Origin of the sequence: Nostoc sp., from assembly GCF_036917575.1 — a bacterium.
Taxonomy (GTDB): Bacteria; Cyanobacteriota; Cyanobacteriia; order Cyanobacteriales; family Nostocaceae; genus Nostoc.
Genome location: NZ_JBALDC010000074.1, coordinates 57,672 through 115,342, shown reverse-complemented (window position 1 = coordinate 115,342; position 57,671 = coordinate 57,672). Strand labels below are relative to the sequence as shown.

Sequence of the window (57,671 nt, the reverse complement as noted above, 5' to 3'; positions counted from 1 at the left end):
GCAAATGGAGAATTTACTGGTCTCATACCAGGTAGGCTTTTCTTTGGGCCATCCGGTGTGACATTTGACAAAACTGGCAACGTGTACATTGGTGATTTCAACGGCGAAAGAATCCTTAAATTCACACCTGACGGAAAGCAAATTGGTGTGATTGGTGGCACTGTGGGCACTGGACTTGGAGAAACTCAAGGTGTAGCAGGTATAAGAATTTCCCCAGTCAGTGGAAATATCTTTTTAGCTGACCAGTACAACAACCGCGTTAAAGTACTCGATCCAAATGGTAAACCTCTGTACACATTTGGTTCAGCAGGTAGCGGACCCGGACAGCTTCTTCAGCCAATTGGCATCGAAGTGGACGACCAAGAAAATGTTTATGTAGCTGATTCTATCAACAGCCGCGTTCAGGTATTTGATAAAAACGGTAAGTTCCTCACATCGTATGGCTCACCAGCCCTAGATGCATCAGGTAACCCAGTCCCACCTCCAGCATTAACTGGCCCTCCTTTTGGCAATCCTCTCGACCTCACACCAGGCAGATTTAACTGGACGGGTGGGACAACCCTTAAAGGTGACAAGCTTTATGTGGGCGATTTCTTCCAAGGTCGCGTCCAAGTGTTAAACGTAGAAGGCAGAAGGAAAGTACCGGAACCTAGTTCAGCATTGGGTTTAGCATTACTTGGATTTGGGGCTGCTACCGTCACATTGCGCAAACGCGGACAACAAAAGCCTGTCTTCAGTTTGGAGAAGGAATTACAAAAACAGTGCTAAGTTCTGATGCTTAAGTAACAGTTTGGTAAGTGCGTTAGCCAAGGGCATAATGCACCATCTCAAAAATTTTGGTGCGTTATGCTTCGCGGTAACACAACGCCAGTTGCTACAACGGATAGCACAGTGTAAAGCCTTCTCTTCTCCCAAGGGGAGACGCTACGCGAACGAGAGGCCCTGACAAAGACGCTTCGCGAACACCAACGGCATGGCAACTCTTGGAGACGCTACGCGAACGCTTAAAGCGAGTACTCGAGCGTCGGAAACCTCCCGAAGTTTTGATCAAAGGAAACCTCCGCTCAGACTTATCTTGGCAACGCACTAGTAGTTCGCTTTCGTGACGAAAGCTCTTTATTGGGTAAGGGGGAAGGTGGGGTCCCCTCTGGGGATAAGGGGCAGGGGGAAAGGTTTTAAATCCCTTACCCTTTTCCCTTTCCCCTTTCCCCAGCCCGAAAAAGCGCATCTTTGGGTTGGCAGACTACTAGCTCCCCTACGAAAATTTCAGGTTATTAAATCCAAAACAAGGGAGATAAAAACTGGATAACACAATAAAGCCAACATTATCAAGGTGCTTCCAGGACATTAACAGCTCATGCACATTCTGATTTATTCATATAATTATCATCCAGAGCCAATTGGTATTGCACCTTTGATGACTGAACTAGCAGAAGGGCTGGTAAAGCGAGGGCATCAAGTGCGGGTAATCACAGGTATGCCAAACTATCCTCAGCGTGAGATTTACGATGAGTATCGAGGGAAGTTATACGTTACTGAACAGAAAAATGGTGTCACCATTAGGCGTAGTTACCTGCGGATTAAGTCCAAACCTAACCTTGTAGACAGGCTACTGCTAGAATTGAGCTTTGTCTTTACAAGTTTGCCACAAGCTATTAGAGGTGGGCGACCTGATGTAATTCTCTTAACAGTGCCGCCGCTACTAGTTTGCTTACCTGCAACCTTAATAGCTTGGCTATACAATTGCCCAATAGTGCTGAATGTGCAAGATATTCTCCCGGAAGCTGCCGTGCGTGTTGGGCTAATTAAAAATAAGTTGATGATTCAAGCTCTGGAGGCTTTAGAGAAATTTGCCTACCGAACTGCACATACAATTAGCGTGATTGCCGATGGCTTTGTAGATAATTTAATAAATAAAGATGTATCGGCTAATAAAATTGCCTGCATTCCAAATTGGGTAAATCTAAATTTTATCCGCCCTTTACCGAAGAAGAATAACTCGTGGAGAGCTAGCCATCAACTTGATGATAAATTTGTAGTGTTATATTCAGGTAATATTGCTCTGACGCAAGGTTTGGAGACAGTAATAGAAGCAGCAGCTCGGTTGCGTCATCTAAAAGAAATTGTTTTTGTCATAGCAGGTGAATCTCAAGCTCTAGAAAGGTTACAAAAACATTGTCTTACTTGTGGTGCAGATAACGTTTTGCTTTTACCATTGCAACCGCGAGAAAAACTACCGCAAATGTTGGCAGGCGCAGATGTGGGGTTGATTGTGCAAAAGAGCAATGTGATTTCTTTCAATATGCCTTCTAAAATACCACTGCTGTTAGCTAGTGGTCGCCCAATTGTTGGTTCAGTTCCCGCCGCTGGTACTGCTGCCAAAGCTATCAAAGAAAGCGGTGGCGGCATTATCGTTGAGCCAGAGTCAGCAGATGCTTTGGCTGTTGCGGTATTACATCTATATAATCAGCCAGAATTAGCAGCGCAATTAGGCAGAAAAGGAAGAAAGTTTGCGGTAGAAAACTATTCCTTTGAGCAAGCGCTAAATCGGTATGAAGAGTTATTTTTTGATGTGATTGCAAAAGAAGCAACAACTTTGGATATCTTGCCCGAAATGAGTTCTAAAGAATCACTTGTTGATATTTGAAAATTGGGGACAAGAAAAATGTCTTTGAAATCCTCTTATTCAGATCGACTTAAAAAAACTGACCAAAGTTTGATCGCTTTATTGAGCGATCGCATATCATTATTAGCAGCATTAGAACAACCTTCTTTAGATGAACAATTGGCTGATGTCGCTCCCCTACTCGCCCAAGCTGGTATTCCTGAGTCTGTTTGGGCTGGTGTAGTAAATAGTTGTCATACTACTCTAATTCCTAAATCTGCAACAAATCATGTTAGTCACCGACAAATTACGATCATCGGTGGGTGCGGCAGGATGGGAAAATTATTTAAAGAGCAACTTTCGCTAGTAGGTAATAATGTTAGCGTTCTGGAACATGATGATTGGGAATATGCCGATCAACTGTTAAGTCAAGCAGAATTAGTATTAGTAAGCGTTCCGATTGAACATACAGTTGATGTTATCAAGCGTGCAGCTAAATACCTTGCCCCAAATACCGCTTTGTGTGACATCACAAGTATTAAAGTACAGCCAACTCAGGCGATGCTCGAACATCATTCCGGACCAGTCATAGGTTTACATCCAATGTTTGGGCCAAATATCAAATCGTTTTTTGGACAAAAAGTAGTAGTGTGTCCAGGTCGAAACGATGATTCATTTCAATGGTTTTTAGACTTTTTTAAAAGTCAAGGAGCCGAGTTAGTTGCTTGCACCCCTGAAGAACACGATCGGATGATGGTGATTATTCAAGCAACCCAACATTTCTGTAGATTTAGTCTTGGTGTTTTTTTAGCAGAAGCAAAAATTGATATAGAGCAGACTTTAACAATGTCAACTCCTAACTATCGTCAAGAAATTGATATTGTTAAACGTTTGTTTTACCAAAATCCTCACTTATGTGTAGATATTATGCTAGCTACAGAAGAACGGTGTGATGCAATTAGATTTTTAGCTGATACTTACAGCAGTTTGGCAAGACTGGTAACGATGAAAGATAGAGACGCATTAATTCAAGAGTTTGAAAAGGTTAAAAGCTTTTTTTAAGATAAAACTAACACTTTTTTACAGCCTTTAAACACAACTGTTAAAGCGGCTATCTAACGAGATTTCCAACCAAAGATGCAGATAAATAAAAAACATGATAGTTAACAGCAAGCAAAATAGTAGATTAATTAATCAACGTGTTTCGGTTACTTTTAACTACGAGGTTCACTTCACCCAAAATTTATTTGATTTGAAAAATCCCACACTAGCGCAAGTGATTGCAGCAGATGGGGAGACTAAGCCGAAGAGAGTAGTTGCAGTGGTAGATGCCGGGATATTAAAGTATCAACCGGAATTGGTGAAACAATTAGTCGCGTATACCAAGTTTTATGGAGAGGTACTAGCGATCGCATCTGAACCGATGATAATTTCGGGAGGAGAAGCTGCCAAAAACGATCCCACTCTAGTAGAGCAAATCCAGCAACTAATTGAAGCCGCCGGATTATGTCGCCACTCTTACATATTAGCGATCGGCGGCGGGGCGATGTTGGATTTGGTAGGATATGCAGCCGCAACTGCTCACCGGGGAATTCGCCTAATTCGGGTTCCAACAACGGTGTTGGCGCAAAATGATTCTGGGGTTGGCGTAAAAAACGGCATCAACGCCTTTGGTAAAAAGAACTTTCTCGGCACATTTGCGCCACCTTATGCAGTTATAAATGACTCTACGTTCTTGACAACTCTAGACGATCGCGATTGGCGTTCTGGAATTGCAGAAGCAGTCAAAGTGGCGCTGATTAAGGATGCTAGCTTTTTTGATTTTATCCACTCTCACACCGCAGCCCTGAAGCGGCGAGATATGGACACTATGCAACAGGTTATCTATCGTTGCGCCCAGCTGCATTTAGAACATATTGCCAATGGCGGCGATCCTTTTGAAATGGGTTCGTCTCGTCCCCTGGATTTTGGACATTGGGCGGCTCATAAACTGGAGCATTTGACAAATTATCGCTTGCGTCATGGTGAAGCAGTTGCGATCGGTATTGCTTTGGATAGCACCTATTCTTATTTGGTAGGGCTGCTAGATTCTTCACAGTGGGAACGGATATTAAATACTTTATCGGCGTTGGGTTTCACGTTGTATGTACCAGAACTGGCTAAGAATTTATCACAATTGGAAGATCCTCACTGTTTGTTTTGGGGTTTGACTGAATTTCGCGAACATTTGGGGGGAGAGTTGACTTTGACACTGTTACAAAGGATTGGAAAAAGTATTGAGGTTCATGAGGTGAATTTGGCTTTGTATAAGGAAGCAATTTCGCTGTTGCAGGAAGTGAAGGGGAATTTTTAAACGCATAAGGCGCTTCTCTACGAGACGCTACGCGAACGTCTTTTCGTAGGGTTGGTACGTTAAGGGAAGCGCAGAAAAATACAGAGGTTTTATCAGATTATTTACTACTTTTGGGGGAGGTAGAGGTTTTTAAATCGGCTTGTTGATAAATGTACTAGAAAAGCAGTATAAAAAGCGAAGAAATTGACACCTAATCGAAAAATTATTCAATATATTATCTGCTTGATATCTAGTATTCTTAAATAAGAAGCAAAAAAAGTTTTATGACATTTTCAAGAAAGAATATAGGAATTAAAATAAGTTGATTTAGATTTACAGCACATTATCTAAGTTTGCTATTGCTTTAAAAACAACTACTAATAATCAATAGTTACTTATTGATAATTGACTAATAACTATTTCAGAGAAATTAATCATGATTTTTGATTCCCATTCTTACAAAACCATTGGCGGTGTAAGTATTTATCGCTCCATCACTGAAGTTAAGATGGACACTGCCCTCGAAGATATTCTGTTCCATTTAAATTCTCAGCGTGGAGGTCTGCTAAGGAGTAGCTACGAATATCCAGGCAGATACAAAAGATGGGCAATCGGATTTGTCAATCCACCGTTAGAATTGACTACACAGGAAAACGCTTTTACTTTGATAGCGTTGAATGAACGCGGTCAAGTACTTTTACCATTTTTGTTAGAGCGGCTATCCCAGTCAGAGCAACTTGAGAAAGTCACCCAAGATAATAACAATATTGTCGGCTTTATTAAACCTTCAAAAGAACTATTTACTGAGGAAGAACGCAGTAAACAGCCTTCATCATTTACAGTTGTCCGCGAAATTCTATATACTTTTTCCAGTCAAGAAGATGAGCATTTAGGCTTGTATGGTGCTTTTGGTTATGACTTAGTTTTTCAGTTTGAACCAATTAACCAACGTCTGGAACGTCCTACAGATCAACGCGATTTAGTACTTTATCTGCCTGATGAATTGATTGTTGTTGACTATTATCAACAATGTGCATTTCGTCTAGAATATGATTTTGAGACAGCGTATGGCAGCACGAAAAATCTTGCTAGAACTGGTGAGTCTGTAGATTATCGCGGCAAACATCTTCTACCGGATCAAACTGCTGACCATAAAATAGGCGAATATGGGAAAAAAGTTGAGGTTGCGCTCGATTATTTCCGCCGAGGCGATTTATTTGAAGTTGTTCCTAGTCAAAACTTTTTTGAAGGCTATGAAGACCAACCCAGCAAACTATTTAACACCTTAAAAGAAATAAATCCTAGTCCTTATGGATTTATTTTTAATTTAGGTGGCGAATATATAATTGGTGCATCTCCAGAAATGTTTGTGCGGGTTGAAGGTAAACGGGTAGAAACTTGTCCAATTAGTGGCACTATTAGCCGGGGACAAGATGCTCTTGATGATGCGGTGCAAATTCGTCAGTTACTCAACTCTCACAAAGATGAAGCTGAGTTAACCATGTGTACTGATGTCGATCGCAATGACAAATCCCGAATCTGCGAACCTGGTTCAGTACAAGTGATTGGTCGTCGCCAAATTGAATTATACAGCCACCTAATACATACAGTAGATCATGTTGAGGGTACTCTGCGATCGCAATTTGATGCTTTAGATGCTTTTCTTTCGCATACATGGGCAGTTACAGTCACCGGCGCACCCAAAAGGGCAGCAATAGATTTTATTGAACAGCACGAAAAGAGCGCCCGACGTTGGTATGGTGGAGCAGTTGGCTACTTAAATTTCAATGGGAATTTAAACACTGGCTTAATTCTGCGGACAATTCGATTAAAAGATTGCATCGCCGAAGTACGAGTTGGCGCTACAGTGCTTTATGACTCTATACCCTCAGCAGAAGAACAAGAAACAATTACTAAAGCTGCTGCTTTATTTGAAACGATTCGGCGTGTAAAGCAAACGAGTCAGAAAGTTGATGAATCTAGTTCTCTAAAATTAAGTAATCAAATTCCAGGTGTAAAAGCTGGCAAACGCATCTTATTAATAGACTACGAAGACTCCTTTGTTCATACCCTAGCTAATTACATTCGCCAAACTGGTGCAAGTGTCACTACACTCCGTCATGGTTTTTCAGAATCGCTATTCGATACAGAACGCCCTGACTTAGTTGTTTTATCTCCTGGGCCTGGTAGACCAAGTGATTTTGGAGTTCCCCAGACTGTTGGCGCCCTTTTGCATCGTAAAATTCCTATTTTCGGAGTTTGTTTAGGATTGCAAGGTATTGTTGAAGCTTTTGATGGCGAGTTGGGAGTTCTCAACTATCCTCAACATGGTAAATCTTCACGGATTTTTGTCACCGATTCTAATTCTGTCACCTTCAAAAACTTACCCGAATCCTTTACAGTGGGTAGATATCACTCATTGTTTGCCCTACCGCAACGTTTGCCAAAAGAACTGAAAGTAACAGCGATTTCTGATGACGACGTAATTATGGGCATTGAACACCAGACACTTCCCATCGCCGCCGTTCAATTTCATCCAGAATCAATCATGACTTTAGCCGGAGAAGTCGGTTTGGAAATCATTAAAAATGTTGTGCGTACATATACGCAGGTTGAATCATTGGTCATTGGTCATTAGTCATTGGTCATTGGTATTTGCCTCGTTTCCAGATTCCAGGGAACGAGAAACGAGAAACGAGAATAACAAGAATGCAAGAATAATTAGTTATTTCCCCTTTTCCACTACCATTAGCAGTTTATGACTAAGCAAGTTGCCCCTTCCCGCCATATTCTCGAAGATATTGTGTTGTACAAAAGGCAAGAAGTTGCAAAAATGCAGCAAGAACTGCCCTTAGCCTCCTTGCGACAACAATTAAATGCAGCCCCGACTGTGCGAAATTTCTTGACTGCTTTGCAGTCAAATTCCAACCAACCGAGCTTAATTGCTGAGGTAAAAAAAGCATCACCTAGCCGAGGGATTATCCGCGCAGATTTTGATCCAATAGCTGTTGCTCAAGCTTATGAACGAGGCGGTGCAGCTTGTTTATCAGTCCTGACTGACCAAAAGTTCTTTCAAGGCAGTTTTGATAATCTGCGGAGCGTGCGATTACAAGTAGCATTACCGTTACTGTGCAAAGAGTTTATCATCGATCGCTATCAAATTTATTTAGCACGGACAGCAGGCGCAGATGCGGTATTGTTGATTGCCGCCATTTTATCAGATCGAGAACTCCAAGATTTTTTGCAAATAATTCATGATTTGGGCATGACTGCATTAGTAGAAGTCCATACCTTGGCTGAACTGGATCGAGTGCTAAAGCTTGACAACTTACATTTAGTAGGAATCAACAATCGCAATTTAGAAGATTTTACTCTTGATTTAGGAACAACCCAGCAACTTTTAGCAGAGCGTCAACAACAATTACAAAGCTTAGATATCACCGTCGTTAGCGAATCTGGACTGTATACACCTGCTGATTTATCTCTTGTCGCTGAGGCTGGGGCGCGCGCGGTTTTGATTGGAGAGTCTTTAGTCAAACAAAGCAATGTAGAACAAGCTGTGCGTGAGATTTTGAAACTTTCTTAAATCTGTTACCTAATTACTAAAATCTGTAATTTACAAAAATGGAGTTAAAAGACTCATTAATGGAGTTCAAAGACTCATTAATGAGTATCAAAGACTCATTAATGGAGTTCAAAGGCTCATTAATGAAGCTAAAAAACTCTTTAATGGAGTTCAAAGACTCATTCACGAGTATCAAAGACTCGTTTACAAAACAATTTAGCATGGGCATCGCTAATTGCTAAGTGTTAATATTCCAAAACTATTAACCAATCATTAACTACTTTTCAGCATGACCTCTATCTCTGATTCCTTTCAAATTTTACGCGATCGCCAACAGTGTGCTTTAATTCCCTTTATCACAGCAGGCGATCCTGACTTAGAAACCACCGCCGAAGCCTTACGCATTTTAGATCGTAACGGTGCTGACTTTATCGAGTTGGGCGTTCCCTACTCCGATCCTCTCGCAGATGGGCCTGTGATTCAAGCAGCAGCAACCCGCGCTTTGCAAAAAGGTACAAAACTAGAGCAAGTGCTAGAGATGTTGCATATAGTGGTTCCTAGTTTGAAAGCGCCGATAATTCTATTTACTTACTACAATCCCATTTTGTACCGGGGTATTAAGTCGTTTTTGGCGCAAATTGCCACTGCTGGGGTGCAAGGGTTGGTAGTACCAGACTTACCCTTAGAAGAAGCAGGAGAATTAATCAAAATTGCTGCATCTTTCGGAATTGAGGTAATTTTACTCGTAGCTCCTACCAGTTCTCAAGATAGAATTGAAGCGATCGCGCGTCAATCTCAAGGTTTTATCTACCTAGTTAGCGTTACAGGAGTTACAGGTATCCGTACTCAACTCCAAGACCGCGTAGAGCATTTAATTACCGAGTTGCGAAGCGTCACCAAAAAACCCATTGGCGTTGGTTTTGGCATCTCAGCACCAGAACAAGCACATCAAGTAAGGGAATGGGGAGCAGATGCAGTAATTGTTGGTAGCGCCTTTGTGAAACGTTTAGCCGAAGGTAGCCCAACTGAAGGATTGCAAGCCGTAGAAGAATTTTGTCAAGAACTTAAAACAGCCATTACAGAAAATCGCCGCGAAAGTCCATCTCTTCAAAAGGTGGGATAAATTCACCCGCAGATTTAGGGAGTGGGCAATTATAGGGGTTTGCAGTTGAGTTCAATACAGACCTACCCCCCTTAATCCCCCCTTAGAAAGGGGGGAAAAAGAAATCTAGTTCCCTCCCCTTTACAAGGGGAGGGTTAGGGTGGGGTAAAAGGTTAATCGCTATTTCAGACTTGTATGTAACTGTAGCCTCTTAAAAGAGAGATTTAGAGATAGGTCAAAACTGTACTGCACTCAAACGAGAACCGCCATATTATCAATTATTTCTCTTTCTGCCCCTCTGCTCCCCTGCCCCCTGCCTCCTGCTTCCTGCCTCCTGCCTCCTGCCTCCTGCCTTGATTAAGACAATGAAACTACTGCTGAAATCCTTCAAAATATTAATCTATAGCGTACTTCTAGTTAGTGCCTGTGCGCTTACAGTCTTTGCCCACGATCGCGTTGATCGCGGACAATACAAATACCATTGGGATTATAATTTTCCAGGACAATACGCTCACCTAGCTGTAAGAAAAAACATAACTGAGCTAACACCAGCAGAGAAAACAGGTTTTGTCAAGGCTATCAAAACCTTAAAAACTATCATTCCCGCAGGTAGCAAGCTCAGTATTTACGACCAATTCGTTGCCATACATCTAGGGGCAACACGCTTGATTCATAATCATAAAGGACATTCCGATGGTTCCGTCCAAGAACTTGCTCATGAAAATGCCGCATTTTTCCCTTGGCATCGCGAATATATCCGCAGATTTGAACAAGCTTTGCAAGCAGTAGACCCAACTGTTGCTCTCCCATACTGGGATTGGACAGACCCCAAAGCACTTGATGTAATTTTTAATGATGACTTTCTTGGTTCCAACGGTCAAGGAGTAACCATCAAAATTCCAAATCAGGGAAACTTTACAGGCGGCGCTGTGCCTGGGGCTTTTTCGGCTGCAAATGGCTGGGTGATGAATCCAGCATTAAATATTGACCCAGATACCGGAACATCTTTAGGTACATCACTTGTCCGCTTTCTAAGACTGCCTCCTGCCAGTGATTATCCTGTGCCCAAAAAAGATGTTGAGCGTGCCCTGAGTCTTAATAACTATTCTCTATTTCGCCCTGCTTTGGAAGGATTTATCTCTATAGATGAGCAGGGTAAAGTCACCCCCGGCGGATTCATTCACAATTACATTCATGGCTTAGTCGGTGGGGTACAAATAGACGCAAGCACGACACCCATAAAGTTTAAGGGTTTGGGGACTATGGGCAATATACCAAGTTCGCCTTATGACCCAGTGTTTTGGTTGCATCATGCCAACGTAGACCGCCTCTGGGCTGAATGGCAAGACAACGGTCATCAAGGTAGCGATTTTTATCCTGCTGATGGTCAGCCTTACGGTCACAATCTTAAAGACCTAATGTGGCCTTGGGACGGCGGTATGTCTAACCCGAAAGCTACGGCGTTAGGAAATTTACTATCCCTATTACCAACTTTTAACTCTGACGATTTGGTGCGCCCTATAGACGTTTTAAATCACCGGAAACTGGGCTATACCTACGAAACCTGGGAATGGAAAACGCAAAAATGATTCAAAGTTAGAACAAGAGTAAAAAATACTTGAACATAAAAGGATTTTAACCAGTGGTAAACATACTAAACATCAATACTGCAACTGCACAACCAGATTCTTTGGGCAGGTTTGGAAAATTCGGCGGTAAATATGTCCCGGAAACCTTAATGCCTGCATTAAGTGAATTGGAAGCGGCGTATCACCAATATTGCAATGAGCCGAATTTTCAAGCAGAACTGCAAAACTTAATGCGTGATTATGTCGGACGACCCAGCCCATTATATTTTGCTGAACGCCTGACAGCACATTACGCTAGACCAGATGGTACGGGAGCGCAAATTTATTTAAAGCGCGAAGATTTAAATCATACAGGCGCTCACAAAATTAATAATGCTTTGGCTCAGGTTTTGCTAGCCAAGCGCATGGGTAAGCAACGGGTTATTGCCGAGACAGGTGCAGGTCAACATGGTGTAGCAACTGCAACTGTGTGTGCGCGATTTGGTTTTAAATGTGTGATTTACATGGGCGTTCAGGATATGGAACGTCAAGCCCTGAATGTGTTTCGCATGAAATTATTAGGTGCAGAAGTTCGACCAGTGGAAGCAGGTACAGGAACTCTCAAGGATGCGACTTCTGAAGCCATTCGGGATTGGGTGACGAATGTAGAAACAACTCATTACATCCTGGGTTCGGTTGCTGGGCCTCATCCCTACCCGATGATTGTGCGTGACTTCCACGCGGTAATTGGTGTAGAAACTCGCGCTCAATGCCAAGAAAAATGGGGAGGACTACCAGATATTTTACTGGCTTGCGTGGGTGGAGGTTCCAACGCGATCGGCTTATTCAATGAATTTGTGCATGAACCTTCGGTGCGCCTAATCGGAGTCGAGGCGGCGGGTGAGGGTGTAAATACAGAAAAACACGCTGCTACCTTGACAAAAGGAAAAATAGGTGTATTGCACGGTGCAATGAGCTATTTACTGCAAGATGATGATGGTCAAGTAATCGAAGCTCATTCAATTAGCGCCGGATTAGACTATCCTGGCGTTGGGCCAGAGCATAGTTATTTAATGGATCTTGGTCGCGCCGAATATTACAGTGTTACCGATAAACAGGCGTTAGATGCATTTCAAAAGCTTTCGCAATTAGAAGGGATTATTCCAGCCTTAGAAACAGCTCATGCGATCGCTTATCTAGAAACCCTTTGTCCCCAGTTAACAGGCAATCTCCGCATCGTCATCAATTGTTCCGGCAGAGGTGATAAGGATGTGCAAACCGTCGCCAAAGTCCTAATTCCTTAATTTTCTCTTCTTATCATCATTTGTCCTTCGTAAATGACCAATACAACTCTTGGAGAGGCTGCGCCAACAGCTTCTCTACGAAGGGCTGTTCGCGTTCTCTCAGTACAAGTGACCGATAACCAATGACAAATGACCAATATGATGGCTGTAACTCAAACTCCACCTGAAAACATCTCCATCCCTTCTGAGTTCTACAACTGGCCAGCTTTATTGCAACAATTGCTGAATCAGCAATCGTTGACGGTTTCCCAAGCTGCGGTTTTAATGGAGGGTTGGCTCACAGATGCCATTCCCCAAGCACTATCAGGAGCGATTTTAGCTGCAATTCAAGCTAAAGGCGTATCTGCACAAGAATTAGTCGGCATGGCTAGTATCTTGCAATCCCAATCTTCAGTACCCAGTACCCAATTCCCAACCCCCCTAATAGACACCTGTGGAACTGGTGGAGATGGTGCTTCAACCTTTAATATTTCCACTGCTGTCGCCTTTGTCGCTGCTGCTGCTGGGGTAAAGGTTGCCAAACATGGCAATCGTTCGGCATCCAGTAAGACTGGTTCGGCTGATGTACTGGAAGCTTTGGGTATAAATCTCAACGCCACTCCTGAAAAAGTACAAGCCGCAGTTGGCGAAGTTGGAATCACCTTTTTGTTTGCTCCCGGTTGGCATCCGGCACTAAAAGCGATCGCTACTTTACGAAAAACTTTGAAAGTGCGGACTGTTTTTAACTTGCTCGGCCCGCTAGTTAATCCCATGCGGCCGACGGGGCAAATTATTGGGGTGAATGATCCGCTTTTACTAGAAGAGATTGCTCAAGCTTTATCCCAATTGGGATGTCAGCAAGCGATCGCCCTCCACGGACGGGAACGTTTAGATGAAGCTGGTTTGGCAGATGTCACTGACTTGGCTGTACTCCAAAATAAAAAAGTCCGTTCTCTAACGCTCAATCCTCAAGAATTGGGTTTGAATTTTGCACCGACTGCGGCGTTATGTGGTGGAGATGTCCAAGAAAATGCCGAAATCTTGAAGGCAGTTTTACAAGGTAAAGGTACGCAAGCGCAGCAGAATGTAGTCGCTTTGAATACAGCCTTGGCCCTGCAAGTTGGTGAAGCCATTCATGGAGAAACTGATGTTTTAGCAAGTTGTGTTAAAGGTATTGCCGTTGCCAAAGGAATTCTGCAAAGCGGCGCAGCTTGGACAAAACTAGAACAACTTGCGGAATTTTTGCGATAGATAAATTTCTCTTACGAGGAGTTACGGTGTACACGCAAGTCTTCTAATGCCCTACATCTTAACCCGCAATGCCAATGCATCGACCTGCAATGTTAATGCATCGACCTGCAATGTTAAATACATCGACCTGCAATGTTAATACATCGACCTGCAATGTTAATGCATCAACCTGCAATGTTAATGCATCAACCTGCAATGCCAATGCATCGATCTGTAAAGATTAACCCACCAAAACTATACACAAGGAAAAATAGATGATTATCATACTTAAGACCAATACACCTGTTGAGGAAATTACTCGCATCAGCCAAGAACTGAGTGAAACTTGGAAAGTCACGGTAGAAAAAAGCGTTGGCACTCATAAAATTGTGCTGGGGTTAATTGGTGATACCACTAGCATCGATAAATTACAGGTTCAGGAATTTAGCCCTTGGATTGAGCAAGTAGTACGGGTGCAACAACCTTTCAAACGGGTAAGTCGAGAATTCCGACATGGAGAAGCTAGCGAGGTTGTTGTACCAACACCTAACGGTGATGTCTATTTTGGCGAACATCATCCGATCGTAGTGGTAGCTGGGCCTTGTTCCGTTGAAAATGAAGCGATGATTGTCGAAACGGCAAAGCGCGTGAAGGCAGCAGGGGCACAGTTTCTCCGGGGCGGAGCCTACAAACCCCGCACTTCACCTTATGCCTTTCAAGGTTATGGTGAAAGCGCTTTAGATTTGTTAGCAGCAGCGCGGGAAGCTACTGGTTTGGGTATCGTCACAGAATTGATGGATGCTGCCGATTTATCAGCAGTGGCGAGAACAGCTGACATCATCCAAATCGGAGCGCGGAATATGCACAATTTTTCGCTGCTCAAAAAAGTAGGCGCTCAAGATAAACCAGTGCTGCTGAAGCGGGGAATGTCTGCCACAATTGACGAGTGGTTGATGGCAGCAGAATATATTTTGGCATCTGGAAATCCCAATGTAATTCTTTGTGAGCGGGGAATTAGAACCTTTGATGGCAAATATGCCCGGAATACCTTAGATTTATCAGTGCTTCCGGTATTGCGATCGCTGACCCATTTACCGATTATGATTGATCCCAGTCATGGTACAGGTAGGTCTGAATATGTTCCATCAATGGCAATGGCTGCGATCGCAGCTGGTACAGATTCTTTGATGATTGAAGTTCACCCCAATCCGGCTAAGGCTTTATCTGACGGGCCCCAATCTCTCACCCCTGATAAATTTGACCGCTTAGTTCAAGAAATGTCAGTCTTGGGCAAAGTAGTCGATCGCTGGTCTATACCTACATTTGATAGCATTAATGACAACCGCATTCTCTTAACACCAGAACTATCAAAGTAGATAAAGCCTAATCTTAGCCGATTTTTTGCAAATGGTTAAACCTGATAAGCGGATTCTTTCATTTAGAAAATCTGTTTATCAGGTTTTCATGATTGCAGCGTTTGTAAAAACTTTTATTACTTAGGATAGTTTCAAGTTAAATAAAGTTGTATTTAAAATTACAGGAACGAAAAACTAGATTTGTGGGGAATTAATCTTCCCCTGCTATCAAGGGGTAATAATGGTTTTAAATCAATATAAACGTGCTATAGGCGTATTTACTCATCGTCGAGATGCAGAACAGGCAGTACATGAGTTAAGAGATTCTGGCTTGGCGATGGAAAAAGTATCTGTAGTAGTACAGAATGCAGACCGCAATTATCAAATTGCCGATAATGAAAATAAAGAGCGCACTGGTGATAAAACTGACGAAGGTGCAACAGTAGGAGGGCTTTCAGGGGGCGCTGTTGGTGGGTTGACTGGTTTATTAGTAGGTCTTGGTACTTTAGCAATCCCTGGAGTCGGGCCAATAATGCTGGCTGGCGCAGCTGCAACTGCTTTAGTTACAACCCTTGTTGGTGCGGGTATTGGTGCTGCTACTGGGACTTTTGCTGGTGCGCTAGTTGGTTGGGGAATATCAGAAGAGCAAGCTAGAGCATATAACGAGCGAGTAGAGCATGGACACTATTTCATAATTGTGGATTGTACATCTTTGGAAATTGCTACAGTAGAAGCAATTTTACACCGTTGGGGTATTGAAGAGTTTGGTATTTACGAGCCTCTCAGTAGTGAGCAATTACCGACAAATTATCTGACCACGACAACTTCTGCTGCTACTACCATTCCTAATAAAAGTGGCATTTTGAGCAAGTATGCTATTAGTTGTTTTAATAATATAGAAAATGCTAAATCTGCAATTAACGATATGTATTTAGCAGGTTTCTCAGCAAATCAGATGTCTTTGATTTGCAAAGATTTTTCTCAATTGAGCGGGTTAAGTGATATTAATTTAAGTGAGCGCTTTGACGCTATGAGGCTAGGAATAGCAGATGATTGGGCACGCTTTTACAACGAGCAAATTACTCAAGGTAATTACATACTCATCGTTAGTGGTACAGACAATGAGCTTGAACAGGCTAGCTTGATTGTGAGCAATTATGGGGTTCAAGAATGTCAAATTTATGACCCGATGTTAATCCGTTCTTGAAAACTAGTACCGGAAAATCTAATAATTTTGTGACACAGAAGTATTAAACGGCTAACCTATTCAATTGTCGGTAGATGTTCTTGTCCACTTCCTTGTGTGCAGAAAGTGACTGCTACTATTTAGTTAAAAAAAGTATCAAAGATTGGGCTACTTATTTTTTTTAAGTTCATGCATACTTCTGACAACCTTTGTGACTAAATTTCTGGGCGTAAATCTGACGCTTTCAGTCAATATCTTATTTCTTACCCCAGGAACAACAACAGTTTTGTTTTTCATTAAGCTTTGAAAACCAATACTAGCGACGGTTTCCGTATCCATCATTCTGTTAACGCTAGCAATCTTGGAATTTTCCATTGCAGCATTTTGTTGGAATTCCGATGCTGTTGGCCCTGGACAAAGAACAGTCACGCTGACACCTGTACCCTCTAATTCATTAGCGATCGCTTCTGAAAATGATAAGACATAGGCTTTCGTAGCAAAATAAACTGCCATTAAAGGCCCCGGTTGAAAAGCAGCCGCCGAGGCTACATTTAATATTTTTCCATATTTTTGTTCGACCATATCTTTAAGGAACAACTTAGTTAAATGAGTCAGGCTGACCATATTTACCTGAAGCATTTTCAATTCAATACTGAGGTCTGTTTCGCTAAATACTCCATAAGTACCAAAGCCAGCATTGTTAACTAGCACATCAACTTTGATGGATGCTTGCTGTAGTTCTGTAAAAATTTCTTCTGGAGATGTGGAAATAGATAAATCCTTAACAAAAAGTTTGACAAAAATGCCAAATTTTTGGGGAAATTCATCCAGAATTTCCGTAAGTTTTTCTTCATTCTTATCTACTAAGACAAGATTATAACTATGACGAGCAAATATCTGGGTTAATTGATAGCCGATTCCACTAGCCGCTCCTGTAATTAGGGCAGTTTTTTTTTGCCGACTTTCAGATGTTTTATTCATGCTAAAAAAATGGCGAATGTGAATTAATTTAAGTTTTATAAATTTAGCTACAGCAATATATAATGTTTGCTGTAGCTATTTCTATGCAGACAATAAATGATGCTATCCACCTGAAACGAGTATGCTGGAATCAAGCATAGTAAACGTAAATATAAAAAACTGTATCTATATAAACAACAGCAAAAATATTTAATATCGTCATCAATGGCACAGCAGAATTCCGTTACTATAACTGACGTGCAAGCAGCACAAGAGCGAATTTTGGGGATTGCCCACCGCACACCCGTGCTGACTTCTAGAATCGTTAACGATCGCACCAATAGTCAAGTATTCTTTAAATGCGAAAACTTCCAACGCACGGGGGCATTTAAATTTAGAGGAGCGTACAACGCCTTAGCTCAACTATCGGTAGCAGAAAAACAAACAGGCGTTATCACCTATTCATCGGGAAATCATGCCCAAGCGATCGCTTTAGCTGGACAATTACTCAATATTCCCACCACTATTGTCATGCCTGATGATGCACCTGCTGTCAAACAAACCGCGACTCGTGGTTATGGTGCAGAGATAATTTTGTACAATCGCCAAGAAACAAACCGAGAAGAATTAGCTCAAAATTTAGCATATAATCGCTTTTTGACACTCATTCCTCCTTACGATCATCCTCATGTCGTTGCTGGACAGGCGACAACTGCTTTAGAACTGATCCAAGAAGTTGGTGAATTGGACTTACTATTAGTTTGTTGTGGTGGTGGCGGATTACTTTCCGGGTGTGCGATCGCAGCCAAAGCACTTTTACCCAATTGTAAAGTCATCGGGGTTGAACCAGCTCTTGCCGACGATGCTACCCGCTCCTTTCACACCAAAATTCTGCAAACAGTCAAAAATCCTGATACCATCGCCGATGGTGCGCGAACTCCTAGCCTTGGTAAAATTACTTTTCCCTTAGTGCTGCATTACGTCGATGATATGGTGACGGTATCAGAAGAAGCGATTCTTCGCACCATGTTTTTTTTGTGGGAACGTCTGAAAATCGTAGTTGAACCCACCGGAGTACTCGCCGCCGCCGCTTTACTCGAAGGTGTAGTGAAAGCACCAGAGGCGAGAATTGGTATCATCATTAGCGGTGGAAATATAGATTTGGCGGAAGTTGGTAAATTATTTTCTCTGTAGGATTGTATAGCAGGAGGCAGGAGGCAGATCGCTTTTAGCGTCTCCCCTTGGGAGAAGGCAGGAGGTAAAATTATTACTATTCCTAGCTTTCACCCTTTCAAAATGTCCTAACCTGTGTGACTACGGCTATAATTAAAAATATTGTTTCCAGTTTAATTATGTATGTTTATATCGTAAATTTGATCGGCGGGACTTTTAAATAGTCCCATATTTAATTGATTATCCTGGATAAAGAACTTTTTTTAGAGCGTCGCCTAATTACCAAACTTGCTCCAATTAAACCGATACCAATTAAACTTGTAGTCGCCGTTGGTTCTGGAACCTCTTTAGGAGTTTGCAAGGTGAAATTCAGTTTAGCTAAACCTTGAGAAGGGGTTCCAGAGGAATTAATTTGATCTTGTTCAGTAAAAGCGATTGTGCCTGTAGCATTTTGGAATAAACCTGTTCCCCCAAAGATACTAATAGTTCCACCACCTTTGATAAAACCTTCGGCAAAATTAATTTCAGCGCTGTCACTTGCTTTGCCGAATAATTCATTAGCACCACCATAATACCTGTCAGAAAATGCAAGTTCGTCCTTTAGACCAAACACGCTTGGGTTTGAATTAAAGGTATATTTGTTAATCGATGGATTTTCAATAGGCTCAAGTTTGCCATAGTCATCACTAAGAAAGAAATCCAACCCATAAGGAGCCTTTTTGGTACTTTCACCTGTGATAGTTGCTCTAATAATTCCTAAGTCTGGTCTGAAGGTGGGGTCAAAAGTAACAAATGTATTGTAGTCAACACTAAACGTATAATTATTATAATTATCTTGTGCTTTTGCACTTTGCATATTTAAGCCTAAACTAACTATAGTTAAGGTCGCAGAAATCAGCCAGCTTATAGGTGAACTAAACATAGTTGTCCTTTTTTAATTAAAATAACAAAGTTATCTAATGTGAAAATTTGGTTTAACTAAAAGAATATAATTATTGTATGGTGGGTATTGCCACCCTCCGAGCAAGTTGCAAAGTATAAATTTACTTGATAAATAACCTTTAATATTGATTAAAAAGTTTTTTATAGTATGAGTTATTAATAGACTTTTTTAATAACTCCTAAAAATTAGGATAAATTTATTTATTTACGACTTCAATGATTTATTTATTGATATTGAATGAATTATTTTTCTGTTTATTTGTATAAAATCTTGGATAAATAGTGATAAAAGGGTGTTTGAAAAGTTTTGAGGAGTTAACTTTTATGCCAGTCACCTCACTATAAGACGGATCGTGACAAGGTAGATAAAGGTTTCTGATGTTTCGGGCAATAACTTAATAGTCTCTGACGAATCGACGACACCCCATCAGCTTTCTTATAAATACACTCGACTACAAGGGCGTTTTTTTAAGCAACATAAAGACCTTGGTTTGCTTTTGTCGCAGAACGACTGCACAATCCAATGGCACTCATTCTATCACCCACTGCATGAACGGCTCACAGTCATTGCCGCCATCAACGAGCGAGGGTTTTAAAACGAGATACCTATCAGGGTTTCCGTAAATAATATTTACATATGTTAATATTAACTTTTTGGTTTAAGTACGGATATTCAATATGGTTTTCGTAAAGACTGTTTTTCAAGAATCAGAGCAAATCACTCGCTTGTTTTCTCATCTCGAATTTGATGGAAAAAAACTCAATCATCAACCAGGTAGTGTATTTGGGAGTACTGCATTGATTGCAGGAACCACTGTTGGGGCTGGGATTCTTGCTCTACCAGCCGTTACTTTACCATCTGGGATTGTGCCATCCACATCTGGACTAATTGCTGTTTGGCTCTACGCTTTAGTGTCAGGGTTATTGGTTGCGGAAGTTACCTTAAATACGATGCGAACAGAAGGGCATCTGAGTATAGGTTTTTTGGGAGTTGTTGAGAAAATTCTTGGTAAGCTGGGAGCGCGAATTGCTGGCGGTGCATATTTATTCATGCACTATGCTCTGTTAGTGGCATACATCACCGAAGGCGGAGAGATATTAAGAGCAGCAGCGGCAAAAGTCTGGGGTATGCAGATATTGCCTGCGTGGGTGGGAACGATGGCTTTCACGCTCTTATTTGGTGGGATTATGTATCTTGGGCGAGAAAAATTTATTGAGAAATTAAACAGTGCCTTTGTCGGAATTGTCATTGTTTCCTTTTTAGGACTATTATTTCTCGGAGGAAGACATATTCAGAGTACTCAACTGTTATTTCAAAACTGGAGTGCCCTCGGCAGTGCTATTTCAGTGATGTCTGTAGCGTTGTTTTTCCAAAACGTTGTGCCGCTAGTTGTGAAGCAACTCGAGGGGGATGCCGGCAAAATTCGTCAGTCCATCTTTATTGGTTCTGTGATTCCTTTAATTATGTTTTTGGCGTGGAATACTGTAATTTTAGGAAGCGTCAGTCCCGATATGTTACACAGCACTTCTAATATTACAAGCGTTTTTGATCCACTACAAATTCTTCGAGGAGGTAGTGCAGGGCAATGGTTAGGAGTGCTAGTATCCATTTTTTCAGAATTTGCGATCGTCACATCATTCATTGGGTTTGTGTACGGGCTGCTGGATTTGTTTAAAGATATTTTCTTGCCTACACAGTGGCAATTTTCTAGCCGCTTACCCCTCTATTCGCTGGTTCTTTTTCCGCCGATGACTCTCGGAACGCTCAATCCCAGCATCTTTTTTACTGCCCTAGATTACACTGGAACATTTAGTATCTCAGTTCTAGGTGGAATTATTCCGGCATTAATGAGTTGGAAGCAACGTCAAGAACAAGAAAACTCAGATAGCACAAATCAACCACTCGTTCCTGGCGGCAAGGTGACACTCATTGCGATCGTTGGAGTGGCATTAGCCATTATGGGAAGACAAATTCTGTCAATTTACACCAAATAAAACTATTAAAAAAAGCTTTAATGTATTATGAACCCATCTAATTGTAGTATGAAGATACTAACCATAATCAAACTGCAATGCGAAAGTCATTAGTCCTTGAGATACTACACCCATTCTTTAAGATAGTTTGAATTAGACAATGACAAATAACTACTTCATCAAATGAGTGATTCTCGCCTCGTCAAAATCAGCAAATATCTCAGCAAATATCTGCGACATACACCAGATGCCATTGGAATTAAACTTGCTCCTAGTGGTTGGGTTGCTGTTGATGACTTACTTACCGCTTGTACTCAAAACAAGTTTCCGATTACCCGTCAGGAATTGCAGGTGGTAGTCGAATCCAATGAAAAACAGCGTTTTTCTTTTGATTCTACAGGTAATTTTATTCGTGCGAACCAAGGACATAGTGTAAAAGTCGATTTACAATTAGAAGCTGCTGTTCCTCCAGATGAGCTTTATCACGGTACAGGACACAAATCTGTAAAGTTAATTTTACAAACAGGACTTTCCAAAATATCGCGACATCATGTCCATTTATCAAAGGATATAAAAACAGCACAAACTGTTGGTGCTAGGCATGGAAAACCAGTGGTTTTTGCTGTAAATACTGCGGCAATGCATCAAGCAGGTTACATCTTCTATTGTTCTGCTAATGGTGTTTGGTTAGTCGATAGTGTGCCACCTGAATATCTACAAAAAATTTGAATTTTAATAATAGAACTTACGTAATAAATCTCTGAAAACTTCTTCAGTTATGCGTTTTGTGTCCTTTATAGTTCGTTTTTTCATAACTTTGCGTAAGTCCTGAATAAATATAATTCAGACGCCATGAATCGTGTCTCTACAAATAGTCTATTTGTTGCATTATTTTTTTAAATTGATATAAATTTCTCAATTGCGAATGGGCTAAAATAGCGAATTGCGAATTGGTATTACACCCAGATTTTTACTAGTCACGATACGGGTGAGTTTGCTTGTGAGTGAGAATTAATTCTAGACGTACTCAATTCATGAAGCGTATAGTTGAATTCGCTCATCAGCAGAGTCAATTATAAGTTTTATTGCAAACGCTTTATTTTATCGGTAATCTGCCGCAGTTCTTGAGAAAGTGATTGTAGTAGGAGTGATTGGGCTGAGTGCAAAAAGAAATGATCGCCCCTGAACATTTGCAGTGAGAATCCAGCATTGGTCTGCTCGCGCCAAGCTTGGAGTTGATCGCAATTGACCTCCCGATCCTGTAAACCACCAAAAGCAGTAATAGGGCAGTTAAGTGGTGGTTCTGTAGTATAAACATAAGTTTCCAGAACTGCAAAGTCTGCTCGTAAAATCGGGATAAGAAGTTGCATCAGTTCGGCGTTTTCCAGCACTGCTTCGGGGGTACCATTAAGACGACGTAATTCTTCTTTAAAAGCAGGTTCACTCAGAGCATGGATAAGTCGATCTGGATTGGGAATTTGTGGAGCGCGGCGAGCAGAAACAAACACATGTAGTGGTTCTATATTGTAGTGTTTGCGGAGTAAACGGGCAAGCTCAAAACTGACGATCGCTCCCATGCTGTGACCGAAAAGGACGAATGGTTTGTTTAGATATGGAAGTAAAGCGGGAGCGATCGCACCAACAAGAGGTTCTAACTGCGAGAATAGAGGTGTCCTAATTTGGGTTCCTCGTCCAGGCAGTTCAATGGAACAAACTTCGACAGTTGTGGGTAAACCCTGTGACCAGGTGCGGAAAATTAAAGAGCTACCACCGGAATAGGGCAAGCAAAATAAACGCACCGAGGCTTGAGGATTTGGCTTAGGACAAATAACCCAGGAGTTAAAGGTTGGTGTAGTCGTCATGATTGAACTTGAAGTTTGTTGAAGAAGGCAGGAGGTAGAAGGCAGAAGTCGGAAGTCAAAAATAAGTAGTTATTAGACTTGTCTCCTCATTTCCTCATCTTTGCGTCTTTGCGTCTCCACGTCCTCTTGTTTAAATCTGTGAAATTTTTCTTGTAGTGAATTAGTATTATTCTGTCGGTAGTGCTAAGTCTGGCAGTAGGCAGATTTTTTTATCTTCTTTATTTGAGTGGTCTTATATCAGTCCGCACTTGCTTGGAAAATAATGGTAATCGGCCAATTATCAATTACCCTTCACGTTCACCAGTTGTTCATGGGGGAAACCCCCAAGACCACACTGGCTCACCAATTACCGTGAAATAAAGCGCGCTGTTTTCCAAGGGATGAGCTTAATGTTCTATCGGTTTAAGGTGTCCATTGCCTTCTAAAGTTTCAAGGTTAATATCTGCAACGCATTGAATTTTGACATAATTTAGGGTGAGGTTGCCAACTAAGTGAACTTTTCCCGTTAGATACTCAAAGTCAGCTTCATTGAAATTAGACAGTTTTGGATCTAGTCTGACACCTAAATCAGTACCTCCTTTAGTATCCGTGAATTTAATGTGAACATAACCTCTGTCAATACTTTCTTTGAGTGCTATGGCTGTTTTTTCAGGTCGTAAGCTTACTTCTACAGGATGCTGACCTTCTGACAGGCGTTGTACTAACTCGTTCATTTAAAATTCTCCAGAAAGTGTGTAATGCGATTACGCTATGTTTTAACATTTGAACAAAATTGGCAGAATTGGTCGTGCATCAAGATTTTTTTTTCTGATACCCTCGTCAAAGGTTAACTCTAGCAGTGGAGATTCCCCTCGTTCAATAACAACAGCACTATTTACACAAAGCACAGACATAACATCAGTCAAATCTTTGTCGCTATTAATGATGATTTTGACGCTCGTTAGCTTTCTGACACCCAAGGGATGAGAGATTAACTGCTGATGCGCCGTTAACGAAAGATCAAGCCAACTTGTGATAGCAGCACAGTCAGGAATCACAAAGCAAAAAGGCTCTTGTTGATTCGCAAGATTTTCTGCTGCAAAACTAATAGACATCTTTGTTGGCATCCACTCAGCACAGTATAAAGTTGAATGGGATACCAACTTACTCTCCTCAGACTTCCTGCGTAAACCGATACCAAAAGGTGATGCTCCTGTACGTTGTCCACGAACACGGGTTAGCGTCTGAACGTCTGTTAGTTCAGATTGCTGTTGCACTAAATGTTTATCTTCTATCCAAATTAACTCAAGATAAGTATTCTCAAAAAAAATTATTTTTGATACTGTTCCTTGCTTGAGATGCTGCACTGGTTGATTAGAGCAGTAAAAACCAAGCTCTTCAAGCACTGAGACACTTTCAGCACTTTTTGCCGTGCAGACAAAAATGTGATCTACCTCTAGAAAACAATCATCGGCACTTATCTGGGGTGACGTCGTTTGCATAGCAACCAATTCTCAGCTTTAGTTTTTCGGCGTTGCATAAATGCGAGATGAATCGGCGGTTAAAACCATTGATAATTCCTTTCAAATTGGGCTAAATCAGCCCATGATTCAGGAATGCCAGTTTTTCTTACTCAACTCTAGACTTTAGCCAAAGAAATTTACCTTACTAAGTAACCTGTGTGTAAAAAGTTAAGCCACAGTCTCGGTTGAGCTTCTATATTACCAAAATCAGTGCTGAGTGCTGAGTAAGTTCTAATTTACTCAGCACTTATTTTACCTGGTAAAAGCCCTACCTTTTGTGGGTGCTCTTTTAACTTAGTACTCAACACTCTTCATCTGCACTAAAATGAGCACAAATATTAGGAATATTATTCAATTAAGATATCTGGTTTTGTCCTTAAAAGTTGATTTTTTCTTTTATCATCGTTGAATGAGGAAATCTTAACTATAAGTATTATCATTAAGCTACAAGAAAATCAAGCTACTTACTTCATAAATTTTCTCTAGCTGAAATTTTTTCAGCCATGACATTCACTGGATGCTAGGCACAATCAACATACAAGAAACTATGATAAATTTTGTATATAAAATTATTTTAAATAAATTGTGAACAAATTAAAAAAACAAAGTCAAGTAGTCACTGGCTTCGACTACGAAATTTTGGATTCTGAACGGCGTATTGTTATTCAACAGCGAACTGGAGAAATTAAGGAGCGCTTACGACGTTCAGCGCAGGATATTTGGGAAATTGGTCAAAAGCTGGCTGATGTGCGTTCTCGCCTCAAGCATGGACAGTTTGAGACTTGGCTGAAAGCTGAATTTGGTTGGAGCCGACGGACTGCTTATAATTTTATTAATGTTTATGAAGCGTTTGCTGAACGTGCAAATTTTGCACAAATAGATATTGCCACATCTGCTCTTTACCTTTTAGCAGCACCATCAACTCCAGAAAACGTCCGTGAAGAGATTTTGCAACGTGCTAAAGAGGGCGAAACCTTAAGTCATAAGAGTATTCGTCAGGTAATTAAGGAAGAGAAATCACAGTCTACGGCTCCTTCCCTTGAGCCACTACCACTAACTTCTAAGCCAGAGATTGTAACTATAATTTCCAAGGAGGCAATTCAAGTCGAGACGTTAGTTTCAGAGGTAACTGAGGCAAAGATATCAACAGTCTTACCTGTTATTAAAACTCTTGATGCAATCGAGTCAAGTTGGTTTTTACTAGAAAACCAACATTTTGTGTTCTGTGGTGATACTGCTTCACCTCAATTTATTGAACGCATACCCTTTGCTGCTCTCGCTATTGCGATTACCTCTGATGACTGGGATCACGATTGGTTAGTTGAGCGGGCAAAAACTGTGATTATCTTTCCGGAATCATATCTCAAGTCAGATTTGATTGAACAACTGCTCAAGATGTTTTCGGCATCTGGAGATATAGTGATTTTTCCTTGGCTACCAAGGATGGATATGATACAGATCGCTCATCAGCTAAATAGGCGAGTTTTTGCGGGAGATCCTAATATCGAACGTTGTCGTCAAGCGATCGCACAATCCCAATTAAGAACTGAGCCATTGGGCTATTCTTAAATTATTGAATTCTTCTAATTTTAATTCCCGACTCCAAAACATTTAACAATTTTTCTTCCAAAGTAGTTAAATAAGGACGGTTCAGTTTTCCTAAAGACTCCAAAAACCTTTGAACCGATTCTTCCAATGCACGATCGTATATTTTGCTGATCCGCTCGCTGATTTGTTGTATTTGCTGACATTCTAAAAGTGAGTAATCATAAGACTTAAGATGCTTTAATCCAATATTGTACTCTCCATCCCAAAGCCTTATAATACATATGAAATCACTCGCTTGACTGACTACTATGCCCCAACACCCACCCTTGCCCCTGAGTTCAGGATTTTCCTGGGCAATGATTTGGCAAACCTCGCCAATTTCATAAGTATTTGGTACTTGAGTTGTTTCTATAATACGTTGCACTACGTCTTTGACCATCCTACTAGTTGGCACTTGACCACTAGCCTCCTGAACTGAAAGCTGCCACGCTTGTTGCTGTTGCTGAGGCTCTAGCTTTGTCAGAGGCCGGACTTGGCGCTCACTGGTTGGTAGAATTTGCGTCACATTAGTTGTCAAGTCCTCATTCTCCACAATTTGACAACCAATGGTTGTCAAATTGTCGTAAACATCGGCTGCGGCAATCAAGTAATTTGACTGTTGCCGACTATGACCAAAGCGAGTGCGGCAATAATCCTCAAATGTTTTGTGTGTAGAACGGTATAACCTGCGCTCGCGTAACTCCATTAACGCCTTCCCTGCTTCATAAAAAGCGCATTCAACTTTTTGCTCTAAGTGTAGACGCAAGCTTTGTTCCTCTTCATTTAACTCTTGGACTTCAACAGCGGTAACGGTAATTGTTACTGAAGCGAGATTTTCTGGTTGAGCAGTATTTTTACTTGCAAAGCGTTCTGGGAGTTTTGTAGCAGAGGTGGTTTTTTGATGCTGAAAAGGTGGTTTGTTCATTCTCCCGCTTTAAAACCAATGGTATTTGGGACAATATTAAGTCTTACCATGATTTGTGTTAAATCTTATTCAGCAATCACGTTACTGGAAGTCCCTAATATCATGTCCAGTTAAAGACTTATCATTAAGACGGCAGGGGGCAGGGAGCAGGGGGAAAGAGGATTTCCTGGTTTTTGCACAGATACGCGAATTATAACTAATTAGGCGGACATGATATAAGCACAATCAACAGAATAATTGGCTATGATAAATTTTTTGTAAAAGGTATTTTAGACAAGTTGTGAACAAGTTAAAAAAACAGAGTCAAGCAGTCACTGGTTTCGACTATGAAATTTTGGATGACAAACAGCGTATTGTTATCCAACAGCGAACTGGAGAAATTAAAGAGCGCTTACGACGTTCAGTGCAGGATATCTGGGAAATTGGTCAAAAGCTGGCTGACGTGCGTTCTCGTCTCAAACATGGACAGTTTGAGACTTGGTTGAAAGCTGAGTTTGGTTGGAGCCGACGGACGGCTTACAATTTTATTAATGTTTATGAAGCATTGAATGAACCTGCAAATCTTGCACAAATAAATATTGCAACTACTGCTCTCTATCTACTAACTGCACCATCAACACCACAAGATGTTCGTCGCGAGTTTCTACAACGAGCCAAAGAAGGTGAAAATGTAACATATAAAAGCCTTCGCCAAGCAATTGAGCAAGAGAAACCACAGTCAACTTCTGTTGTTTCATTAGAGCCACCAAAGCAACTTACTCAAGAGCAGAAGATTAAGACCACAGTACCAAAGGTAGTGGCTAAGATCAAAACATCAACAGTAGAGGTAATTCCACCAAAGCCATCTACAACTTCTTCTGTTATTGCCATTGAGAATGAACTTCAGCCAGGTTGGTACTTGCTGGAAAAGCAACATTTTGTGTTCTGTGGTGATACAGCCTCACCCCAATTTGTCGAACGCATACCCTTTGCTGCTCTTGCTATTGCCATTACCTCTGATGACTGGGATCACGATTGGTTAATTGAACGAGCGAAGACTGTCATCGTTTTTCCAGAATCGGATCTTAAGGAGCAACTGATTGAACAGCTAGTCAAAATGTTTTCTCAACCAGGGGAGGCTGTGATTTTTCCTTGGTTACCAAGTAAAGACATGATACAGATCGCTCATCAGCAAAATAGGCAAGTTTTTGCAGGCGATCCTCTGAGTACACGTTGCCTTGAGGCGATCGCACATTCACTATTTATATCTGAGCCATTGGACTACCCTTAAACTACGAAGTTCTTATGCTTGGGCTAAAATCAGGGTGTTTCCAAGACTTGACTTTCCATCTATTGATATGTGTCAAAAGTAACAAACTATTTATTTAATAGTCTAAAATAATATATACCTCAAAGTTGATAATTATTAGTTATTAATAAAGGATTGCATAAATGTCACCATCCCTAGTAATGTGAGGAAGTCTAAATGAAAATAACTAGCAATATATAAGTTTGCATGACTAACTTACCACCTGGGGGCTGTCTTTCCTAAAGTAATATCCAAGTCTGTCTAAGAGTTTTCCCAATAGAATTAAAGAATTCTGTAAAAGCACCACTTTGAGTAAGAAAGGGCTATGTTTTTCTAGGGTTTGCGGGATTTTATCTCAGTGAATTATTAAGAAGATACACATAACAACTGACTCAAACCCTTGTTCAGCCAAGAGTGAGTGTGAGATTAATTTTGCCACTATTGTTTGCCTGCATCTGAATAGCTGAAGCATAGTAATGACTCCACTTCTCAATTATTTTCGAGAAATTCCCTCTCAATTTGCGACACTCGTTGATATTCTGCGCGATCGCAGTTTGCAGATGCCGCACACACAAGCGTTCACCTTCCTTGAAGATGGAGAAACTCAGGAATTAACGCTAACTTATTGTGAATTGGATCGGCGCAGTCGGGCTATAGCAGCTCAACTCCAAGCTCTTGGTTTGAGTGGGAAACGCGCCATATTACTGTATCCTTCCGGCCTAGATTACTTAAGCGCATTTTTTGGTTGTCTATATGCTGGAGTCGTGGCAGTTCCAGCTTATCCCCCTCGCAATCAACGAAAAACACCTAGAATACAGGCTATTAGCACAGATGCGCAGGCAAGCGTTGCTCTGACTACAACAGCAATGCTCCCCGCATTACAATCAATACTTACACTCCTAACAAAAAAAGGAAATTTTTGCTGGTTAACAACTGACAACATAGCACAGGGTCTAGAAAATTCTTGGCAACAACCTAAAATCAATGCGGATACTCTAGCCTTTTTGCAATACACATCGGGTTCTACGGGCACACCAAAGGGAGTTATGCTCAGTCATGGCAATCTGCTGCACAATGCCGATGTAACTTATCAACTCATGGAACATTCACCCAGTAGCAAGTTTATCTCCTGGCTACCTGTTTACCATGATATGGGATTGATTGGTGGAATTTTGCAACCTTTGTATGGTGGGTTTAGTTGCATTTTAATGTCGCCAGCATCTTTTCTGCAACGACCTTACCGCTGGTTACAGGCGATTTCCCGCTACAAAGGTACTACGAGTGGTGGACCTAACTTTGCTTATGAACAATGTATTCAAAGAATTACTACTCAACAAAAAGAAACTCTCGACTTAAGTAGTTGGAGTGTCGCTTTTAACGGTGCTGAACCAGTCCGACGAGATACTTTTGAGCAATTTGCAACTACTTTTGCTGAGTGTGGCTTTCGTCCAGAAGCATTCTATCCCTGTTATGGGATGGCGGAAGCAAGTTTAATAGTTTCTGGTGGGGTCAAAACAGCTTTAGCCCAAGTCAGAACTGTAGAAAAATCTGCACTTTCACAGAACCAGATAGTCGAATCAACTACCCAAAATAAAGATAGCCAAAGCTTTGTCAGTTGCGGTGAAGCAATTTTTCAACAACAGATTGTCATTGTCAATCCTGAAACATTAACTCGCTGTTCATCAGATGAAGTTGGTGAAATTTGGGTATCTGGGCCGAGTGTCGGTCAAGGTTATTGGAATCGAACAGAAGAAACAAAAGAAACATTCTACGCCTATCTGAAAGACACCAAAGAGGGGCCTTTTTTACGGACTGGTGACTTAGGTTTTCTGGATAATGGAGAACTTTTCATTACAGGTAGAGCCAAAGATTTAATTATTATTCGTGGTCGCAATATTTACCCGCAGGATATAGAATTAACCGCAGAACGTAGTCATCCATCATTGCGTTCTGATGCTAACGCAGCGTTTACAGTAGAGATTAACAACGAAGAAAGACTCTTCGTTGTACAAGAATTGGAGTTTCGTGCCAAGCCAAATTTAGCAGAGGTAACTAATGCAATTCGGCAAGCAGTTACTGATGAACATGAAATACAAGTTTATGCAGTGGTTTTAATTAAACCAGGTAGTATCCCTAAAACTTCTAGTGGTAAGATTCAACGACGTGCAACTCGCACTCAATTTCAGAATGACGAGTTAAATGTAATTGTCAGTGACATTCTCAAGCTGAGTGATATTGCTAGAAACGAAACTCGACTACAACGTTCTCAACTATTGGCACTTTCTCCAAAGAAATGTCAACCGATCTTAGAAAGTTATTTAACTGAACTTTTAGCGGGAGTACTTTCAATTGCAATAGATGATGTTAATATACAAGAACCATTAAGCACACTGGGACTTGATTCTTTAAAAGTATTTGAGTTGAAAAATCGGATTGAGGTTGATTTAGAAGTAGAAGTATCTGTAGCAGATTTTTTTGAAGGAATGAATGGGCGATCGCTCCTAACCAAAATACTCACTCAAATCACCACAGACGCAATACCGTCATTATCCTTTATTCAACAAGAGAAAAACACATCTATTTATCCTCTATCTTTTACCCAGCAGGGATTATGGTTCATTAATCAGCTAACTCCCGATACTCCTACATATAATATTCCTATAGTTATTAGCTTCAAAGGTTGCATTAATTTAACAGCCTTACAAGATAGTTTCAATGAAATTATCAGACGACACGAAGTATTACGTACAAGTTTTACAATAGTTGATGGACAACCCGTACAAGTTATCAATCAAGGTGTAACCTTAAGTCTGGCGGTTGAAGATTTACGCTCACTATCAGAAAACGAACGCATTCAAGAAGCACAACATTTCACTACAGAATTAGCACAGCAGCCATTTGACTTGTCTGCTCAATCGCTTGTGCGTACTAAAATTTTACAATTAAATGATAAAAATTATCAATTGGTTGTCACCTTACATCATATAATTGCAGATGGTTGGTCTATCAGTATTCTGATTAAAGAACTAGCTATACTATATGAATCATTTTCAAAAGGCAAACACTCACCACTTGCTGAATTACCCATTCAGTATGGAAATTTTGTTAATTGGCAACAAAAATGGCTTGATTTAAAACGTATTCAACCATTATTGACTTATTGGAAACAAAAGTTGCAGGGTGAACTTCCTGTACTGAATTTACCAACAGACCGACCGCGATCGCCAGTCCAAACCTTCAAAGGCGCTCAAGCGAAATTAGTTCTTTCTCAAACTCTGACAAAAGAACTGAAGAATTTGAGTACTCAGCAGGGAGTAACTCTGTTTATGACCTTGCTTACAGCCTTTAAAACCTTGATGTATCGCTATACAGGTCAGACTGATATTTTAGTCGGTTCGCCAATCGCCAATCGTAACAGAGCAGAAATTGAGTCATTAATCGGATTTTTTGTCAATATCTTAGTCTTGCGTACAGACCTTTCTGGCGATTTGAGTTTTCAAGAATTGTTAGGACGGGTGAAGTCAACGGCTTTAGAAGCTTACGTTCATCAGGACTTACCTTTTGAGAAATTAGTAGAAGAACTACAGCCAAATCGAGACTTGAGTTACAATCCACTATTTCAAGTGATGTTCGTTCTTCAGAATGTGCCAAAACCTAATTTTAGTCTAGCGGACGTATCTGTTAGTTATGAAGAGGGTTACAACGGGTCATCAAAGTTTGATGTGTCATTGTTTATAGAGGATTCTGAGCAAGGGTTAATTGCAACTTGCGAATACAACAGGGATTTATTTAATGCAGATACCGTGACTCGGATGCTGGGGCACTTCCAGACTTTGCTAGAAAGTATAGTTAGCAATCCCGAGCAACGTATTTCAGACTTGCAACTTTTGACTCCATCTGAAGTAGAACAATTATTAGTTGAATGGAATAATACCAAGACAGACTACCCGCAACATAAGTGCATTCATCAATTGTTTGAGGTACAGGTAGAGAAGACACCAAATGCTGTTGCACTCGTATTTGACAACCAAAAATTAACCTACCGTGAGGTGAATCAACGAGCAAACCAATTAGCACACTACTTGCAAAAACTAGGGGTGAAGCCAGAAGTAATTGTTGGTGTATGCATGAAGCGTAGTCCAGAAATGCTAATTGCATTGTTGGCTATTTTCAAAGCTGGCGGGGCTTATGTACCATTAGACCCAGCTTATCCCCAAGAACGTTTAGCTTTCATGCTAGAAGACAGTCAAGCAAAAGTACTGCTGACTCAAAGCCATCTAGTTGAATTGTTTGCTAAATCCAATCTGGATGTTGTCTGTATCGATAGAGATTCAGAATTACTTAGCCAACAAAGTAAAGAACATTTGTTTAGTGAAGTACAAGCGAATCACCTAGCTTATGTGATCTATACTTCTGGTTCTACTGGCGTACCAAAAGGTGTTGCTATAGAACATCAAAGTTGTGTTGCTTTATTAACATGGTCAAGAGAAGTCTTTACAGATAATGACCTTGCTGGAGTTTTAGCATCAACCTCAATTTGCTTTGATTTATCGGTATTTGAACTGTTTGTTCCCCTCAGTTGGGGTGGCAAAGTGATTCTTGTAGAAAATGCTTTACACTTGCCTTCGTTAACTACTGAGGTCAGCTTGGTGAATACAGTGCCAAGCATCATTGCAGAATTACTACAAGTAGATGGTATACCCTCTTGTGTCAAGACAGTTAATCTTGCTGGCGAACCACTGCAAAATCAACTCGTGCAGCAGATTTATCAAAACCATCATATTCAGAAAGTTTTTAATCTTTACGGCCCTTCTGAAGATACGACCTATTCTACATTTGCTCAAGTAAACAGAGACAACAAGGTAACTATTGGTCGTCCCATCGCCAATACACAAATTTATCTGCTGAATCCTAATTTACAACCAGTACCAATTGGTATTCCAGGAGAAATTTATATTTGTGGTACTGGTTTAGCTAGAGGCTATTTAAACCGACCAGAATTAACAAAAGAAAGGTTTATATCTAACCCATTTAGTAGTAAAATTGAATCACGGCTATATAAAACTGGGGATTTAGCTCGTTATTTACCAGATGGAAATTTAGAGTATTTAGGACGAATCGATCATCAGGTTAAGATTAGAGGATTTCGGATTGAGTTAGGTGAAATTGAGAATGCATTGCTCAAACATTCAGCAGTGTGGGAAGTCGTAGTTTTGGTGCGAGAAGATAAGCAATTAGTGGCTTATATGGTTTGTTTGCCAGAACAAATACCCACAGTCAATGAACTGCGAACCTATCTTAAAGAACTCTTACCTGAATATATGGTTCCTGGTGTTTTTATCTTCCTAGACACCTTACCACTATTACCTAATGGAAAAGTAGATCGTCGTGCTTTGCCTGTATCTGAAAGTTTGCGCCCAACATTAACGACTATTTATCAAGCACCTCAGTCGGAAATTGAACAAGAGATTGCGAAGCTTTGGCAAGAGGTGTTAAATCTTGAGCGAGTGGGAATTCACGATAATTTCTTTGACCTTGGTGGGCATTCGTTACTGATGCTTCAGATTAATCATAAATTACGGGCAATTTTGCAAAGAGATATATCAGTAGTGACGATGTTTCAGAACCCGACTATTTACTTTTTAGCACAATATTTAAGTCAAACAACAGAGGATAAAGAGGATAAATTGGCTTTTGAAACGGTACGTGATCGCATCCAGAAACAAAAATCAGCACGTCAGAAACAAAAGCAATTATTTATGAAGCAACCGAAAAAAACTTCTTGCTAGCAAAATTTTTGTGAGTGATGTGAATGTAATTAATTTCAGAATACAGAGGTAGATATAATGCTAGTTTTAGGGTTTACTGGCGGACTTGAGCTGATTTCTGAGGAACGACGTGGATATGATGATGTTTGGCTTCACGACGCAGCATGTGTTTTGATTGAAGATGGAAAAGTTGTCTGTGCAATTGAAGAAGAAAGGCTTAATCGAATCAAGCATACAAATAAATTTCCTTTAGAATCATTGCGCTTTTGCTTAAAGACTCGTGGTATACAATTACAGGACGTAGATTTAATCGCATTTTATAGTTCAATTGAATATTCTGAAATTTGGCTGAAACTAGTTTTTTTGAATAATCCCCAGTTAACAACAATTGAGCCAAGAATATTGTTTCAGAATCTTTTCCGTAGAGCCTTAGGATCTGAAATAGATCCAAATAAGTTATGTTTTGTTCCTCATCACTATGCACATGCAATAAGCACTTTTGCATTTTCTGGTTATGAAAGCAGTCTGATTACTACATTTGACGGTTCGGGGGATAACAGCTCTGGGATGATTTTTACAGGGCAGGGAACAATGCTTGAGGAAATAGCTGATATTTCTATCCCTAAATCTCTTGGTCATTTCTATACTGAAATAATATCTTTTTTGGGGTATAGCCAATTCGATGAATACAAAGTGATGGGACTAGCTCCCTACGGAAACCCAGAAAAATATAGAGATTTATTTAAAACATTGTACACGTTACTTCCCAATGGAGATTATGAAATTAATGAAGATAGGATAGTCTCACTTTTTGATTTAGGGATACCGCGCCGAAAAGGAGAACCCTTTACGCAAACTCATAAGGATATCGCTGCATCACTTCAAGAAGCCTTAGAAGATGTAGTTTTTCATGTAATTAAACACCACAAACAAGAAACAAAGCATAAAAACCTTTGTCTGGCAGGGGGAGTAGCTCACAATTGTACTTTAAATGGGAAAATATTGCGCTCTAGAATGTTTGAAAATATATTTGTTCAGCCTGCGGCTCATGATGCCGGCTGTGCTTTGGGAGCTGCTTTATATGCCTATTATCAAGCAAATCCAAAACATCAGAAGCCTTCTCAGCTTGAGCATGTTTACTGGGGAACAGATATCGGGAATTCTTCTGATGTTTTGGATCAATTAATTCAATGGCAAGATTTTATTGCCTTCGAGAAATTAGATAATGTTCCTGAACAAACAGCAAAGTTATTAGCAAATGGTTCTGTTGTCGGATGGGTTCAAGGTCGTTCTGAATTTGGGCCAAGAGCTTTAGGTAACAGAAGTATTCTTGGAGATCCCCGTCCAGAAGAAAATAAAACTCGCATTAACAAAATGATTAAGAAGCGGGAAGGTTACAGACCTTTTGCTCCGTCTGTTTTAGAAGAGGATGTGGATGAATTCTTTGAAGTCCCACATAATCAAAAAAACCTGCCGTTCATGATATTTGTAGTTAATGTTCAAGAGGATAAACGTCAAAAATTAGGAGCAATAACTCATATTGATGGAACAGCTAGAATCCAAACAGTATCACAAAAAACCAATAAAAAATATTGGGATTTAATTAACTCCTTTAAACAATTGACAGGTATTCCAATTTTACTTAATACTTCATTCAACAATAATGTTGAACCAATTGTAGATTCTGTTGAAGATGCCGTAGTTTCTTTTTTAACTACAGGGCTAGACTATACTGTTGTGGGAGATTATCTGCTTAGAAAGAAAGATGTATTATGGTGGCATTATATGCCTCTTAGACTTTTTCTTCCGCTTCATATTTCCTTACATGAGGTTAGAAAATTTAATTCTGAAGAAAAATTTGACAATTTGTTCTATATTAAAAATAGCTATAATCCTGGATTTCAAAGAGAGGTATCAGCAGAGGTATTTGATGTTTTAAAGTTAGCAAATAGTGAGAAGACGATAGAAAGCATTCTCAATAAATATAGTGAGGGAGAAGAAGAAAAATCGAAAGACGTAATTCATGAACTTATAGAATTGTGGTCGCAACGCTTAATTATTCTCCGACCATAAATGAATAGCCTCCTTAACAACTTCTCTTCTGAAAAATACCTATTAAAAATCTGAAGTCAGAAGATGGGTAATCTTAGAGTTAGTCAATAAATAAGAAAAAATCTGTTTTGCAAACAATGTGTGATTCTCCTTTGGGAAAGCTGTGCCAACGCATCTAAACACAAAAAGTAGCGAATTATAGAACAAAATAATTATTGCTCAGAAAATCAAGAAATAATTTTCAATAAGAGAAAGTAACAATTTGGGAATTTATCGAAAATGCTTACTAGCCTTTCTCGTCCTTGGCAGTTATTAGTACTTTCTGCTCAGACTGATTCAGAACTAAAAACTGCGACTGTAAACCTTGCAGATTACTTGAGACAGCATCGTGACTTTAACCTTGCGGATGTTGCTCAAACATTGCAACGCGAACAAAAGGCTTTTAGGCATCGGCGGACAGTTGTTTGTCGGGATATAGAAGATGCTCTAGTTGCACTTGCAGATCCCAAGCGGATACTTACCAATATCCAAGAAACACAAGAACGTTCTGTAGCTTTTATGTTTCCTGGACTTGGTACTCATTACGTCAACATGGCTTGGGAACTTTACCAGGTTGAACCTGTGTTTCGCGCTTCAGTAAACTACTGTTGTGAATTTCTTAAACCCCTTCTCGGTCAAGATTTGCGAGATGTAATCTATCCAAACAGAGCTTCTCAACAAGACCAGCAGTCCCCACAAGAAAATTCTCAGGGTTTGGATTTGCGAAAAATGTTAGGTCGCAGCCAAACGCAAACGGATACAAAGATAGTGGCTGCAACATCTTTACTCAATCAAACTCACCTCGCTCAACCAGCTATTTTTGTGATTGAGTATGCCTTAGCACAGCTATTGATATCCTGGGGAATTCGTCCGACGGCAATGATTGGCTACAGCATTGGTGAATATGTAGCAGCGACTTTGGCAGAGGTTTTATCTTTAGACGAGGGTTTAAAACTGATTGCGAAAAGAGCGCAAATGATTCAAAAGTTGCCAAATGGAGCAATGCTTGCAGTTCCACTTTCGCAAACAGAGATATTTCCCCTACTTAATCACAAACTCTCACTTTCTGCGGTTAATGGGCCATCTATGGGTGTAATCGCAGGTGAAACTGATGCAGTAGAAGCTTTAGAACAACAATTAACTCAAAAAGGTTTAGCTTGTCGTCGTCTGGAAACTTCTCATGCTTTTCACTCTCAGATGATGGAGGATGCTAGTTCTGACTTACGTAAGTTGGTAAAAACATTTAACCTGCAAGCACCAAAAATTCCTTATATATCTAACGTTACAGGAACTTGGATAACAGCAGCATCAGCTACAAATCCTGATTATTGGGTTAAGCATATGTGTCAACCGGTGTTGTTTGCATCGGGTATACAAGAGTTGTGGAAACAACAATATCCAATTTTGTTGGAAGTAGGCCCTGGACAGACTCTAGGTAGCTTTGCGCTGCAATGTATAGAAGATAATCCGACAGTTAGTCAGATTATCTTGCCTTCTCTAAGATATTCCTACGATCGCAAACCAGACTTAGCATTCTTACTTAAAACATTAGGTAGGCTTTGGTTAGCAGGAATACAAATAGATTGGACAGGATTTGTATCGACTCAATAAGTTGGGGTAGAAGTTATTCTGGTTGCCACAACCAACAAAAAGAATTAAGAGAAGATTTCTCGCGAATAATAATCTTAAAAGTATGCCAAGCTTAGTTCCTTCAACAGTCTGAATTACATAGCTAATATTGAGAAATTCACGATTATATTATGTCAGAAAAACTAACAGTACCGAAACCTACACTTTCTATAATCGATGCAGGAGCTTTGATTGTTGGAATGGTAGTGGGTGTAGGTATTTTTGAAACGCCAACTTTAGTAGCAGTAAATGCCCAAACTGCTGAAATGACCATATTTGCATGGTTTTTAGGCGGAGTCATATCTTTAATTGGTGCCTTGTGCTACGCAGAGTTAGCCACAACCTATCCAGATGCTGGTGGTACTTATTATTACCTAATGCGGGCTTTTGGTAAGAATTTAGCCTTTCTGTTTGCTTGGGCACGGATGGCAATAATTCAGACAGGCTCTATTGTGCTGCTAGCATTTGTGTTTGGTGATTACGCTTCCCAGATGTTACCTTTGGGGGAATTTTCCTCAGCCTTATATGCCAGTGGAGTGATTGTATTATTGACAGTCATAAATATAGTGGGATTAAAGCAAGGTAAACAGGTGCAAAACTGGTTAACAGTTGTCAAAGTTTTGGGATTGCTATTAGTGATTGTTGCTGCAATCATTCTCGCAACTCCACAAACTGGGAATGAAGCGATTTTGCAAAGCAGTCACCTTGTAGCAAAGGGATCTAGCAATCAAACAGGTAATTTTGGTTTGGCGATGGTATTCGTCTTGCTTACCTATGGCGGTTGGAACGAAGCTGCATATATTTCTGCCGAGGTCAGAGAAGCCAAACGAAATATGGTATTGGTATTATTAGGAAGTATCATTATCATCACAGTCATATATTTATTAATAAACTTTGCTTACTTGCATGGCTTGGGACTAGTAGCAATGCAAGCATCCAAAGCGCCGGCAGCCGAATTAATGCGTCGTGCTTGGGGAAATAACGGTGCAATCTTCGTGAGTTTCTTAATCGCAGTCTCCGCTTTGGGCACAGCCAACGCCACTATTTTTACCGGAGCGCGGACTAACTATGCTTTGGGGCGAGACTTTCCAGTGCTGGGATTTTTGGGAAAGTGGGGACATCGCACCTCTTCACCTAGCAACGCCCTAATTATGCAAAGTGCGATCGCAATCCTCTTAGTAATCTACGGTGCGATCCAACGTCAAGGCTTCAGTACTATGGTAGACTACACCGCCCCTGTATTCTGGTTTTTTTTCCTACTCTCAGGAGTTACCCTCTTAGTTCTGCGCTTCCGGGAACCAGAAACACAACGTCCCTTTAAAGTCCCTCTTTACCCCATAATTCCTTTACTTTTCTGTGCGATTTGCGGGTATATGCTGCAATCCAGCCTTGCTTACACAGGTTCAGGCGCACGCTTGGGAATCGTAGTTTTACTTACAGGTATACCTGTATTAATACTTAACTATCGCATCTCCCCTAAGCATCAGCATCTAGATATCACAGAGAGAGAAAAAGTTTGAAGTTCCAGGTTTGTATTTATTTGAGAAAAATATCATGCCAGTAAAATCACTGTTAAAAATACTCCTTCTAGCCACAAGTGCAGGTAGCCTCTTAATTTCAGGCTGTAGCAAACAAACAACATCCCAACTCAACACTGGCGCTGCAACAACAAACCCCAATACTGTACAAGTTCAGCAATCTATACCTGAAACTAAACCCCTTGAAAGAGAACCAGATGCAGAGTACGTGCCTACACCCCAAGCAATAGTAGATAGAATGCTGGAAATAGCGAAGGTGGGTAAAAATGATATAGTTTACGACCTCGGCAGCGGTGATGGCAGAATTCCTATTACTGCCGCGAAGAAATTTGGTGCTCGCAGTACTGGTATAGATATTGACCCAAAACGCATCAAAGAAGCGAATGAAAATGCTAAAAAATCAGGTGTAACCGATAAAGTCAAGTTTCTCCAGCAGGATTTTTTTAAGAGTGATTTCAGTGACGCAACAGTTGTGATTCTGTACTTAGATGACTTTGTTAACATCAAACTCAGACCACTATTATTCAAGCAACTCAAACCTGGTACTCGTGTAGTATCTTTACGTAGTCACATGGGGGACTGGATAGATTACGCCCATGTAGAACAAGTTAAATGTAATCCAGAAGATAACTGTAATTCAGAACAACAGCATAGTGAAATTTATATGTGGAGGATTCCAAAAAATCTGCCAGCAGATTTGCGACCCGATCCTAACATCGATCCCGAACGTCTTAAATAGCAAGGTTTTTGTACTACACAGGTAATATGAGCCAAGGCAAACTATTAGCGTTATTAGAGAATGATGAATTGAATTATGAACATTCAAACAGTAGGTGTTGTCGGTGCAGGCGTAATGGGGATAGGGATTGCACAAAACCTCGCTCAAACAGGCCATCAAGTTATCCTAATAGATATTTCAGAAAATATCCTAGATAAAGCTAAACATGAAATTAGGAATAATATCCGCTTTCAGAGCTTTTTTAAAAAAAGCGATAATACAGAAACTACAGATAGCGTGCTCAACAGAATTGAGTTATCGACAAACTATAAAATTTTAGAAAATACGGACTTTATAATAGAAAATGTCACCGAAAAATGGTATCTTAAAAAAGAAGTATATCCCTTACTAGATTCTATTTGTCCACCGGGATGTGTATTTGCCGCCAATACGTCAGCAATTCCCATTACCCGCATTGCTTCAGTCACCAAACGGTCCGATAAAGTTGTTGGTATCCACTTTATGAATCCCGTACCAATGAAGCCGATGGTCGAAATGATTCGTGGATATCATACCTCTGAGTCAACAATTGAAACAGCAAAACAAATGCTGGCTCAAATGGGAAAAGAATGCATCATTGTCAATGATTCACCAGGTTTTGTTTCCAACCGCGTGTTGATGTTAACTATTAATGAAGCTGTTTTTCTATTACAAGAGCAGGTTGCTACAGCAGAAGATGTAGACAAAATCTTTAAAGGCTGTTTTGGCCACAAAATGGGTCCTTTAGAAACAGCAGATTTGATTGGATTAGACACTATTTTATTTTCTATCGAAGTCTTGTACGAAAACTTTAACGATAGCAAGTACAGACCATCACCTTTACTTCAAAAAATGGTAGATGCAGGTTTGTATGGAAGAAAAAGTGGTAAAGGATTTTACGTATATCAATAGAATCGGAAATTTCAATACTCATGAACAAAATTCAAACTAAAATCAAATCTTTTCTTTCAAAATTTTTCGGTAATCATGATTTGCAACCAGATGAAGATATTTTTGCTCTGGGCTTTGTCAATTCTATGTTTGCTATGCAATTAGTTTTATTTATAGAGCAAGAGTTTCAGGTTGCTATTGAAAACGAGGATTTAGATTTTGAAAACTTCCGGACAATAAATTCTATTGCTAATTTAGTTGAGCGTAAGACTACTGTAATAATGCATAAATAGTATCGATAGTCACAAAGCGGCGCAAAATTTATAGTTATAGAAGTTTAAAATGTTGGGAATTTTATGCAAACTCAAGCTAATAAATCAATTTTAAAAATCAAAAATCCTAGTACAGAACAGTTTTCAGATATCTGGAAGCAGTATCAGCCTTTTTTAATTGAAGATGTTGCAGAACATTGGGATGCTTGTCATAAATGGTCTAATGATTATTTGATTGAACGCTGTGGAGAAAAAATTGTTTATATATGGTTTTTTCAACAAAACTTTTTGTATGACTATAAAAAATTTGCTTATGATAATGAATCTCATTATATAAAAGAAATGCAATATCAAGAGTATGTAAAAGACATAGAAGCAAGAGTTAATGGAAATAATAATGATGATATAGGCTGTTATTCAAATGAGATAGATTTTGAAGAGTGCTTTCCTGAAATTACTTCGGATGTAGCTTATCCAAAATACTTAAATAGAAAACCGTGGGTTAATTTATGGCATGGTTTCTCAAGTAAAAAATACACTTCCGCTAGTACCCTTCATTTTGACCGAGTACATAACATTTATGCTCAAATTAGAGGTAAAAAAAGATTTCTTTTATTTCCTCCTTTCAATTATTTATCATTCTATCCGCCTCTTGAAGATCGTTCTGGTATAGGACATAATAGCAAGGTAAATCCCGATCTGTTCCAATTTGAATTATTTCCCAAATTTCCTTGGGAAGAAAGAATAGAAGTTATACTTCAACCTGGAGAAATTCTCTATATACCACCTTTTTGGTGGCATCATGTTACAGCAGTAAATGAGAATATATCATTATCCTTTTGGTACGATATTAAAATTCAAGATTTCTTTAGACAAAAAAAGATGTTATCTGTTTTTTTTAACATTGCACCTCATTATTTACGTCATGCAATTTCTTCTGGAACCTTGATGGATACTATAGATTTATTTAAAGGAATTATTTCATAAGTTTTTTTCCAATAAATTAAGTCTATATGGCATTAAGCAATATCAAAAAAAATTCAGTTTATTAAAGAATTTTGGAGTTTTTATGCAAGCTCAAGCTATTGAATCATGTTTAAGAATCAAAAATCCTAGTACAAAACAATTTGTAGAAATGTGGGAGCAATATCAGCCTTTTATAATTGAAGATGTTGCTAAAAATTGGGATGCTTGTAAAAACTGGTCTAATGATTATTTAATAAAAAAGTGTGGAAATAATATAGTTAATATACAGTTTTTTCAACAAGGTTTTTTTGAAAATTATAATGAGTTTTCTAATGAGGATGGTTATAGTTCTGATATCAAAGAAATGAAATATAAAGAGTATATAAATAATTATATTAATAAAGCTCATAGAAATGATTTTAATATAAGGTGTTACTTACCTAGCGCAGTTTTTGAAAAATCTTTCCCTGAAATTACAGAAGATGTAATTTATCCAACGTATTTAAACAGCAAGCCATTAGTCAGCTTTTGGCATGGTTTATCTAATAAAAACTTTTCTTCAACTACTGTCCTTCATTTTGATGGATTTCATAATATTTTTGTTCAAATTCGAGGTAGAAAAAGAATACTTTTGTTCCCTCCTTCTAATTATTTATCATTCTATCCACCTTTAGAAGATAGTCACGGGTTAGCAGATTATAGTAAAGTAGATCCAAATCTTCCCAACTTGGAATTATTTCCCAAATTTCCTTGGCAAGAAAAAATTGAAGTTATACTTCAACCAGGAGAAATGCTTTATATACCACCTTATTGGTGGCATCATGTCACAGCATTAGAAGAGAACATATCATTATCATTTTTTTACGATATTAAAATTCAAGATTATTTCAAACAAAAAAAGATGTTATCAGTTTTTTTAAACATCGCACCTCATTATCTCCATCATGCAATTTCATCTCCAGATGGTCTATGGACTTCTCTTGCCATTATTAAATCTCTTATCTTTCCAGGAAGTTTTACAGAGAGCATTAAGCAAAGAAACTCACAAGACCAAGTAAATGATTAATCATTAATAATAAATTATATTCATGAAGCTAGAACTATCTACTCAACAAAAAAATACTAAAGCGGAATTTAGAGCTTTTATCAATCAGGAAATATGTGCTTATGCTGGTGAATGGGATAGAAAAGAATTTACCCCACCAGAAATAATTAAAAAAATAGCTCAACGTGGTTTTTTAGGTGCTATTTTACCCCAAGAATATGGTGGTAAAGGAATGGACATGATAACGTATGGGATTCTTAACGAAGAAATAGGACGAGGATGTTCTTCTATTAGAAGCTTATTGACAGTTCACAACATGGTTGCTCATGCTTTGTATAAATGGGGTAATAAATCTCAAAAACAGTATTGGCTTCCCAAACTAGCATCTGGAGAAATCATCGCTGCTTTTGCATTAAGCGAACCTAATGTTGGTAGTGATGCTAAAAGTGTGGAAACAACAGCAAATCTGACTGGCAATACTTATGTCTTAAATGGGCAAAAGAAATGGATTACTTATGGACAAATAGCAGATATATTTTTAGTCTTCGCTAAATGTGACGGAAAACCTACTGCTTTTTTAGTTGAAAAAAATAGCCCAGGATTTTTAGTCAAACCAATATCTGGCATTTTAGGTATTAAGGCTTCAATGTCAGCCGAATTATATTTTAATAACTGTCAAATTCCTCAAGGAAATTTAGTCGGTAAATTAGGTTTTGGATTTTCCTATATTGCTTCTTCTGCACTTGATTATGGTAGATATAGTGTGGCATCGGGTTGTGTAGGTATTGCTCAAGCTTGTTTAGAAGCTTGTATCAAGTATACAAATGAACGAAAGCAATTTGGCGTTTATCTAAAAGAACATCAATTAATTCGGCAAAAAATAACTCAGATGATAACTAATATAAAAGCAGCAAGACTGTTATATTATCAAGCTGGTTATCTCAAAGATATTAACGACCCCAACTCGATTAGCGAGACTTCTATTGCTAAATACTTTGCATCTACAGTAGCTACAAAAATAGCAAATGATGCCGTACAAATTCATGGTGGTAATGGTTGTAGTAGTGAGTACCCTGTTGAAAGGTACTTACGCGACTCAAAAATTATGGAAATTATTGAAGGTAGTACTCAAATTCAAGAAGTTACGATTGCCGAGTCAGGTTATCAAGATTATCTTTTTACAACTGTAACTACTGGCTTAGAAAAGAAATTAGCAGAGAGAACTTAATATATGATTAGTACTCAAGAGCAAAATGTAAACAGTAAACCAAAAGATAAAAAAGTTATTAAATGTGTTGTTTGGGATTTAGATAATACCCTATGGCATGGAGTTTTGCTAGAAGATGAAAAAGTCTCTCTGCGAGAAAATATACTAGATGTAATTCAAAATTTAGATAGTCGTGGTATATTACAATCTATAGCTAGTAAGAACGATTGGGCTACAGCAATAGCTAAAGTAGAGGAATTTGAATTAGAAAAGTATTTTTTATATCCCCAAATTAATTGGAGTTCTAAAGCTGCTTCTTTGAAAGAAATTGCTAATTTGTTGAATATTGGTATAGATGCGATCGCTTTCATTGACGATCAGTTATTTGAACTAGAAGAAGTAAAGTTTTCCTTACCAGAAATTTTATCTATCAATGCAGATGAAATAAATAATGTTTTAGATATGCCTGTCATGAATCCTCGGTTTATTACGGAAGATTCACGAATTAGAAGGTTGATGTATCTTAATGATATTGAGCGGCAAAATGCAGAAAATGAATTTGTTGGCACATCAGATGAATTCTTAGCTACTCTTAAAATGAATCTCACGATATCTTCTGCTCAAGAAGAGGATTTGCAGCGTGCAGAAGAGTTAACATTAAGAACTAACCAATTAAATACAACTGGTTATACATATTCCTATGACGAACTGAATCATTTTCGTTGTTCAGAAAACCATAAATTACTGATTGCGAGTTTGGAAGATAAGTATGGTAGCTACGGTAAAATAGGGTTGGTTATGATTGAATGCCAGCCTCAGTCATGGACTATCAAGTTGTTGCTAATGTCTTGTCGGGTGATGTCTAGAGGAGTTGGCACAATTATGTTGAATCATGTTATGAGTCTGGCTAAAAGCAATAATGTTCGTCTTTTAGCAGAGTTTGTGTCAAACGAGCGCAACAGAATGATGTATATATCTTATAAGTTTGCTGGGTTTAAAGAAGTTGAGAAGAATGGCGATTTAGTAATTTTTGAAAATGATTTAAGTCGTATTCAAGATGCGCCTGAGTATGTAAATTTTAATGTGATTGATTAAATGTATACGCAGTAGCGGCTTGCCGCAGGCTACCGCCAAGTCGCCAAAAACACCAAGGAAGAGAAGGTAGTTATTTATTAGGTTCAATGAGATGAATAATAAAAGTGACATTGATAAAAATTATGAGTTAATGGAGGGGGTTGCTATTATCGGGATGGCAGGGCGTTTTCCCGGAGCTATCAGCATAGAGTCTTTTTGGCAAAATTTACAAGATGGGGTGGAGTCGTTATCTTTATTTACAGATGAAGAGTTAATTGCTGCTGGTGTACCTGCGGTATTGGTAAATAATAGTAATTATGTCAAAGTCGGTGGTATTTTAGATAGTATTGATTTATTTGATGCGGCATTTTTCGATTTGAATCCGAAGGAAGCTGAAGTAACTGATCCTCAACACCGCCTATTTTTAGAATGTGCTTGGTCAGCTTTAGAAAATGCTGGTTATGATTCAACCAAGTGTGAAAGTAAAATTGGTGTTTATGCAGGTGCAAGTTTAAATAATTATTTATCTTTTGATTTAAAAAATGACCAATTAGGGTCTGGGGAATCATACCAAAAATTGATTGGTAATGATAAAGGATTTCTCTCAACTCGTGTTTCTTATAAATTAAATCTTACCGGGCCAAGTATTACAGTTCAAACAGCTTGTTCTACATCATTAGTTGCTACTACCCTCGCCTACCAAAGTTTGCAAAATTATCAATGCGATATGGCTTTGGCGGGAGGTGTCTCTATTCGCTTACCGCAAAAAACTGGTTATTTCTATGAACCAGGAGGGCCACTATCTCCTGATGGTCATTGTCATGCTTTTGATGCTAAGGCGCAGGGAACTACTGTTGGGAATGGTGTAGGAGTTGTTGTTCTCAAGCGAGTTCAAGATGCGATCGCCGATGGTGATTGCATATATGCTGTGATTAAAGGCGCTGCAATCAATAACGATGGTTCGATGAAAGTCGGGTATACAGCGCCTAGTGTCGATGGACAAGCAGAAGCGATCGCGGAAGCGATAATGTCAGCAGAGATAGAACCGGAAACAATCAGCTATATTGAAGCCCACGGTAGCGGTACAGCTTTGGGCGATCCGATTGAAATTGCCGCGCTGACTAAAGTTTTTCGTGCCAGTACCGAGAAAAAGAATTTCTGCGCCATTGGTTCAGTTAAAACAAATATTGGTCATTTAGATGCAGCTGCTGGAGTTGCAGGATTAATCAAGACTGCTTTGGCTCTAAAACATCAATTAATTCCACCAAGCCTCAACTTTGAGCAGCCTAATCCTGAAATTGATTTTGCCAACAGTCCTTTTTATGTCAACACCAAGCTCAGGGAATGGAAAGGCTCGACTCCCCGCCGTGCTGGTGTGAGTTCTTTAGGAATGGGGGGAACCAATACTCACGTAGTTTTGGAAGAAGCCCCAACACTTCCAGCTTCTAGTCCTTCTCGTCCTTGGCAATTGTTGGTACTCTCGGCAAAAACTGAGTCTGCGTTAGCAACTGCTACGCAAAATCTCAGCCAATATCTGACACGACATCCCGATATTAATCTTGCAGATGTCGCTTATACTTTGCAAGTCGGACGCAGAGACTTTAGTCATCGGCGAATATTGATTTGCTCAGATGTTCAAGATGCAATTCAGGCATTGAATCAACCAGTCTCACAACAAGCTGTAACTCAATTTCAAGAGTTAGGAACTCGCTTTGTTGCTTTCATTTTTCCTGGGGTAGAGGCGCTGTATGCAGACATGGGTAGAGAACTCTATGAAACTGAGTCAGTGTTTCGTACCCAGGTGGAACAGTGCTGCTTCATATTAAAACCACATCTAGAGTTAGATTTGCGATCAGTAATTTATCCTAGTGAATCTGAACAGAAAACCGCAGTAGAGAAACTTCAACAAACTTGCTTTGCTCAAAGTGCGTTGTTTGTGATCGAATATGCTTTGGCGCAATTATGGATGTCTTGGGGGATTTTTCCTCAAGCAATGATTGGACAAGGTGTTGGAGAATATGTTGCCGCAACTTTAGCCGGAGTATTTTCTCTTGAAGATGCTCTTGTAATAGTAGCGAAATCTTCTAATAAATTGTTAGAAAAAGTCCAACTTAATCCTCCAGAAATTCCATTCATCTCCAACGTTAGCGGGACTTGGATTACTCAAGCTGAAGCAACAGACTTTAACTATTGGACACAAACACAGCAACCAACACTTTTTAATGAAGGAATTACGGAGTTACTTAAAGACAAACAACGAATTCTACTAGAAGTTGGTTTTAGAAAGACTTTGAGTAATGCCGAATTAACTGTACTCCATCCTCTCGAACAGCATTCAGAAGTAGCGTTTTTACTCAACACCTTGGGTCAGTTGTGGATGTTGGGAATTAAGATTGATTGGTCAAGCTTTTATACTAATGAACGCCGTTATCGCCTTCCTTTACCAACATATCCCTTTGAGCGTCAGCGTTATTGGATTGAGTCTACAACTTCTCAAGAATCATTAGAGCAAATACCTTCTGTTGAAAATCAGCGTTATTCTATTGACCTAGATTCATCTACCTCAGAAACAGCATCACAACAATTATTAGATAAAAAGCCAAATATCGCTGACTGGTTTTATATTCCAGTATGGAAACAATCCATACCGCTTGAATTATTCCAAGAAGAACTGAGCAAACATAAGTTGTATTGCTTGGTATTTGTAGATAACTATGGAGTAGGCAATGAGTTTGCCAAACGACTCGAACAACAAAATCAAGATGTCATCACTGTAGGGTTGGGCGAACAATTTAGTAAACTCGATGAGCAAATGTATTGCATCAATCCCCAACAGCCAGATGATTATGATGCGTTACTAAAAGAACTGCAAAAACAGGATTTTAAACTAAATACAATTGTACATTTTTGGAGCGTTACACCAAGTGATATTTCGCTCAACAATGAGTATTGGGATCTCAGCTTCTATAGCCTGTTGTTTTTAGCACAATCAATCGGAAAACAAGATATTTGGGATTCTCTAAAGCTGATGGTTGTCACCAGCAATTTACATGATGTAACTGGCGATGAAAATTTATGTCCACAGAAGTCTACTGTATTAGGTCCATGCAAAGTAATTCCTAAGGAATATCGCAATATTAATTGCAGTCTAGTTGATTTAGTAATGGATTCTGCTCAAACTCCTTTATCTTTAAAAATTATAGATAAATTAGCAACAGAATTAACACTTCAACAAACTAATGAAATAGTTGCATACCGTGGTTCTCACCGTTGGGTGCAAACTTTTGATGCAGTTTCTTTAGAAAACAGCATTGCAAGCAGAAATAAGTTAAGAAAAGATGGGGTTTACTTAATTACTGGTGGATTTGGAGGTATCGGTTTAGTATTAGCAGAACATTTAGCAAAAACATTTCAGGCTAAATTAATACTCATTGGCAGAAAGGGATTGCCAGAACGCTTTGAATGGGAACAATGGCTAGTAAATCATGATAGCCAAGATTCTATTAGTCGTCAGATCCAAAAAGTGCGATCGCTTGAGGAGTTAGGTGCAGAAATTGAGGTTGTAAGTGCTGATGTAACTAATTCTGCACAAATGAAAGTAGTCATTGCTCAAGCATTACAAAAATTCGGTCAAATTAATGGTGTAATTCACGCGGCTGGGATTCCTGGTGGTGGCGTTACCCAACTCAAAACGCGGGATATAGCCAGCAATGTCTTAGCAGCAAAAGTCCAAGGTACATTAATTTTAGAAGAAGTTTTAAAGGATGTAAACTTAGATTTCTTTGTACTTTGTTCCTCTAAAACCTCTATTCTGGGGGAATTTGGACAGATAGATTATTGTGCAGCTAATGCCTTTTTAGATGCTTATGCTCGTTATTATAATTCCAGATGCGATCGCTTAACAGTATCAATCAGTTGGGATACTTGGCAAGAAGTTGGGTTTGCAGTGGAAACAGTATTACCCGATAAACTTAAACAAGAACGTACAGAGATTATTAAAAAAGGCATATTATCTCAAGAAGGTATCGATGTTTTTAACCGCGTTCTGGGAAGTAAGCTACCTCATGTTATTGTTTCAACTCAAGATTTACCAGCTTTAATTCAGCAAAATAATTCTCCTCAGTATTTGCAAGAGCAATTATCTTCAGTCAATCTCTCAAAAGCGAAACATCCTCGTCCCAATTTAGGTAATGATTACATTGCTCCCGATACCGAAATTGAGCAAATGCTGGCTGATATTTGGCGAGAAATTCTAGGAATTGACAAGATAGGTATATACGACAACTTTTTTGAGTTAGGCGGGAATTCTATCAACACAATTCAAATTGCTGCCAAAGCGAATCAAGCAGGTTTGAAGTTAACATCTCAACAATTTTTTCATTACCAAACAATTGCTGAATTAGCAACAAATTTATCTATTTCCTCAACTATCCAACCTGAATTAAACATTACACCGACTCAACATAGCTTAGTCGAAGAAAATCAGCTTGATTTACATCCGATAAATCAGTCCTTACTGCTGGAAATACAGCAAGTGTCTGATGACAGTAAATTATTAGAAAATATTGAAGATATTTACGAACTCACACCTGTACAAGAAGGGATGTTGTTCCACTGTTTATTTGATAGCGAACTGTCTCTATATTTTTTCCAACATATCTTTACTTTGCGTGGTAATCTGAATATAGAAGCATTTGAAAAAGCTTGGCAATTGGTAATGGATCGGCATCCCATTTTACGTACTAGATTTTATTGGGAAGAAGTAGAAAATCCATTACAAATAGTCTACAAAAAAGTAGAAGTACCTCTGAATTATTATGATTGGTCTAATCTAAATTCAGTGGAACAAAAAGCACAACTTGACTCTTTTGTAGTAAGTGATCGCCAAAAAAGTTTTGACTTTTCCCAGCCATGTTTGATGCGTCATACTTTAATTCGCCTTACTGATGACAAGTATCTATATATTTGGAGCTTTAACCACATAATTATCGATGGTTGGGGTGGTTCATTAGTATTCCAAGAGTTTGTGGAAACTTATGGAACGCTTTGTCAAGGTAAAGAAACTAGCTTTGCACCTACACGTCCTTTTAGAGACTACATTGATTGGTTGCAGCAGCAGAACATATCAAAAGCTGAGAATTTCTGGAGACAAGCATTACAAGGTGTTAAAACACCAACTCCTCTAACTTACATAGAAAAACTAGAAAAAATTGAGCGATCGTCTACCCAAGAAGTAAGGTATAGTGAGGAAATAATTCAACTATCAGCAAGAACTACACAGGCTCTACAGTCCTTTGCTACACAACATCATCTTACCCTTGCTACGATAATTAACGGTATCTGGGCCGTTCTGCTGAGTCGTTATACTTGTTGCAACAATATATTGTATGGCTGCACTGTCACGGGACGGCCAGCAGATTTGCAAGGAGTAGAATCAATGGTGGGTATGTTTGTTAATACCTTGCCCATCCATGTCAATATCGATACCGAACAGCTTTTTTTATCATGGCTACAACGTTTTCAACTGCAATTAGTTGAAGTCCGTGATTATGAATACTCTCGATTAACAGAAATTCAGAAGTGGAGTGAAGTCCCACAAAAATTAACTTTGTTTGAAAGTATCGTTGTGGTTGAAAACTTTCCAGTCAGCGAATTTATCCGAGATTGGCAGGGAAATATAGAATTTCAACATACAGAAATATATTACCGAAATAACTATCCTCTGAACTTAGTTGTATATCCTAATAAAGAGTTATTGATAGCTATTTCCTATGATTCTAGAAGATTTGAGACTGCTACCATTACTGGCATTCTCAAAGATATTGATATGCTGTTGCAAGGGTTGATAATTAATCCTCATTTTCAAATTAAAAACTTACCTTTGCTGACATTAAAACAGCAACAAATAGCTGCAATCTTAGAAAAAGAAGTATCCTTTGATTAGAAATTAGTTCTGATAAGTTAACAAAAAATAAACTTCTGATCATTTTACTAACCTGCTCTGATAATAAATATTTACTATTACCCACTTATGATTGTTTCATCTGCAATAGAAAGAAGATACAAACTCTCAAGTGATGAATTCAAGAAAGATTATGTTGAACTAGGCAAACCAGTGATACTTTCTGGAGTAACTTCTAATTGGAGTGGTTTTGAGAAATGGTCTTTAAAATACTTCAAAAATTTATCTCCAGAACTAAATATTTATGCAAAGAAGTTTTGTAATAATAAAATCGAAATATGTCCTTTGACAATGAAAAAATATATAGAATTAATAGAAAATTATGAAAAAGCTCCTGAAAATAATCCTCTACCGCCATATTGCCATGACTTACCTTTATTTAGCTTAATACCTTCTTTAATAGAAAATGCCCAACCATTTCCGATTAATTATTTACCAGAATGGTACTGTTACAAGTGGTGGCGTTACTGTCAGTTTTTCTTAGGTTCCTCTAATAGTGTCACACCCTTACATTTTGATTGCCTTCTAACTAACAATATGTTTTTTCAAATTGTTGGACGTAAACAGTTTACGATTTTACTACCTGAAGATGCAAAACATTGTTATCGCCAAGGTTGGCGGTGGTTTCTTGTTAATCCAGAAAATCCAGATTTAAATAAATATCCTGATTATAAAAATGCTAAACCGATTAAATTTATTGTCAATCCAGGAGATATTTTATATATGCCTCCTGGAACTTTACATCATGTTAGAAGTTTAGATATGTCGATTTCTTTTAATATCGATTGGCATACTCAAAAAAGTTCGTTAACTGCTCTAGCAGCTATTACAAAAGGAATGCCAATTCAAAATTTATATTATAATTTTTTATTAACTATGGGTTTAGTTCTAAAAGTCCCTCCTCAAATTATTTTTAAATTTTACAAACCTTATCTAAATTATGTTTCTTAAAGTTTGTATACTCGCTTTGTAAATTAAGTAAAATAATTTTATGAATATATTTGAAAAGTGTGAATCAAACGTTAGAAGCTATTGCCGGAATTTTCCGGATATCTTTCATCGAGCTAAAGGTTCTATAATTTATTCTGATTCCGGGAAAGAATATATTGATTTTTTTGCTGGAGCAGGGGCCTTAAATTATGGACATAATCATGACTATATAAAACAAAAGGTTATCTCATATTTAGATGCTGATGGAATTGCACATGGGTTAGATATGTATACTTCGGCTAAAGAAAAGTTTTTAGCCAAGTTTCATGAGGTAGTGCTGAGTTCAAAAAAACTAGATTATCGCGTTCAGTTCTGTGGACCAACAGGAACAAATGCAGTTGAAGCGGCTTTAAAGTTAGCTAAAAAAGTAAAGAAAAGACCAGGTATATTCTCATTTATGGGAGCATATCATGGAATGACTTTAGGTAGTTTATCCATTAGTAGTAATATTGGAATTCGGGCAGGCACACTTGGAACATCAAATAATGTAACATTTATGCCTTATCCCTATGGATTTATGGATAGTTTTGACACAATAGAATATATAGAAACAATCTTAAATGATGTAAACTCGGGAATTGAAAAACCAGCAGCAATCATCTTTGAAACAGTGCAAGCTGAAGGTGGAGTTATTGTAGCTCCTCTTGATTGGATACAAAGATTAAGAAGGTTGTGTGACGAAAATGATATTTTATTAATATGCGATGATATTCAAGTTGGTTGCGGTAGAACAGGGTCTTTCTTTTCTTTTGAAAGAGCAGATATTGTTCCCGATATGGTAGTACTCTCTAAGTCTATTAGTGGATATGGGTTTCCTATGTCACTATTATTAATTAAGTCCGAGTTAGATATATGGGAACCGGGCGAACATAATGGGACTTTTAGGGGTAATCAATTAGCATTTGTAGGAGCAACAGCTGCTCTAGAATATAGAGAAAGTTATGATTTTGAACAAGATGTAAAAGCCAAAGAGCTTTTTTTAAAAAACTTTCTGACTGAGGAAATAGCATCAATTAGTGAAAATATAGCAATACGTGGGATTGGGATGATTTGGGGAATCGATCTAAAAGGTTTTGGCGATCGCACTTTATCTAAGAGGATTGCATCACGTTGTTTTGAACTAGGATTAATAATTGAACGAGCAGGTAGAAATGATACTGTAATTAAAATTTTACCACCATTAGTAATTGATATATCTACATTACAAAAGGGTTGTTCAATTATCAAAGCAGCTTTTGGTGATTGTATATAAAAGGACGTTTATATACTAGTTATCTCGCCAAGCAATTAATTGATTAGGAAAAAACTATGGGTACACATTTACACTCGACTGACACATTCTCTCAAAAAAGTTATTGGATAAATAAATTATCAGGAGAGTTGCCAGAAACAAATCTGATGTTGGACTATGTAAGACCTTTATTTTCGGGTGGTAAGAACAAATATTTGAGCTTTGATTTATCAAATGATTTATCTCAAGCAATTATTCAACTAGCTAAAGGTTCTTACTTCTCAATTTACTTGATACTTTTATCTGTCTTAAAGATATTACTCCAAAAATATACTAGAAATAATGATATTATTGTTGGCATACCAGTCTATGATAAAATTGAAATAGATGAGATAAATAGCAAAGTAATTCCTTTGCGTACTCAAGTAACGTCTCAGCTTTCATTCAAAGATTTTCTTTTGGAAGTCAAAGATGCTACTATAGGTGCTTATAGTCATCAAAACTATGATTTTAATGAAATAATTAAATTATTAGAAATACCCACAACTCCTAATCGTTGTCCAATTTTTGATATAGTTGTTTTACTAGAAAATATTCATAATAAAAATAATTTACATCAGTTAGACAATGATATTACAATTTGTTTTAGAGTTAATAAAGAAAGTATTAGCGTTGAAATAAAATATAACGAACATCTGTTTCAAGATGAAAATATCAACTTGTTTGGTACGTATTATATAAATGTTCTAGACAGTTGTCTTAATCAAGTAAATATTAAAGTTTTTGATATTGTTTTCTTAAAAGACTCCAATAAATGCAAATTATTAAAAGATTTTAATAACAATACTAAAGAGTATCCGATTGAACAGACAATAAATGAATTATTTGAAAAACAAGTATTTCACACTCCCAACAATATCGCCGTAGTTCACGAGCAAACTCAATTAACTTATCAAAAACTCAACCAAAAAGCTAATCAGTTAGCCGTATTACTGCGAAAATTGGGAGTTAAACAAGGAGAGATTGTAGGCATTTTTAAAGACCGTGATATCAATTTTCTCATTACTATCCTTGCTATTTATAAAGTAGGTGGAGCTTATGTACCTATTGATAGTACTTACCCACCAAACCGAATTAAGTATATGCTATCTAATAGCGAAGTCAGATTTTTATTCACTGATAATTCGCTATTAGATATGTTATCAAACTTAGCAGAAGATTGTTCGCAATTATCATCTATTATTTGTTTAGATAGTTTGATTTCTGGTCAGCTACTAACTGGCGATCGCGCCGATATAAAGATATATAATAAATTAGACTTTGAACAGTTGCCGAATGATAATATAGAACCGATTAATGATGCTGCTGACCCAGCTTATATGCTTTATACTTCCGGGTCTACAGGATTACCAAAAGGGGCAATTGTCAGACACGATGGTGCAATTAATCATATTTATGCCCAATTTGATGAGTTACAGTTAACAGAAGAATTTTGTTTTCTCCAAAGCGCTCCTTCTTCGACAGATATTTCCGTCTGGCAATTTTTGGCACCGCTTTTAATTGGTGGCAGGACAGTCATAGCAGATATCGAAACTGTGGCGATTCCTGAACAACTGTTTAAAGCACTTAAATACCAAAAAATTACGGTTGTTGAATTAGTCCCGGCATTATTTGGCGGCTTACTTGAATATACTTCAGGACTAGGAATTCACCAAAGAGAATTACCTAATTTGAAATGGATGATGGTTGTGGGGGAACCAGTACCAGTAAGTTGGGTAAATAAGTGGCTGGAAATATATCCAGAAATCAAAATTGTTAATGCTTATGGTCCCACAGAGGCTGCTGATGATATTACTCAATTTATCGTTGACAAGCCTTTCGCTGAAAATCAGCGAACAGTGCCAATTGGTAAACCATTAGCCAATTTAAATCTCTACATTCTAGATGAGCAAATGCAACTATTGCCGATTGGCGCGCCAGGAGAAATTTGCGTATCGGGAATTGGGGTAGGTGCTGGTTACTGGAAGAATGAAGAAAAAACCAATTTTAGCTTTGTGACTAATCCGTTCTCGGATGCAACGAAAAAGTTACCAGCAAATCGCCAAGATTTAATTTATAAAACTGGAGATTTAGGCAGGTGGCTGGCTGATGGCAATATCGAATTCCTTGGACGCATTGACCATCAAGTTAAAATTCGCGGCTTCCGGGTTGAACTTGGAGAAATTGAAACATTTTTAAATCAGCACCCAAATGTACGTGAAAATGTAGTTGTAGTTCATCAAGAGGAAGCGGATAACCTTTTATTAGTCGCCTATGTAGTTGCGAAGACTCAAGTAGTTCCTAGTATTAGTGAACTGCGTAGCTTCTTGAAAGAAAAGTTACCTGACCACATGTTACCTTCTGCTTTTGTGATGCTAGAAAATTTACCCTTAGCACCTAGTGGTAAGGTAGACCGTAAAGCTCTGCCCAAACCAGATAATCTTCGCCCAGTACTAGAAACAGTTTATGTATTGCCGCGAAATGAAATGGAAAATACAATTGCTGATATTTGGCAAAAAATATTAAAGGTGGAGAAAGTTGGCATTCAAGATAACTTTTTTGACCTTGGTGGTCATTCACTAAATGTACTTCAGGTTTACAGTAAATTGCGAGAAGTTTTTAAAGCAGACTTAGCAATGACTGACCTATTTAAATATCCAACTATTAGTTCTATATCCAAATATTTAAGTCAAGAAACAGATGACAGCTTTGCCAATCAAAGTCATGAATTAAATGAACAGCTAGAAGCTGGTAAAGCTAGATTAAAACAACGCCTTTTACAGAAAAAAGCACAAGTTATTTAACAGTTATTCAGTCAAATTAGTTATGAAAAATTCCGAATACCTCAGTAATCAAACTGGTCTGGAAATAGCTATTATTGGTCTGATTGGCTGTTTTCCCAAATCTCAAAATATTGAAAAGTTTTGGCAAAATCTCCGAGACGGAGTAGAGTTAATTCATTTTTTCACCGATCAAGAACTAAAAGATTTAGATGTAGATTCTGCTGACCTGACAAACCCTTATTATGTCAAGGCAGAAGGTGTAGTTGAAAATATAGATTTATTTGATGCTTCATTCTTTGATATAAATCCTAGAGAAGCTGAAATTATGGATCCCGGACTCCGTTTCTTTTTGGAATATGCCTGGACAGCACTTGAAAATGCTGGCTACAGTTCCGAGGCTTACAATAAGCCAATTGGAGTTTACACTGGTATTGGTTTTGGTGGCTATTTACCTAATATTTATTCAAATTCTGAGATTGTAAACTCTGTTGGTCAACAACAAATAGAAAAAGCAGTCTCTCCTGCTTCCGTTACATTTGCTTCTTACAAACTAAACTTGCAAGGGCCGAGTTTTGCAGTTCAAACCACTTGTTCAAGTTCATTGGTTGCTTTACATTTAGCCTGCCAAAGTTTGCTCAGTGGCGAGTGTGATGTTGCTTTGGCTGCTGGAGTTTCAATATCAGAAGCAGTTGGTTATGTGTATCAGCAAGAAGGAATTGCTTCTCCTGATGGACATTGCCGTGCTTTTGATGCCAAGGCTAAGGGATGTCCCAGAGGAAGGGGTCTAGGTATTGTAGTTTTAAAACGCTTAGAAGAAGCGATCGCAGATGGTGACTGCATCCATGCGGTGATTAAAGGTTCCGCCATTAATAATGATGGAGCAGACAAAGTTAGCTACACTGCACCGGGCATTCATGGCCAAGCAAAAGTGATTAGAGCAGCTCAAGTAATGGCTGAGGTTGAACCTGAAACGATTAGCTACATAGAGA

39 protein-coding genes (2 of these 39 cut by a window edge) are annotated in these 57,671 nt (G+C 38.8%); 33 read left to right on the top strand and 6 right to left on the bottom strand.

The annotated features are described in order from the left end of the window. The 12 genes from scyF to V7K79_RS22570 form a co-directional block, all read left to right on the top strand. Window positions 1–768: the 3' portion of a scytonemin biosynthesis PEP-CTERM protein ScyF gene (gene scyF / locus V7K79_RS22625; protein ID WP_335050618.1), read on the top strand. It extends 429 nt beyond the left edge of the window; only the last 768 of its 1,197 coding nucleotides appear in the window; its start codon lies off the left edge, out of view; the stop codon is at window positions 766–768. A gap of 589 nt (window positions 769–1,357) precedes the next feature. Further along, window positions 1,358–2,647: a glycosyltransferase family 4 protein gene (locus tag V7K79_RS22620; RefSeq protein ID WP_335050616.1), complete on the top strand. Its 1,290-nt coding sequence runs from the start codon at window positions 1,358–1,360 to the stop codon at window positions 2,645–2,647. Window positions 2,648–2,665: 18 nt separating this feature from the next. Next, entirely contained in the window at window positions 2,666–3,667 is a 1,002-nt protein-coding gene (gene tyrA / locus V7K79_RS22615) for a bifunctional chorismate mutase/prephenate dehydrogenase (RefSeq protein ID WP_335050614.1), read from the top strand. A 94-nt stretch (window positions 3,668–3,761) separates the two neighbouring features. Then, window positions 3,762–4,958, top strand: a complete 1,197-nt coding sequence (locus V7K79_RS22610; protein ID WP_335050612.1) for a 3-dehydroquinate synthase — start codon at window positions 3,762–3,764, stop codon at window positions 4,956–4,958. Window positions 4,959–5,373: 415 nt separating this feature from the next. Beyond that, the gene (locus V7K79_RS22605) at window positions 5,374–7,575 is read left to right on the top strand and encodes an anthranilate synthase (protein ID WP_335050610.1); all 2,202 of its coding nucleotides are present in this window, start codon (window positions 5,374–5,376) and stop codon (window positions 7,573–7,575) included. Between the two features lie 120 nt (window positions 7,576–7,695). Then, window positions 7,696–8,523, top strand: coding sequence for an indole-3-glycerol phosphate synthase TrpC (trpC, locus tag V7K79_RS22600; RefSeq protein ID WP_335050609.1), 828 nt, complete (start codon window positions 7,696–7,698; stop codon window positions 8,521–8,523). 268 nt (window positions 8,524–8,791) lie between these two features. After that, complete coding sequence (gene trpA, locus V7K79_RS22595) at window positions 8,792–9,625, top strand: tryptophan synthase subunit alpha (protein WP_335050607.1); 834 nt, start codon at window positions 8,792–8,794, stop codon at window positions 9,623–9,625. 344 nt (window positions 9,626–9,969) lie between these two features. Further along, entirely contained in the window at window positions 9,970–11,193 is a 1,224-nt protein-coding gene (locus tag V7K79_RS22590) for a tyrosinase family protein (protein WP_335050605.1), read from the top strand. Window positions 11,194–11,246: 53 nt separating this feature from the next. Next, complete coding sequence (gene trpB / locus V7K79_RS22585; protein WP_335050604.1) at window positions 11,247–12,476, top strand: tryptophan synthase subunit beta; 1,230 nt, start codon at window positions 11,247–11,249, stop codon at window positions 12,474–12,476. Window positions 12,477–12,614: 138 nt separating this feature from the next. Then, window positions 12,615–13,706 (top strand): anthranilate phosphoribosyltransferase, encoded by a 1,092-nt coding sequence (gene trpD / locus V7K79_RS22580; RefSeq protein ID WP_335050640.1) that lies wholly within the window; start codon window positions 12,615–12,617, stop codon window positions 13,704–13,706. Between the two features lie 254 nt (window positions 13,707–13,960). Next, a complete protein-coding gene (gene aroF, locus V7K79_RS22575) occupies window positions 13,961–15,061 on the top strand; it encodes a 3-deoxy-7-phosphoheptulonate synthase (RefSeq protein WP_335050602.1) in 1,101 nt (366 codons plus the stop codon). A gap of 220 nt (window positions 15,062–15,281) precedes the next feature. Further along, a complete protein-coding gene (locus tag V7K79_RS22570; protein WP_335050600.1) occupies window positions 15,282–16,247 on the top strand; it encodes a general stress protein in 966 nt (321 codons plus the stop codon). Between the two features lie 147 nt (window positions 16,248–16,394). Here V7K79_RS22570 and V7K79_RS22565 read toward each other — a convergent pair whose 3' ends face one another. Beyond that, complete coding sequence (locus V7K79_RS22565) at window positions 16,395–17,207, bottom strand: SDR family NAD(P)-dependent oxidoreductase (RefSeq protein WP_335050598.1); 813 nt, start codon at window positions 17,205–17,207, stop codon at window positions 16,395–16,397. A 204-nt stretch (window positions 17,208–17,411) separates the two neighbouring features. On the opposite strand from V7K79_RS22565, the gene V7K79_RS22560 reads away from it, so the two are divergent. Continuing rightward, window positions 17,412–18,380, top strand: coding sequence for a threo-3-hydroxy-L-aspartate ammonia-lyase (locus V7K79_RS22560; protein ID WP_335050596.1), 969 nt, complete (start codon window positions 17,412–17,414; stop codon window positions 18,378–18,380). Between the two features lie 211 nt (window positions 18,381–18,591). On the opposite strand, the gene V7K79_RS22555 is transcribed toward V7K79_RS22560, so the two are convergent. Continuing rightward, window positions 18,592–19,281: a hypothetical protein gene (locus tag V7K79_RS22555; protein ID WP_335050595.1), complete on the bottom strand. Its 690-nt coding sequence runs from the start codon at window positions 19,279–19,281 to the stop codon at window positions 18,592–18,594. Between the two features lie 698 nt (window positions 19,282–19,979). On the opposite strand from V7K79_RS22555, the gene V7K79_RS22550 reads away from it, so the two are divergent. Both V7K79_RS22550 and V7K79_RS22545 read left to right on the top strand, forming a co-directional pair. Then, on the top strand, window positions 19,980–21,296 hold the full coding sequence (locus tag V7K79_RS22550; protein ID WP_335050592.1) for an amino acid permease: 1,317 nt from the start codon (window positions 19,980–19,982) through the stop codon (window positions 21,294–21,296). A gap of 162 nt (window positions 21,297–21,458) precedes the next feature. Then, window positions 21,459–22,004, top strand: coding sequence for an RNA 2'-phosphotransferase (locus V7K79_RS22545; protein ID WP_335050591.1), 546 nt, complete (start codon window positions 21,459–21,461; stop codon window positions 22,002–22,004). Between the two features lie 353 nt (window positions 22,005–22,357). Here V7K79_RS22545 and V7K79_RS22540 read toward each other — a convergent pair whose 3' ends face one another. The 3 genes from V7K79_RS22540 to V7K79_RS22530 all read right to left on the bottom strand — a co-directional run bounded on the left by V7K79_RS22540 (window position 22,358) and on the right by V7K79_RS22530 (window position 24,618). Then, window positions 22,358–23,137 carry a thioesterase II family protein gene (locus V7K79_RS22540; protein ID WP_335050589.1) on the bottom strand — a complete coding sequence of 260 codons (780 nt, stop codon included), beginning with the start codon at window positions 23,135–23,137 and terminating at the stop codon, window positions 22,358–22,360. Window positions 23,138–23,523: 386 nt separating this feature from the next. Continuing rightward, on the bottom strand, window positions 23,524–23,850 hold the full coding sequence (locus V7K79_RS22535) for an MbtH domain protein (protein WP_335050587.1): 327 nt from the start codon (window positions 23,848–23,850) through the stop codon (window positions 23,524–23,526). A 42-nt stretch (window positions 23,851–23,892) separates the two neighbouring features. Beyond that, complete coding sequence (locus V7K79_RS22530) at window positions 23,893–24,618, bottom strand: VOC family protein (protein ID WP_335050585.1); 726 nt, start codon at window positions 24,616–24,618, stop codon at window positions 23,893–23,895. 606 nt (window positions 24,619–25,224) lie between these two features. Between V7K79_RS22530 and V7K79_RS22525 the strand changes: the two genes are divergently transcribed. Beyond that, on the top strand, window positions 25,225–26,208 hold the full coding sequence (locus V7K79_RS22525) for a DUF3102 domain-containing protein (RefSeq protein WP_335050584.1): 984 nt from the start codon (window positions 25,225–25,227) through the stop codon (window positions 26,206–26,208). 1 nt (window position 26,209) lies between these two features. Here the strand turns inward: V7K79_RS22525 and V7K79_RS22520 are convergent, their stop codons facing one another. After that, a complete protein-coding gene (locus tag V7K79_RS22520) occupies window positions 26,210–27,151 on the bottom strand; it encodes a hypothetical protein (protein ID WP_335050582.1) in 942 nt (313 codons plus the stop codon). Between the two features lie 280 nt (window positions 27,152–27,431). On the opposite strand from V7K79_RS22520, the gene V7K79_RS22515 reads away from it, so the two are divergent. The 17 genes from V7K79_RS22515 to V7K79_RS22435 all read left to right on the top strand — a co-directional run. Then, entirely contained in the window at window positions 27,432–28,421 is a 990-nt protein-coding gene (locus V7K79_RS22515; protein WP_335050580.1) for a DUF3102 domain-containing protein, read from the top strand. Window positions 28,422–28,915: 494 nt separating this feature from the next. Beyond that, complete coding sequence (locus tag V7K79_RS22510) at window positions 28,916–34,228, top strand: amino acid adenylation domain-containing protein (RefSeq protein WP_335050578.1); 5,313 nt, start codon at window positions 28,916–28,918, stop codon at window positions 34,226–34,228. Window positions 34,229–34,285: 57 nt separating this feature from the next. Beyond that, window positions 34,286–36,280 (top strand): carbamoyltransferase family protein, encoded by a 1,995-nt coding sequence (locus V7K79_RS22505; protein WP_335050576.1) that lies wholly within the window; start codon window positions 34,286–34,288, stop codon window positions 36,278–36,280. 258 nt (window positions 36,281–36,538) lie between these two features. Then, window positions 36,539–37,909: an acyltransferase domain-containing protein gene (locus tag V7K79_RS22500; protein WP_335050574.1), complete on the top strand. Its 1,371-nt coding sequence runs from the start codon at window positions 36,539–36,541 to the stop codon at window positions 37,907–37,909. 149 nt (window positions 37,910–38,058) lie between these two features. Then, window positions 38,059–39,447 (top strand): APC family permease, encoded by a 1,389-nt coding sequence (locus tag V7K79_RS22495; protein ID WP_335050573.1) that lies wholly within the window; start codon window positions 38,059–38,061, stop codon window positions 39,445–39,447. Between the two features lie 34 nt (window positions 39,448–39,481). Continuing rightward, window positions 39,482–40,204: an SAM-dependent methyltransferase gene (locus V7K79_RS22490; RefSeq protein WP_335050571.1), complete on the top strand. Its 723-nt coding sequence runs from the start codon at window positions 39,482–39,484 to the stop codon at window positions 40,202–40,204. A 75-nt stretch (window positions 40,205–40,279) separates the two neighbouring features. Further along, window positions 40,280–41,134, top strand: coding sequence for a 3-hydroxyacyl-CoA dehydrogenase family protein (locus tag V7K79_RS22485; protein WP_335050569.1), 855 nt, complete (start codon window positions 40,280–40,282; stop codon window positions 41,132–41,134). A 20-nt stretch (window positions 41,135–41,154) separates the two neighbouring features. After that, window positions 41,155–41,406: an acyl carrier protein gene (locus V7K79_RS22480; protein ID WP_335050567.1), complete on the top strand. Its 252-nt coding sequence runs from the start codon at window positions 41,155–41,157 to the stop codon at window positions 41,404–41,406. 63 nt (window positions 41,407–41,469) lie between these two features. Beyond that, window positions 41,470–42,372, top strand: coding sequence for a cupin-like domain-containing protein (locus tag V7K79_RS22475; protein ID WP_335050565.1), 903 nt, complete (start codon window positions 41,470–41,472; stop codon window positions 42,370–42,372). 82 nt (window positions 42,373–42,454) lie between these two features. Then, the gene (locus V7K79_RS22470) at window positions 42,455–43,417 is read left to right on the top strand and encodes a cupin-like domain-containing protein (protein ID WP_335050563.1); all 963 of its coding nucleotides are present in this window, start codon (window positions 42,455–42,457) and stop codon (window positions 43,415–43,417) included. A gap of 22 nt (window positions 43,418–43,439) precedes the next feature. Next, entirely contained in the window at window positions 43,440–44,624 is a 1,185-nt protein-coding gene (locus tag V7K79_RS22465; RefSeq protein WP_335050561.1) for an acyl-CoA dehydrogenase family protein, read from the top strand. 3 nt (window positions 44,625–44,627) lie between these two features. Further along, the gene (locus tag V7K79_RS22460; protein ID WP_335050559.1) at window positions 44,628–45,698 is read left to right on the top strand and encodes an HAD-IIIC family phosphatase; all 1,071 of its coding nucleotides are present in this window, start codon (window positions 44,628–44,630) and stop codon (window positions 45,696–45,698) included. 91 nt (window positions 45,699–45,789) lie between these two features. Then, complete coding sequence (locus V7K79_RS22455; protein WP_335050557.1) at window positions 45,790–51,621, top strand: SDR family NAD(P)-dependent oxidoreductase; 5,832 nt, start codon at window positions 45,790–45,792, stop codon at window positions 51,619–51,621. An 87-nt stretch (window positions 51,622–51,708) separates the two neighbouring features. Then, complete coding sequence (locus V7K79_RS22450; protein ID WP_335050555.1) at window positions 51,709–52,590, top strand: cupin-like domain-containing protein; 882 nt, start codon at window positions 51,709–51,711, stop codon at window positions 52,588–52,590. Between the two features lie 40 nt (window positions 52,591–52,630). After that, complete coding sequence (ectB, locus tag V7K79_RS22445) at window positions 52,631–53,881, top strand: diaminobutyrate--2-oxoglutarate transaminase (RefSeq protein ID WP_335050553.1); 1,251 nt, start codon at window positions 52,631–52,633, stop codon at window positions 53,879–53,881. Between the two features lie 56 nt (window positions 53,882–53,937). Continuing rightward, complete coding sequence (locus tag V7K79_RS22440) at window positions 53,938–56,703, top strand: non-ribosomal peptide synthetase (RefSeq protein WP_335050552.1); 2,766 nt, start codon at window positions 53,938–53,940, stop codon at window positions 56,701–56,703. A 22-nt stretch (window positions 56,704–56,725) separates the two neighbouring features. Next, window positions 56,726–57,671: the start of a type I polyketide synthase gene (locus V7K79_RS22435; protein ID WP_335050550.1), read on the top strand. It continues 3,806 nt past the right edge of the window; only the first 946 of its 4,752 coding nucleotides appear in the window; it begins with the start codon at window positions 56,726–56,728; its stop codon lies beyond the right edge, outside the window.

What these genes read in the sequence shown, in the direction of transcription:
- V7K79_RS22495 (WP_335050573.1), top strand. Translation starts at nt 38,059, where the DNA reads ATGTCAGAAAAACTAACAGTACCGAAACCTACACTTTCTATAATCGAT.
- V7K79_RS22500 (WP_335050574.1), top strand. Translation starts at nt 36,539, where the DNA reads ATGCTTACTAGCCTTTCTCGTCCTTGGCAGTTATTAGTACTTTCTGCT.
- trpD (WP_335050640.1), top strand. Translation starts at nt 12,615, where the DNA reads ATGATGGCTGTAACTCAAACTCCACCTGAAAACATCTCCATCCCTTCT.
- ectB (WP_335050553.1), top strand. Translation starts at nt 52,631, where the DNA reads ATGAATATATTTGAAAAGTGTGAATCAAACGTTAGAAGCTATTGCCGG.
- V7K79_RS22530 (WP_335050585.1), bottom strand. Translation starts at nt 24,618, where the DNA reads ATGCAAACGACGTCACCCCAGATAAGTGCCGATGATTGTTTTCTAGAG.
- trpA (WP_335050607.1), top strand. Translation starts at nt 8,792, where the DNA reads ATGACCTCTATCTCTGATTCCTTTCAAATTTTACGCGATCGCCAACAG.
- V7K79_RS22520 (WP_335050582.1), bottom strand. Translation starts at nt 27,151, where the DNA reads ATGAACAAACCACCTTTTCAGCATCAAAAAACCACCTCTGCTACAAAA.
- V7K79_RS22540 (WP_335050589.1), bottom strand. Translation starts at nt 23,137, where the DNA reads ATGACGACTACACCAACCTTTAACTCCTGGGTTATTTGTCCTAAGCCA.
- V7K79_RS22460 (WP_335050559.1), top strand. Translation starts at nt 44,628, where the DNA reads ATGATTAGTACTCAAGAGCAAAATGTAAACAGTAAACCAAAAGATAAA.
- trpC (WP_335050609.1), top strand. Translation starts at nt 7,696, where the DNA reads ATGACTAAGCAAGTTGCCCCTTCCCGCCATATTCTCGAAGATATTGTG.
- V7K79_RS22545 (WP_335050591.1), top strand. Translation starts at nt 21,459, where the DNA reads ATGAGTGATTCTCGCCTCGTCAAAATCAGCAAATATCTCAGCAAATAT.
- V7K79_RS22610 (WP_335050612.1), top strand. Translation starts at nt 3,762, where the DNA reads ATGATAGTTAACAGCAAGCAAAATAGTAGATTAATTAATCAACGTGTT.
- aroF (WP_335050602.1), top strand. Translation starts at nt 13,961, where the DNA reads ATGATTATCATACTTAAGACCAATACACCTGTTGAGGAAATTACTCGC.
- V7K79_RS22555 (WP_335050595.1), bottom strand. Translation starts at nt 19,281, where the DNA reads ATGTTTAGTTCACCTATAAGCTGGCTGATTTCTGCGACCTTAACTATA.
- V7K79_RS22535 (WP_335050587.1), bottom strand. Translation starts at nt 23,850, where the DNA reads ATGAACGAGTTAGTACAACGCCTGTCAGAAGGTCAGCATCCTGTAGAA.
- V7K79_RS22485 (WP_335050569.1), top strand. Translation starts at nt 40,280, where the DNA reads ATGAACATTCAAACAGTAGGTGTTGTCGGTGCAGGCGTAATGGGGATA.
- V7K79_RS22560 (WP_335050596.1), top strand. Translation starts at nt 17,412, where the DNA reads ATGGCACAGCAGAATTCCGTTACTATAACTGACGTGCAAGCAGCACAA.
- V7K79_RS22510 (WP_335050578.1), top strand. Translation starts at nt 28,916, where the DNA reads ATGACTCCACTTCTCAATTATTTTCGAGAAATTCCCTCTCAATTTGCG.
- V7K79_RS22565 (WP_335050598.1), bottom strand. Translation starts at nt 17,207, where the DNA reads ATGAATAAAACATCTGAAAGTCGGCAAAAAAAAACTGCCCTAATTACA.
- V7K79_RS22490 (WP_335050571.1), top strand. Translation starts at nt 39,482, where the DNA reads ATGCCAGTAAAATCACTGTTAAAAATACTCCTTCTAGCCACAAGTGCA.
- V7K79_RS22475 (WP_335050565.1), top strand. Translation starts at nt 41,470, where the DNA reads ATGCAAACTCAAGCTAATAAATCAATTTTAAAAATCAAAAATCCTAGT.
- V7K79_RS22550 (WP_335050592.1), top strand. Translation starts at nt 19,980, where the DNA reads ATGGTTTTCGTAAAGACTGTTTTTCAAGAATCAGAGCAAATCACTCGC.
- V7K79_RS22620 (WP_335050616.1), top strand. Translation starts at nt 1,358, where the DNA reads ATGCACATTCTGATTTATTCATATAATTATCATCCAGAGCCAATTGGT.
- V7K79_RS22590 (WP_335050605.1), top strand. Translation starts at nt 9,970, where the DNA reads ATGAAACTACTGCTGAAATCCTTCAAAATATTAATCTATAGCGTACTT.
- tyrA (WP_335050614.1), top strand. Translation starts at nt 2,666, where the DNA reads ATGTCTTTGAAATCCTCTTATTCAGATCGACTTAAAAAAACTGACCAA.
- V7K79_RS22465 (WP_335050561.1), top strand. Translation starts at nt 43,440, where the DNA reads ATGAAGCTAGAACTATCTACTCAACAAAAAAATACTAAAGCGGAATTT.
- V7K79_RS22505 (WP_335050576.1), top strand. Translation starts at nt 34,286, where the DNA reads ATGCTAGTTTTAGGGTTTACTGGCGGACTTGAGCTGATTTCTGAGGAA.
- V7K79_RS22570 (WP_335050600.1), top strand. Translation starts at nt 15,282, where the DNA reads ATGGTTTTAAATCAATATAAACGTGCTATAGGCGTATTTACTCATCGT.
- V7K79_RS22480 (WP_335050567.1), top strand. Translation starts at nt 41,155, where the DNA reads ATGAACAAAATTCAAACTAAAATCAAATCTTTTCTTTCAAAATTTTTC.
- V7K79_RS22455 (WP_335050557.1), top strand. Translation starts at nt 45,790, where the DNA reads ATGAATAATAAAAGTGACATTGATAAAAATTATGAGTTAATGGAGGGG.
- V7K79_RS22470 (WP_335050563.1), top strand. Translation starts at nt 42,455, where the DNA reads ATGCAAGCTCAAGCTATTGAATCATGTTTAAGAATCAAAAATCCTAGT.
- V7K79_RS22450 (WP_335050555.1), top strand. Translation starts at nt 51,709, where the DNA reads ATGATTGTTTCATCTGCAATAGAAAGAAGATACAAACTCTCAAGTGAT.
- V7K79_RS22605 (WP_335050610.1), top strand. Translation starts at nt 5,374, where the DNA reads ATGATTTTTGATTCCCATTCTTACAAAACCATTGGCGGTGTAAGTATT.
- V7K79_RS22440 (WP_335050552.1), top strand. Translation starts at nt 53,938, where the DNA reads ATGGGTACACATTTACACTCGACTGACACATTCTCTCAAAAAAGTTAT.